The organism is Arthrobacter sp. SIMBA_036, assembly GCF_046535135.1.
Taxonomy (GTDB): Bacteria; Actinomycetota; Actinomycetes; order Actinomycetales; family Micrococcaceae; genus Arthrobacter.
In genome coordinates this window covers 1-43,097 of sequence record NZ_JAWRXG010000017.1, presented here as the reverse complement: position 1 = coordinate 43,097, position 43,097 = coordinate 1, and the positions used below count along the sequence as shown (strand labels likewise).

The following is a 43,097-nucleotide window of genomic DNA, read 5'->3' as shown; positions in this document are numbered from 1 at the left end:
AACGGAGCTATAAGAACGCCGCAGCCAACGAGGGGCACCAACAACTCGTCCCACTTCAACACGTCCCGCTGCCAGTCCAGACCCTGTGATACTGGGTGTGATTTAGCCGTGATTCCACCTGTTCTATGGATCATGAAGCCGTGGACACACCTAAAGGCCCGGCTGGGCTGGACGCGCATCTTTATTCGATCAGGCTGGACGAACCACTTCTGGTGCTGGGACTACGGGCAATGCTGGGCGCGAGGCTGGTGGCTTACATCGGTTCGGTGAAGGAAACCCGGGCCGTCCGGCAATGGATCGACGGTGAGCGGAAGCCATCTGCCGAAGTGATGATACGGCTGCGGCACGCCTACCATGTGGCCGCGGTGCTGGCCGAGTGGAATTCCCCCGCGGTGGTCCAGGCCTGGTTCGAGGGCATGAACCCGTATCTGGATGACGCCGTGCCCGCTAGTTTGATCCGGGAAGGGCCGGTTGAGGACGCAGCCAACCGAGTCTTGGCCGCCGCCCGGGCTTTCGCGGCCGCCGGTTGACCCACGAGATGGCAGGAATCTCCTTCGAACAAGCGCGCATCATCATCCGGACTCGTAACGAAACCGACTGGTTCACAGACGGCGTGCACGGCACCTATACAGTCGCCGACTACGGCTACGAAGACGGCGAACGGTTCTACATCCTGGACGGAGCCCGCGAATACCTCGTAGACGGGAATATCGACTTCCTTCTCATCGGATCCGGCCACAACGTCGTCAACAAGATCACCGGTGACGTCCAGTGCTGGAGCTACGTCGATCATCCGGACGAGATCACCAACATGACACCGGTCCCTGGGCACGAACCACCGGAAGCCGCGAGTGCTTGCCAGCGCCAAACAGGTGGACCACGGCATTGCGGCCGCCCCCCATACCTGTTCGCACTGACCTCGAAGGCCGAGACGGCGGGCGGCTGGAGATCGGTCCTGCGGCCGGGCACGGGAGCGTAATGACCATCAACCTTGGCGGCGGCAGCTGACCACCGAAACGCTTCTGCCTCACCGCCTCCGTGTTCACATGCTGGTGACAGTCCTAGCGAACTTCAAGAACGGGATGTAGCGTTTTGATGCGGAACTCCGGCCTACCGCTCCTGGCCGGAGTTCCGCTGCTAAAACGAGCAGGGAAACCATAAATTGACGGAATTATCCGTTACCGGTACTTGATAAAATCAAGGTCAGCTGCAAAGGGGTCCCGCGAGCAGAGGACTATGGCGCGGTGACCCTCCCGCGGCCGCAATTTTGCGGACAAATCGCCCGGGATACACAGGTAGGCAAACCCCGTGATGATGCCAGGGTTAGCTCTGCCCTTTGGTGGCTGCGGGTTTTGTTCCCAGGAGCGCGTTGAGTCCCCAGCCGAGGGTGGTGGTGAAGATGATTGCCGCGGCCATGGACAGCAGCTGTGCTGGGTTCGTGAGTATGCCGAGGCTGACTATCAGGGTTGTTGCGCCAGCCGGTGGATGGGGTTTGCGGGCCCACGTCAACACAAGGGTCGTCAAGGCCACGGAAAGGGCCCCGGCCAGGAGGTGTGGTGTGGTCAGGCCCCCGGCGGGAACCGATGGGTCGTCCTGCAACCCGAAGCCATAGAGGCATGCGATGCCGGCCAGGAGCCCGACTCCGTGCCCTATCAGGGCGTTGGATGGTCGGGACGATTCCTCCTGGGGGGATTCGAAGAAGAGCATTACCGTTGGACCCAGGCTGGGGAACAGCCACGGGCTGTGTAGGGCCAGCCCGATGCCCCCGCTGGCTGAGAGAACAATCAGTGACAGTGTTGCTGCGTACAGGGCTGGACCTGGGCGGCTGCCCGATTCTGTTAGTCGGGCGTGGATCGATTGCTTCGACATAAGGTCTCCTCCGTTCGTTGCAGTCCTGTTTAGTGCGGCCAGGCTGATGACCGCGCTCGGCATGTTCTCGGTGACGTTGGGCTTCGCGGCCGGCGATTGATGGAATCTGCACGAGGGCCGGCGGCCATCTCGGGTTTTAGGTTGCGGCGATGAGGGCTTGTGGGGCTGCTTGTTTCATCCGTGTTTGCAGCCATTTGAGTTGGGTGCTGGTTTGGCCGTCGCAGTCGTTGACGACGCTGAGGAGTTCTTTGTCCCTTAGCCCTTGGGCTGCTTGCTTGATCATTGTCCAGGTGATGTCGACCAGGCTTGCGAGGAGGTAGAGGTCCTGCAGGTCGCGCAAGAGACCTACTGGGCCTGACCGGGTTTTTTGTAGACCGTCAGCGTGGAGCCTTTCGGGCTCGTCCTCATCGCCGACTTCTCCGTACCTATCGATGATGGGCTGGAGTGCTTGTTGGTGTTCTTCGCATTGGTCTGCGAGGGCCTGGCAGAGGAAGTGAACGTCGGGCTCATTCCCGTGGCCTTCAGCGACCTGGCGGAATGATTGGGCGAGGGTGCCTTCGGCTTTGTGCAGCAGGCCGAGATAGACCGGGAGTTTCATGAGTGTTCCTCCTTTGTGGCTACTGTGGGCGCCGTGACAGGGGCGATGCTTTCGGTGGCTTGTGCTGCCGGTCCGCCGGCTGTGGGCAGCAGGTGCTTGCGTGCCCTTCCGCGCGCGGTGGGGCGGGAGGCTGTCGTGGTGGGTGCCGGTGATGGACCGGTACCGTCAGCGATTTTCGTAACCCGGACTGCTGCGTTCTTCAGCACGGGTTGTTTGGAGACCGGGTCCCATTCGGTGATGGTGAGTTCGTTCGCTGCCCGGGGGCTGGTGTCCGGTGTCCCGCTTTGGTCCCAATACCCGTAATGGAAGGGGGCGAAAATGGTGCCGTCGCGGATATCGCTGACCCGTACCGGTGCTGTAATGTGTCCGCGCCGGGACTCCACGCGGACGGTGTCGCCTTCGGTCACACCGTAGGTTTCGGCGTCGTTTACTGACATTTCCACCCATGGATCCGGTGCCGCACCGTTGAGCTGGGGGGACCTTCCCGTCTTGGTGCGGGTATGGAAGTGATAAACCGTGCGCCCGGTCGTGTACCGGAGGGGGTATTCCTCATCCGGTGTCTCATGCGCGGGATGGTACGGGGCGGTTTTGAAAATGGCGCGTCCGGCCGGGTTCATTGCTTTGTAGGCTTCGGGGGCTACCGTTGCCCCGGTGAGCAGGTCGTGGCCGTAGGTTTCGCAATACTCGGGATCGGTCGCGAACACGCCGTCATGGTAGAGGCGCACCATACCATCGGGGTGGTCCTCGTTGCATGGCCAGGGAACGCCGCTGCCGCCGCGGAGCTTGTCGTAGGTGAGGCCCGTGTAATCACAGGGTCGCCCGCGGGTGCATTCCTTCCACGCGATGAACCCGTCTTCGGGCTGGTTCCATTCCAGCAGGGGTGACCCGTCGAGTTGTTGGAAGCCCATCCGCGCGGAGTAGTCCAGGAAGGTGTGCAGGTCACTGCGGGCTTCCCCGGGCGGTTCGACCGCCTTTTCTGACAGGTGGACGGTGCGGTTCACGTTGGTGAATGTACCGGTTTTTTCTCCCCACGCCGCGGCGGGCAGGACGACGTCGGCGAACTGGGCCGTCTCTGTCAGGTACAGGTCCTGAACTACCAGGAACAGGGAGTCACTGGCCAGAATGTCGCGGATCCGGGGTAGTTGTGGCATCGACACGGCGGGGTTCGTGGCAGAGATCCACAGGAATTCGATGGATCCCTGTTCAACGTAGCGGAAGATCTGCATCGCATGGGTGGGCGGGGCCCAATGCGGGATGATGGCCGGGTCCACGTTCCACAGCTTCGCCAGTTCCTGGACATGGTCGGGGTTTTCCCAGTTCCGGAAGCCGGACAAATCGCCGTCGGCACCGCATTCCCGGTTGTTCTGCGCTGTCGGCTGCCCATTCATCTGCAGAATGCCGCATCCTGGCTTGCCGATCATGCCACGGAGCAGGTGCAGGTTGTTCACGGCGCATGACGCCGCCGTCGCCTGGGAGGACTGGTAAAACCCTTGCAGCACCGTTGAAAGCACCCGCTCCGAGGTGCCGAAGATCTCCGCGGCGTGACGCACATCCTCAGCCTCCACACCGCAGGTTTCAGCCACCGCTTCCGGGGTCCACTGCTCAACAGTGGACCTCAGCTCCTCAACATTCAGCGTGTGCCGGTCAATGTAGTCCTGATCAATCCAGCCATTGACGAACAACTCCCGGACCAAGCCGTGCATCAGGGCCAGATTCGTCCCGGGCCGGACCGGCAAATGCACTTCCGCATTTCGGGCGACCTCGGTCTCCCGAGGGTCAACGCACACAATTCTCGGGCGATCCGGGCCAGCGGCCCGGTCCAGAACCCGCGCCCAAAGGACCGTTTGGGTTTCGGCCATGTTATGCCCGAACAGGAACATCGCATCGCATTCATCAATGTCCACATAGCTGCCGGGCTGGCCATCGGAGCCGAAAGACTCCTTCATCGCCGCTGCCGCCGTCGCCGTACACAGACGTGTGTTCCCATCCATGTGGGGAGTGCCGATACCGGCCTTGCCCACGATCGCCTGGGCGTAATACTCCTCAAGGAACAACTGTCCACTGGTGTAAAACCCGTGCGACAAAGGCCCCTTCGTGTCCAAGAGGCTCCGACTCCGGGAAACAATGCGTTCCATGGCGGTGTCCCAATCGGTCTCGACCAGCTCACCGTTCTCCCGCACCAGAGGGCGGGTCAGACGGTCCTTGTTCTGCACTCCCTGCCAGCTCGCGAAAAGACCCTTAGGCCCGAGCCGGCCGTGATTGACGATGTCCGCGGCGCGGCCTCGGACCCCGACCATCACCCCGTCCCTGACACCGATGTCAATGCCACACCCGTTGCTGCACAGCACACACGCGGACTGGACCCACCGCTGCACATCCGATTCCTCGACACCCTGGGCCAGAACCTGGTCCACCCGCACCGGCCACCGCTCACCCCGGCCGAACGGCGTCCGGGTACCCCAAATCTGGGCTATACGATCAACCATGACCATCCTCCATCGCACAAGAGCCCAAGCCACAGCATCCCGGCTGCAGGAGTGAGCCAACCCCGGGTAAGTGGTTGCCACGGGCTACCACCACTGATGTCAAACTAGACCTACCCACACGGCGGCGTCCATAACGTCACCAGAGGCAAATTCTGTTCGTGGACAACATCGACAACGTCCGCGGCACTTGGCGGACGCGCTTCCGCCGCGGAATGCTGGGCCCGTATATAGTCCTCCAAGGACCACGTCCTGTGTCAGGTCGACATTCGCGAAGCTATACGGTCGAGCTACGCTGGTCACGCAACCGGAACCCACGCGGGTTCCCCGAGCATGACCACCCGGGCAACGAGCGAAACCTGCCCTCTTGGGGCGCTGAAAGAAGCAGACTCACAAGCCTCACAAGGACTCGCAGATCTCGGTGATGAACCCGTTCCGCCGGACAGCCGGCACCACTCCCCCAGAACTCATTGGACGTCAGGGAACGCTCGATGACTTCGAGTATGAACTCCAGATCGGCTCCGGGGCACTCAATTCGTGTGCCCGTCGAGCGGGAAACAACAGCTGAACCGAGCTCAGCCAGCCCGTTCAGAAACGCCGTGATGTCTTCAACGCTAACGAGCAGGTCAGCCAGCTGGTCAGCGTCCTCCGACCAGTCCTCGACAGCCTCGGACTGCACAACAAACACCCGCCCTTCGCAACAGGTACAACTGTTTAGGGGCCCCGCTGCTGAAGCCTGCGGCACCGCGGCGAGGAAGGGCAGGGGAGGATAGCTCCCGTCGTCAACACACACCGCGCAGTGTCCGCCAATAATTTAGCAAGGAAATCTAGCGAAAAGCGACGGGAGGTCTCCGTCGGCTTTCAGAACTTGTTCTGGACCGTCCAACCTGAGGCCTGGAGGAGCCGTGCGGCTGCTGAGGAGGAAGAGCCAGATGATGTTCTGTCGCACTCGATTGGAATGAAGAGGCGCGCGACGCGGAAAGCACTGTGTTCCGCCCATTTTCCCACCCATCTCCGGGGTGTTCGGACCGAATACCTTTGACTCTGTTCTTAGGGCGCCAACATCACGCGAGCGTGTGCTAGGAGTTTTCCAATGAACAAGACACTTTCGCTACATGGCAGCACCCACCGTTGCTTCCGCCACCCTCGGACCGGAAAACATCACCAGAAACGCCCTGGCCCTTCCGCTGTGAGGTGCAGTGATGAGCAGTGCCGGAAAACCACGTACCAGCCGGCAGAACATACAAACAACGTCATGGACGCGCTGAGAGTGGATACCCAGCGGCGGAACCGCGGCTCTCAACTCCACGGCCGTCCGAAACTCGAGAGAAGTACAGGTGCTGCTGTGCCTTTGGCGGGGCGTCGTTCAAGGCATTGAAGTAACGAGGCTGCCATGGCCCAGCCAAGGATCCAACGATCAGCACGCGGGTGACACCACCGACGACCTTCAAACGGCTCCTCCTGGAATCTGTGGATGTCGAAGAACGTTTCTCCGCTCTCGCCGCGCATTCAGCTGCCACTTTGTCCATGCACAACGGGTTGATGGGCGGCGGCATGCTGATGCCGGGCAAAAAGCCCGCTACAGTCGCAACCACGATCCGAAAGTCCATTCCTTGGATGAGCTGCGGCGCGCCACAGTAATGGTCCCTGCCTGGCAGCTCTCCGCCGGGCCCGCTGTTCATGCGCCGGCGCCTAAGGATGACGCCGTCCGGTCCGGAATTTCCACGGACAACGAGAGTTTGCTGCCCGGTACCTCGATTTCGGCCGATTGCCCAGCTCAGGGCACTCAGTGTTCTGCAGCGTCGTGCTCGGAGAGTGTGCGGACGAGTACCTCGAGTTCCTCACGGAATCTGCCCTCCAAGAGGACGCCGAACAATGCTTCGTGTTCAGCGCTGATCACTCGTTCCAGGATCTGCTCGCCGTGCTGGGTCATGGTGATGAGCTGAGTCCGGCCGCTGCGCCGCAGATGGACGCAACTGCGGCTTTGGAGTTTCATCAAGGTTACTCCAAGAGACTGCGCCGCATCCCGCAGGCTTCTGCGAGTTCCGTCTGTGTACAGGGGCCTGTACCTGCGAGGATACGTAAGGCGACGGCCTCCGCATGGGTAAGCCCGAGAGGCTCCAGCGCTTGGGCTGAGAGTCGTTCCAGCATCTTCGCTGCCCTGGACAACAGGTGTGACGCGGGCCACCGCTCAAGGTCCGGCATGGCCCTAGCATAGGGTCATGGACCATTCATTTGCGCGGGGTTGTTTCCCCGGCGCAACGGTATGGAAGGAGTCAGTGCCTCCCGCCGGCTCGGGCCAGCAGAATCCATGAAGCAATGTAGCTAACGGCAGCCGGGGCAAGCCCGCGCCGGAGTCCTTGAAGTGCAATGCCATCCAGATAGCGATGCTCCGCGCACGTCCGTCAGGACGGCGGCGCGGGTCCGCTTTCGCCTTCCAGGGGTGCTGCGGGACGTACTTGACGCCGGAGCGCGGCTATTAGGTCAGAGAGGGGGTCTGGCCCCGCGCGAACGCGGAGCCAACCCTCTGTAATTCGACGCAGGCCCTATCGTCCAGTCACAGATCCCTGCCGAGCCGCGTTGTTTCGACGGCTCAGACCCAGGCCCAGGGCCAACATTCCGACACCCAGCAGCAGGTGCAGCCAGTTGTCGGCGGTGTTCAGTGGGACGAAGTTCGCGGCGGAATCCTGCCCGATGATGAGGCCGTAGATCCACAGCACCAGATAGATGACTCCACCGCCCACAAGATAGTTGCGCGCCTGACCAGCCGTGCGGGCCATCAGAAGCCCTGCAATGCCGAACAGCAGGTGAACGATGTTATGGAGAATTGAGACTTGGAAAAGCCCCAGAAGCAGCGCTTCGGAGTGGTGACCTGCGAACTCCAGGGAGCCGTAGTTTGAGGTGATCCCGGGGATGAACCCCAGGATACCGACCAGCAAAAAGACAACCCCTACAACCTGTGAGACTCTTTGGATTGTTGCCCGGCCTCTGACGGTGTTATTAATCCCTGTCATGATCTCTCCTCAGCGTGAAACTCCGGCGTGGTGCCTGTGTTCTGACCTGCAGTGCCGAGAATACCATAAGGGTACTTACTAAATAAGGTCGTGCGGGAATCCAATCGCAAGGACCACAGCCTGGCGGCTCCCCTGGGAAGGTTGCTCGTTCCGAAAGCTCCCATACCTCGACCGCCGTCCGGCCCAGTCTGACCCCGACCAGTTGCTGAGGTCGATATCCACCCGCGAATTCGATGAGTTCTGACGCGGTCGTCGCCGGGCAAAAAGGGTACTGAACAGAAAGAGGCCAGGCGCCCTCCACGTTCGATGTCTCTGCTGTGAGTGGACCCCGCGGGCGGCGCGCGTCAGAGGATTTCGAGAAGAGCGCTGATGCGACAGGACTTGCCGCTCGCTGTCACCCCGCCGGGCGGTGTAAACCAATACTTTCGTCTTGGGTCCGCCTCGGCGGAGGACAGGAGCAAACAGTGAGACTAGAAGACGAATGGGACTACCTTCACCCTGATACCAAGGCGTGGTTTCTGAACAATTCCGGATGCGCACTCGTTCCTGTTACGCCCACCGCCGGAATAATCGAGCACGCTCGCGGACCCGTCCGCGTCGGCCCTGACGGGCAGATAGAACTCTCGCCATCGGACAGGGCCTTCATTAGGGACAGGGCAGAATCCGCGGGGACAATCCGGGTCCTTGACGCCGGGTACCGGCATGGCTTCTTCTTCGGACCCGCAGGCCCTCCCGCGCTACTCCTTGGCGGAAAGCCCGGTGGCCGGTTCCCGGGCCCAGGGACAACGGCATGATGAACGCCAGCGCTACAGAGCGGACCAACGACAAGACTTCCTCCCGCATGGCCCTGCCTCAGGGATGCTCCAACCTCCTCAGTGGGCTCTGGCCCCTGGTCCACATGCGTAGTTTCGAAACCGTCAGCGGACCAAAAGCCGACAAGTGGCTGGTCCGAACCGCTTCCGGCCTACTCATCGTGATCAGCTTGGAACAACTGCGCGCCGCCTCCCCAGAGGGAAAAGGATCCATAACTAAACGCCTGGGCCTCGGAACGGCTCTCACTCTGGCAGCAATAGACGTGGTGTGCGTAGCCCAGGGACGGATCAGTAAGGTCTATCTCATCGACGCCGCTATCGAACTACTGTTCATCAGCGGATGGATGACGGGCCGCCGGCGGCACTAACCAACCACCGTCTCAAACCTCCACGGAGTTGGACCGCCCCTGAAGGGAGCAAAGTCTGCAGAGATCGTGACCCCCTTTGGAGACCACGCTCACGGGCGGCAACACCGGTGACGGTCCGCTGAAAAGCGTTCCAGCGCCCAGGTCGCACCACCGCTCCCCGTGGCAAAGCGGCGCCGCTGCCCTAGATATCTTCCTCGACATGAGTCAGGATAGTAAGCATACTGATCATCTACTGGGTGGCCGGTACAGCTTTCGGAAACCAACCCACCTCGTCCGGAAGAACGAGCGCCGGCTCGGGATGGACTCTATGAAAGGCGCGAAGATGGTCTTTTTCCACAAGCAGGAACTTCAATACAAATCCACTCCGGACAAGCCAGACGCCGTTTACGCAAGGAAGCTCCAAGAGGTTCTCGGTGGCCAGTACGGGGAGATCACGGTGGCGATGCAGTACTCCTTCCAGGCATGGAATGCGCACATTCCCGGGAAGTACCGGGACATGCTGTTTGGTATTGGGGCCGAAGAATTCGGGCACGTTGAAATGCTGGCGGTGATGATCGCGCAGTTATTGGAAAAGGCGCCTCTGGGAATCACGGATGATGCCGTCCAAGCAGACCCCACCGTGGCCGCAGTTGTCGGCGGGACCGATGTCCAGTCCGCCATTGTCGCCGGCGCCGGCGTGCGGCCCGTGGACAGCAACGGCAATCCTTGGCAGTCAAGTTACGTGACCGCCAGCGGGAACCTACTGGCCGACTTCACGGCCAATGCCAACGCCGAAATGCAGGGCCGCATCCAGGTCGCGCGGCTTTATCACATGACAGACGATCACGGCGTCCGGGATATGCTCTCCTTCCTGCTCGCCCGGGACACGATGCACCAGAACCAGTGGTTGGCGGCAGCAGCTGAGCTGAGGGAATCCGGCGCAGAAGGGCTTCCGGTTCCCAGCAACTTCCCGATCAAGAAAGAAATGCGGGATGTCGCCTACGAATACAGGAACTTCTCCGATGGCCCCGCCGCTGCGGAAGGGGCGTGGGCTCAAGGCCCAACACCGGACGGGCTCGGAGAGTTCAGCTACGTGGCGGATCCACCGACGGGTGTTCCCATGCCCGCGCCCACCCGCCCGGACGCACGGTTCTACGGGACGACCGACCTGCCGAACACCATGGAAAAGCTGGCCGGCGGCTTGCAGGACAAGCTGCGAAAAGAGTGAACCCCTTCCGCGCCCGCCTCCTGCATCACAGCCCTGGGGGAGGCCCGCAGGGGCTTGATCCCCCGGGTGGGGCAGAACATGCTTCCCTGCCATAGGGCCTGCCAACAAAAACCGTCAGGACCAACCGCTATGAAAGACCCACGCAAGATTGCACGAAGGATGCTGAAACAAGAAACTGTGGGCATAGCCCATCTTTGGTTGAAGTACCGTGATCGGGGAGGCCACGGTACCGGGTTCGAGCTGGAAGCATACATCTATGAGGCGCTTAAACCCTCCTCGTTCGACCTGATGATGCTCGCCAGGGCTTTGACGGACCTCAACCGCCCTTACGTGTGAGCCCGGCCGGCGCCTCAGGCTGATTCAGCCGACCAACACTTGGGTGGAGGATTCCTTGGGTTTGCCGTTGGCCTATTTCATCTGGCGGAGGGTCTGTGGACGGCAACGTTCAGCCACAGTGAACCAGTGTCTTCAATGCCTTGCGCTACTTGGGCAAGCATCTTCCAACCCGTTGAAACACCTGATGCCATGAGGTACACCTCGCGCAGGTCACGCAGAAGCAGCAGCCCCGCCTGACGTTCACGACCGAGGAGTTCGCTGCCTTTTTCGCGCAGCTTCACTAGCGTGGGATTCTCGTCGCGTGGTTCAGGGTCCAGGTCCTGGCCGTAGTTTCCGTCAATGGCAGCGATCCCCCGGGCGTGCTGTTGGGACCACCTGGCAGTTAAAATTTAGCCCCCTGACAGTTTGGAGTCACGGCGTTTGGTGGGTTCCCGGGTGCGTCCGCCAGGTGCATTCTTGACTTATGAGAATCGCTTCCGGGCAGTTCAGTGCCGGTATTGACCCTCAGCGGAACTTGGTCCTGATCCGAGAGTTGATGTTGACGGCGTCCCGTGGAGGAGCTGACCTGCTGGTTCTGCCCGAGTCCAGCCTCCACGCCAGCAACCAGCCGTCCACCTTGGCCTCCGTGGCCGAACCACTCGTCGGCCCGTTTATCACCCACGTGGCAGAAACGGCGCGTGAGCTGCATCTGCCGGTGATTCTGGGAACAGTCGAGGCGAACCCTGACGGCCTCCCCTACAACACAGTGGTGGGCCTGGACGGGTCCGGCGTAGTGAAGGCTACTTACCGAAGGGTCCATCTGTATGACGCTTTCGGCTACGAGGAAAGCTCAGGAACATCCCCGGGAGCGATCTCCAAGCCGGAGCTACTGGAGCTCGGCGGGCTCCGCATGGGGATGCTCACCTGCTATGACCTCCGATTCCCCGAGAGCTCCCGGCACCTACTCGACGCCGGGGCTGAGGTTCTTGTACTGCCTGCGATGTGGATTGTTGGTCCGGGAAAGGAAGACCACTGGACCACGCTGGTCCGCGCCCGTGCCATAGAAAACACAGCCTATGTCGTCACAGCGAACCAGACCGGGCCCGCAGCCACCGGCTACTCTCTGATAGTTGACCCCTTCGGGGTGGTGATTGCCAACGCCGGCGAAAAACCGGGCGTAGTTTTTGCAGAACTCAACCCGGAGCGAATCACGGAAGTGCGTGCACGCGTGCCATCGATCCGTCACCGCCGGTTCAAGGTAATCCCCCGGGATCCATAAAAACGGGCATAAAGACGGCGCCGGAGCGGTGAGCAGTCGGACACATTGTTTTATCATTGGCGAAACACAGCACAGCAGCCGCTGATCTAAAATTGAGGGGAGATTCGCCCGGAAGGACCCCATGGAAACGCACGCCACGATGCAGCCCGTCATCGGCCTGACCACCTATCTGGAACCGGCCGTCACACAGGGTTGCGGTTCGGTGAAGGCGGCATTCCTTCCGGAAAGCTATCTGGCTCCACTTGCAGCGGCGGGAGGGGTTCCCGTGCTGTTGCCGCCCCAGCCGACTAACCAGGGGGTGGTGGAACTCCTTGTTGGCCGGTTGGACGGACTCGTTATTCCCGGCGGCTGGGACGTTGACCCTGCCTTGTATGGGCAAGAACCCCACGTAGAGACTGATCCGCCCCGCCCGGCACGTGACGCCTGGGAACAGGCGCTCATACGGGAGGCCCTCCGCCAGGACCTTCCACTGCTGTGCATCTGCCGGGGGAACAATTACTGAACGTGACCCTCGGTGGCACCTTGCATCAGCACCTCCCCGACATTGCAGGTACGGAAAAATACCAGCGGGGCGGGTACCAATTCAACATGATTCCCGTCATGATACGACCGGACTCGACCCTGGCGAGACTGACTGGGCTAAGCCTGGATGCCGTGCCCGTGTCCCACCATCAGGCGGTGGACAAACTCGGCCGGGGTTTGATTGCGTCGGCCTGGAGCGAAGACCTGATTATTGAGGCCATCGAATACCCGGCCAATACCTTTACTGTCGGGGTGCAATGGCACCCCGAGGAGCTTGCAGAAGAATTCGGCCTGTTCCAGGGGTTCATCGACGCGGCCCGCGCAAAGCGGATGTCCGGCCCGCGCCTGGCGACGCGACAGGCGGAGTCGGCCGAACTCGGTAAGGCACTTGACCCTCAGCCGGCCGGGGCTCTTGGCACCGCCGCCATCCTGTAGTCCAAGACGAACCCCCCCGAAGTTCAGTAGATCCACTCTGCCGCATTTCCGGCCATGGCCGCGCTGAGGGCTGCCGATGACCTACGGAAAGCGGCTTGCCGACAATAACTAAGCATGCTTACTATGTTTTTAGCCAAACGGTTAAGCAGGTAGCCCTCGGTCCTTCAAAGGAGACAGCGTGGCCTACCTAACGGACAATGTGGACGGATCTGTTGTGGTGCCGGATGTGAGGCGTTCCCTCTCGGGAGGTGACTCCTGATGCGGCTCGTGGGCGTGGAGGAGGAATTCCTCGTTATCGACTGCGACCATGGCCGTGCGGTGCCTCTCGGTGAGGCCATCGGGAGGCTGAACGCGAACGAGGGTCTGGGCAGTGAGATGAAGCAGGAGCAGATCGAAACCTGCACACTCCCCCGAAGGGTTCTCGGTGAAGTAGCCCGCGACATTACTGTGCGGCGGGCAAGCGCGGATGCCGCGGCCCGCATGGTGGGCGCCCGTTCCGTAGCCCTGGCAACTATGCCGCTTCCAGTGAGCACGACCACGACCCCCGGTCTGCGGTACGAACTGATGATGCAGCGCTTTGGGCTGACGGCAGCGGAGCAGTTGACCTGCGGTTGCCACGTCCACGTCGAGGTGGAATCCGACGAGGAGGGCGTGGCGATCCTGGACAGGATACGCATCTGGTTACCTGCGCTCTTGGCCATCAGCGCCAACTCTCCCTTCTGGAACGGTGTCGATTCCGGATATGCCAGCTACCGGTCCCAAGCCTGGAACCGCTGGCCTACCGCCGGGCCTTGCGAAGTATTCGGCTCGGCCGCCGCCTACCACCGGGAGGTTCAGGACACCCTGTCCTCTGGGGTGCCCTTGGACAAAGGGCAGATCTATTTCGACGCACGATTGAGCCACCGGCACCCCACCATCGAAGTGCGGGTCGGAGATGTATGCCTCTTCGCCGATGACGCCGTGCTCCTCGCGGGCCTGGTCCGTGGTCTGGCAGAGACGGCCGCCAGGCAATGGCGCCAGGGAGTGACACCGGTTGGAACCTCCGCCGCCCAACTGCGCCTTGCATCCTGGCAGGCAAGCCGGTTCGGCCTGGACGAGGAATTGATCCATCCCCTGACCGGACGGCCAGCTCCCGCCATTGAAGTGGTTTTGGCGCTGGTAAAGCATATTGAACCCGTTCTGAGGGATCAGGGTGAGCTTGAGGCGATGGAAACGTTGCTGTTCCAGATGCTGGTGCGGGGCACGGGTGCCACAAGGCAACGCGAGATTTTCAGCACCTCAGGCTCCCTGACGGACGTCATCGCGGACGCGGTTGCCCTCAGCAGTCTTCCTTGTGCGGCGTTGGAAGAACTGGGCCAGGAAGGCCCGAGCAAATCCACAGTTTAATCCAGATGCTAAACCATTTGAACAGCTAGGAGGGTTCATGGACCAGAACGAAGCGCCAGTGCTGGAAGCCCTGGCGGAGCACCAGAAACTCAAACGCTACGGATTCACCCCACCCGCCCACCGGCAGGGCCGGAGCGTCGATGCCCGTGTGTTGGAGGTGCTGGGCGAACAGAGCTTCAAATCCGACGTCGTGGCCTCCTCGGGCCTGGATGATCGAAAGTCCTCCAACGGCTACCTTTCCCGAGCCGAGGGCCTCATGGCGGAAGCTGTGGGTGCCGATAAGGCCTTCTTCTCCACATGTGGCAGTTCCCTCTCGGTCAAAGCCGCCATGCTCGCGGTGACCCGGGGCGAGGGTGAGCTTCTGATCAGCAGAGACGCACACAAATCCGTGTCCTCAGGTCTTGTGCTCTCAGGACTGCAGCCACGGTGGATCAGGCCGCGGTGGGACGAGCAACTGAAACTGTCACATCCGCCAGCCCCGGAAACGGTGGAGCAAATGTGGCAGCGGTACCCCGACGCGTCCGCCGCGCTCGTGGTCAGCCCCACCCCCTACGGCACTTGCGCCGACCTCGAAGCCATCGTTGAGATCTGCCATCGGCGTGGTAAGCCGCTGATTGTTGACGAGGCATGGGGTGCCCAGCTGCCCTTCCACCCTGACACGCCCACATGGGCGATGTCAGCCGGAGCTGACATCTGCGTCGTTAGCGTGCACAAGATGGGACTCGGGTTTGAGCAGGGCTCGATCTTCCACCTGCAGGGCGACCTGGTGGACCCTGTCCGCCTGAACCAGTGCGCGGACGTTCTCTCCACCACCAGTGCCAACGTCCTGATTTATGCTGCCATGGACGGTTGGCGGCGCCAAATGGTCCAGGAAGGCAAGACCATGATCGAGAACGCCCTGGAACTCGCCCGCGGTCTGCGCCACGATATCGAAAAGATCCCGGGCCTGCACGTCCTCGAAGACGAGCTCGTCCACGCCGAAGCCTCACACGATCTGGACATCCTGCATATCCTGATCGATGTTTCCCAACTGGGCATCAGCGGCTATCAGGCCACAGACTGGCTCCGGGAGAACTGCAGACTGGACATGGGAACCAACGACCACCGACGCATCGAGGCCGTCGTCTCCATCTCCGATGACAAGGACACCGCCGAGCGGCTGCTGTCCGGACTGCGGGACCTCTCCACGAAAGCGCCGGAGCTTCCCCGGCCCCCCGCGGTCGTGATTCCTCGCGAAGAAGAGCTCTACCTGGAGACCGTGATGCTGCCCCGCGAGGCCTTCTTCGGCCCCGTTGAAAACGTCCCCGTCGAAGAGGCCGCTGGCCGTATTTCGGCCGAGATGGCCACCCCCTACCCGCCCGGTGTGCCGTTGTTGCTCCCGGGCGAACGGATCAACCAGGCGGCCATCGACTATCTCAGAAGCGGGCTCGAGGCGGGTATGGTCCTGCCCGATCCCACGGATCCGAATCTCAAAACCATTCGTGTGGTCCGGGACGAACCACGCAGGGAGCGCTAAGCACGGTTTGCCCGCGCGGGCACGAAACGAGGTATCAGCATGTGCGGAATCGCCGGCGAAATCAGCTTCAACGGCAGAAGGGCTTCCAGAGAATCTGTCGTGGGAATGATGGAGGCCATGACCAGCAGGGGCCCCGACGGCCGCGGCATCTGGGAGGGCGGATGGGTGGCACTGGGGCACCGCCGACTGAGTATCATCGACCTTTCGCCCACCGGCGCCCAGCCGATGGTGGACGAGGGCGACATCGCCGTCACGTTCAATGGCTGCATCTACAACTACAAGGAACTGCGTCGGGAGCTGGAACCGGAGTTCACTTTTCACACCGACTCCGACACAGAGGTGATTCTCAAGGCCTACCGCAAATGGGGTCAGGACTTCGTACACCACCTGACCGGCATGTTCGCGGTAGCGATCGCTGACCCCCAACGCGAAGAGGTGCTCCTGGTCAGAGACAGGCTGGGCATCAAGCCCCTGTACGTAACCCATACCCCTGGGCACATGCGCTTCGCGTCCACACTTCCGGCGCTCCTGGCTTCGGGCGGGGTAGACACCACCGTGGACGATGTCGCACTGCACCATTACCTCAGCTGGCACTCCATCGTCCCCGCGCCCAGGACCATCCTCAGGGGGGTGAAAAAGCTCCCTGCAGCCACCATCCGCACCGTGCGTCCGGACGGCACGTGGCACGACCGGGAATACTGGAAACCAACCTACACGCGCAAGGAAAAATACGCGGCCTGGTCCGCTCAGGACTGGCAGGACGCCGTGACCGAAGCGCTGCGAACGGCTGTACGACGGCGAATGGTCGCTGACGTTCCCGTAGGTGTGCTCCTGTCCGGCGGACTGGATTCGAGCCTGCTGGTGGCCCTGCTGACCGAAGAAGGCCAGCACGGGCTCTCAACCTTCAGCGTCGGCTTCGATGGGGCAGGCGGTGATTCCGGCAACGAATTCATCTACTCCGACCGGATCGCGGACACTTTCGGGACGCGCCACGAACGCCTCCATGTCAGCACTTCCGATTTCCTTCCGGCCATCCCTGCCGCCGTTGCGTCCATGTCCGAGCCCATGGCCAGCCACGACGTCACCGCGTTCCACCTGCTCTCCGAGTCCGTGTCACAGCACCTCAAAGTAGTCCAATGCGGCCAAGGAGCTGACGAGGTCTTCGCCGGGTACGCTTACCATCAGCCCTTGGCCGGGGTGCCCCGTACAGCTGCACTGGATACTTTTGCCGCCGCGTTCGTCGATCACAGCAACCACCAACTCGCTGGGGTGCTCGAACCGGAGTGGTGGGCCGGTAAGGATGTCAGCCGCGAAGCCCTGGCCGCCCATCTTGCCGGACCCGGCGCAGACACCGCCCTGGACGCTGTCTTGAGATTGGACACCCACCTGCTGATGATCGATGACCCGGTCAAACGGTTGGACAACATGTCCATGGCTTGGGGAATCGAGGCCCGCGTCCCATTCCTTGACCAGGACCTGGTCGAACTCGCCGCCGCTTGCCCGCCCGGGCTGAAGACATCACAGGGCGGCAAAGGCATCCTCAAAAACCTCGGCCGTCGGTTGCTTCCCAAAGAGGTAGTGGACAGGCCCAAGGGCTACTTCCCTGTCCCGGCGCTGACACACTTGGAGGAACCCTTCCTCAGCATCGTCCGGGACGCCCTCCATGCCCCTGAGGCCAAAGAACGGGGCCTGTTCAGACCGGATTTCGTTGAAGAGCTGCTGGCCAACCCCAACGAGCGTCGAACCCCGGTCAAAAGCAACGTCCTGTGGCAAGTGGCGCTCCTGGAAATGTGGCTCCAAAGCAACGGTGTAGGCTGATGCCCCAGGAAGATGAGCTGCGTCAGGCAGTGAAAGAAGACTTTCCCGCCGTTGTCACACAATTGTCCGAACTCGTCAGCATTCCTGCCATGGCCTGGGACGACGCCGACGCGGAAGAACTGGTTCTTGCAGCCGGGCTCGTCGCGGAGTTCCTGCGGGAGGCCGGAATGGCCGACGTTGTGCTTCTTCAAGCCCCGCGCCCGGACGGCAGAGCCGGGGCACCGGCAGTGGTGGGCCGCATTTCCGCGAAACCGGGCATGCGCACTATCTTGCTGTATGCCCACTACGACGTCCAGCCGGCTGGGGACCTGGCACAGTGGTACACCCCGCCGTTTAAGGCAGAGGAACGCGAGGGACGGCTCTGGGGACGGGGAGTGGCGGATAACAAAGCAGGTGTTCTCCTGCACGTGGCCGCGTTACGCTCCGTGCTTCGCGTGCTGGGAGCCGAAGCCGGTCTGGGGATCACGGTGCTCATCGACGGAGAGGAGGAAGCCGGTTCCCCTTCGCTGCCCCGGCTGCTCCAGGAGCACCCCTCGGTGCTCGGCGCCGACGCCATAGTGGTAGCCGATTCCGGCAACTGGCAGGTGGGCGTTCCCGCGCTGACCACGAGCCTGCGCGGGTTGATCCTCGGGACCATCGAAGTCCGGGTCCTGGAACACGCCCTGCATTCAGGCACCTACGGCGGCCCACTGCTGGACGCAATAACCGTACTGTCCAGGGTGCTCGCCACCCTGCACGGGGACGACGGTACCGTGGCAGTGCATGGCCTGACCGTCTTTAAGCCCGCAGCTTTCCAGGAGCGTGTACCCGAATTCGACGAGGCCCTGTTCCGCGCTGACGCCCACATACCGCCAGGGACCAGGCTTGCCGGCAGTGGGACACTGGCATCACGGCTGTGGAACAAACCGGCGCTTTCCATCATCGGGATCGACGCGCCCACGATCTCCCAATCCTCTGACACGCTGCTGCCCTTCGCCAGGGCGCGTTTCAGTTTGAGTTTAGCCCCGGGGACCAACACCGCAGAGGCGATGGAGGCAGTCCGGCACCATGTTGAAAACAACGCCCCTTTCGGCGCCACCGTCCGGCTGCTTCCCGGAGGCAGGACCGAGGGGTTCGCCGGCACCGCAAACTCACCGGCCGCCCGCACGATGCTGGCGGCCATGGGTGATAGCTGGGGGCTTCCTGCTGTGTGCATGGGAGTTGGCGGTTCCATCCCCGTCGTAGACATCCTGTCCAAGCTCTGTCCGGACGCCGATATCCTCATCACCGGGGCCGAAGATCCTGACTCCCGGGCACATGGGACCAACGAGTCCGTCCATCTGGGTGACTTTCAAAATGCCATCCTGGCCGAAGCCCTGCTGCTGGAAAGGCTGACATCGCCGGGGTGAACGGGCTCTGCCTCAACTGGCCCAGGCCCAGGCTCAAACCCAGGCCCGGTGCTGTTGCTTGAACGAGCACCCCCACCAAGGCAGAATTAGATATTGAGTTCTCCGCTGATGAAGCCCGGCGGGACACCGTGGAGACATAGTCCCCATGAGAAGGCCGGGCAGGGAAAACGTGCGATGTTCTGCGCCGGGGAACGAAGGATATTGTGAGTGATTTTCAAGTCGGAGATACACTGCCGGTTGACCGTCTGAGCTTCAGCGCGTCAGAATGCCCTGTAGCGGCAGGCGAACCCGGTGCAGAGCAACGGTGTGTCCTGGACGCGGGCCATACCGGACCACACATCGCCACCAGCGCAGACTTGGTCGTGCAGGCGTCCTGGGAGTGAGCCCAACGAGTTGACCGGGTTCTGTCCCGTGCCAAAAGGACCGCAGTAACCGTCGCGGGCGTCCAGGAAACGTCGTCGACGGGTTCATGCCGCACCGCAACGAGAACACGCCCGGACTTCAAAGGGCAGTCCAAGCACCCGCCAGGGGGCCCCGCACCTGCCCCCCAGGAGGACGCCGTGGTTGGTATTTTGTGGCGGGCCCAGCCGGGCGAGACATCGACCAGATTGCGCGCCACTGGACGACGAGTTGGCGGGCCATGTGGATTATTGCCTTAGCCGCTGAAGGTTGCCGGGGGGTCCTTTGGGCCGGAGATGTTTTCGATGATGCCGGCCGCAAGGGCTCGGAGGCCTGTGCCGGCACCGGCGGCCTTCTGCAAAACCTGGAATGCGTCTTCGCGCGTATAGCGGTTTTGTGCCATCAGGATCCCGACTGCGGTGTCGATGATGGTTCGCGACTCGATCGCGCTGCGCATGTCAGCCCAGGTTCCGGATGAGTTCACAGTTTTAGACGCCAACCTGATTGCTGCGGACGCGTAGGAGGTCGCGGTTTCCGCGGCCATGATGGTTTCGGGTTCGAAGCCGTGAATATGCGGGCAGTAAAGGTTCACTGCCGCCTCCACCGCGCCATCCAGGTCCATTGGCAGGATGAGGACGGAACCGAGACCTCGGGCGGCTGCGGGACGGAGGAAGAAAGACCAACGGTCCTCCATGGCCACGTTGGACACGTGGATTAAGGCGTGTGTCTGCCATGCGGTGAGGCGTGGGCCAGCAGGATAGCTGCTCTGTAGTTCGTCGAAAGCTCTGGCATCTGGGCTGCTGGCGGCCAGCGTTCGTTGCCGCTCGTCCACGTTCACGGTGATGGCGCAATGAATGGTGGTTCCGTGAGAGGAGAGTTCTTCGGAGATCCGGATGGCCACATCAACCAGAAAGCCATGGATGTCGGTGTTGACAATCAGCAGATTCCCGGGGCTGTCCATGATCTTTTGGTCAGCATCCGGGCGACATGCTTCCCACTGGCGGGATCTGCCGCCGGAGACCAGCGCTCTGTGCGTTGAGGAGTCGTTCATGGCCTTTCCTTCACTGGAAACAACTACGGCCCACGGCCGTCGACGGATCCAGCCAACAGCGGGTGACGCCATTGTAATTCGAAGTTCCCGCTACCTCCATGAGACCGCAGGGAAAAATATGGGGCATTCATGCTGGTTGTTTGGGAGACGGCCTGACCCTCCTTTGCCCCGAAGTCCGTCCAGCCCGCTGTGGTTGACGCTTCCTCCCGGCCTGAGGTTCAGGTCAGGCTTGGGACGGTTCGTCGGGGTGGTCGGGTTCGTTGGCGGGAAATTCATCGGCGTACGGGGCATGAGTGGCGGGGGTGTGGTTGGTGAGTTCGTTGGCGGCCATGGCCAGTAAGTCGCGTTCGAGGCCCGGCAGTGAAAGCAAGCCCTGAAGGTAGGCTTCGACCTCGTACTCCCCGACGGATCCGCCGATACTGAAATAGCGCATCCACAGGATGCTGACGTTGATTTGCGCTCCGGACAGTGCGGACTTCAGACCCTGGCGCTGTTCGTTTTCGTTGTTTTCAAAGCCCACCGGTAACCCCTTTAGCTGGGGTTGGCCGTGGTTCCGGCCACCAGATCGACGCTGACAGCCTGCAGCGTACTTTTGCTATCCCGGGCTATGCGCATGAGGTGGTGCAGTGCCCGGTCGGGGGTCAGCCCATGCCGTTCGATCAGTATCCCGCGGGCTTGATTGACGACGTCCCTGCTGTCCAGGGCCGCCTGCAGCTCCGTGCTGATCCGCTCCACCGTCCCGGAGGTTTGGATATGGGCCAGAAGCGTCGCGGCCGGGGAAGCGAATAGCTCCAGCAGCGCGACCTCTTCCGGTCCGTACACACCCGGGGAGGCCGCATATACTTTGAGGGCACCAACGGCCGATCCTCCCGCCAGAAGCGGAACACTGATCACCGAGCGGATGGGCAGTGAACTCACGGCGACGCTCCATTCCGGCCACCGTGGGTCGGTTGATACATCCTCGACGAGCACGGCTTCTTCGGCTGCCCATGCGCTCAGGCACGGGCCTTGACCCAAGTCGTACTGGAGGTGGTCGGCGTGTTCGACGGTTGGGTCGGTAAAACCGGCGCTGGTGCGGCGTCCACCGGCGTCCAGTATTGTGACGCCGGCACCCAGGGTTCCGGGGACGGATTCCTTGATGGCTTGAGCCAGATGGTGGACAGCACGGTCGACTTTGTTTTCGGTCAGTAGAAGACCCATGATCCGCGCAATGACCGTGGAGAGTTCATCCAAAGGGAGTTTCGTCATGGTGCTCCTGCCTCCTGACTCCAGCCCGTCCAGAGAATTGCGCTCCAAACCGTTCTCCGTCCGGGGCGCACCAGGTTATCTCTCTAGCCTAGTGGCTTGCGGGCAGCGTGCGGGGCTTGGGGCCTAGTCCTCAAAGACAGTTTTCATTTCCCGTTCGCCGGAGACGCCCTGAAGGATATCCTCGGCGAGGGTCCGGAGCCTGATATTGCGATGGCTTGAGGTAGTCACCAGGATCTTGAAGGCTGCGTCACGGCCGCAACGGTTTTGGGCCATGATGGCCCCGATGGCGGTGTCAATGGTGGTCCGGGACTCCAACGCCGCTTTGAGGTCGTTGCGGGCATCGCTGAGTTGGGCGATCTTCAATCCCAGACGCAGGGCCTTGGACGCCGTGGCAGTGATCGATTCCGCAGCCAGGATATTCTCGTGGGAGAAACCGTGGGCCCGCCGCGAATACAGGTTCACCACGGCTTCTCCGGCCTTGTCCAGCTCCAGCGGCAGGGCCAGGATCGAGCCGACTCCGGCGTTGGCGGCAGCACGCATGTACCGGGGCCAGCGGTCCTCACCGTACACGTCCGGAACGTGAACGACCGTGGCTGTCCTCAGCGCGGACAGGCACGGCCCGTCCCCGAAACTGTTCTGCAGGTCATCGAGATTCCGCGCCTCCGCGTCGCTGGCGGCCACCGCCACGGGCCGCTTTTGACGGATGACAGTGACCCCGCAGGAAAGAGCGTTCCCCTCACCGGAAAGCTCGGCAGCAGTAACCTTTGCCATGTCCTCCAGGAATTCCTGGACACCGGCGTTTTCCACCAACAGATCCTGTAAATGCACGGTGAACCCGGCAAGGTTGATGCCGGCGGCGTCCACAGCTTCCAGATGGATCCTGTCCGTGGTTCCGTCCTGAGGCTTCCGATGTTCCTCCATGGTCTTTCCTTTCCCTGCATCGGGCGGAGCCGGCCGCGACGGTCAGCCGTGTTTTGGCGATAGTTTAGCCCGTTCCTGATGGGTGTGTTCCGGTACCTGTTTCATTCAGGGCCGTCTCGACCAGCCACATCTGGGCCGGCGAAAGCAGGAGCAACTCATGGAGATAGGCGTCCAGGTCAAATTCGTCGGCTTCCCCGCCGATCCCGAAATAGTACAGCCACAACCCCGCCAAGCTCAGCTCTCCGTCCCTGAACCGGGCCGCCGCATTCCTGCGCTGAACGTGTGTCTCATTTGAGCCGGGCCCCGGCCCCGCAATCGGATTCACAGGGCATCCCTTTCTGCGGCGTCGTCCCGACCCCGCCCACCAGAGAGGTCGTGGTTCACTGCTGCGTTGGGCGCAGCATGTTTGAGGAGATCCTGGGCAATCACGTGCAGACGTTCGTCGCTGTGTCGTGCAGCCATTTGCAAGATGCCGAGGGCCTCGTCATGGCTGCACCGATTCTGCAACATGACTAAACCTACCGCCGCGTCCACTACTGCCCGGGACTGCAGGGCAGAACGCAAATGCTCAGGATACGGCTCGGTAGCATGCACACGAAGCGCCAGCCGCAGAATGCGGGATAAAGACGCCGCATGCTCGGTCACCAAAGCAACCGTTTCCGGGCCAAAGCCATCGACCGCCAAGGCATAGCAGTTCAGTGCCGCTTGCGCTCCAGGATCCGTAGCAATCGGTACAGCGAGAACAGACCGAACACCATCCGGGGTAACGGCCAGGGCGTAGCGGCGCCAGCGCTCATCCGCTTCCAGATCCGGAATCAGCACCACCCGCTGCTGCCGCAAAGCCGTCAGGCATGGACCATCGTCAAAGGAGTATTGCCGCTCATCCAGGCGGCGGGCCCTTTCCGAGCTGCTGGCAACCGTTGCGGGCCCATCGGAACGCTCGACAGTGATCGCGCAAAGCAAGGGCGTATCACCGCCCAACAGGGAAGCCGAAACAGCCGTAAGCTCCAGAAGAAATTCGGTAAACCCCGGGCTCTCCAATAGCAGATCCTGCAACTGCTCAGCAGTCGGTACAACATCATCCCGGGCCATACGGCCTCAATTCCAAGCAGCACCGGATCGAACCCGGCTGGTGGCCGCACGCTATGCGCGCCTGCGGCCCGGCCAGTTAAACCCGGACCATCAATACCCCGGGATCTCCTACTAACGACACTACGCCCTCACCTGCCCAAGGAACGGACCGGACGGGAGTTTTCTCAGCTGGCGACGACCTACAACAGCGGCCTGAACTCAAATGGGCTAGAGGTCATGGCCGGACCATGCTGTGACATTTGCAAGGGGCGGAAGGGGAGCCAACCCAGACCCGGACACCAGACCGCTTCTCACTCCCATGCTTCGCCACCCTCAACAGTGGGTTCTCCGACCTGGACCACAACGCTGGAGGACACGATCAACTCAAAAAGAACACCGACCCGGGACCGAAATCAGATCACTCCTGGAGGGTACCGGAGGAGAACCGGCGCTGGTGGAGGAAATACCGGTTCAGGTTATTGTCGCGGACAGCGATGCCTGGGTTGCTGCGTCGACGAATGGGCTGGCCCGAAGAACCCCGATTCCCAATGGGCGACCGGAAGTGCGGTGAAACCAGGTGTGCGCGGACCCCGCGCCAACCTAAGGTCAAGTCAAGCCATAAGGACGGGTCCCAGGACGCAGATGTTGCTGCAGACTAAACTGCGACGACAGCATCTTCCTCGTCCTCTCACTGATTGGTGGTCGGACCTGGCACATCCGCAACAATACTCCGGAGGCTAACCATGATTGCAGTGCTGATCATTGACATGCAGAAGGCATTCTTTGAGGACCCGCGTCTGGATCGTCGGCAGCAAGAGACCGTTGAGGCCTGCAATGCGCTGATTACCGCGGCAGTGGAGAACAATGTGAAGGTTCTCCTGGTCAAAACCGAGCATGAGGAGGACAAGTCCACATGGACCCTGAACATGCTTGACGATAACCAAGGGTTTATTTTCCGTGGATCATCCCAGGCTCAGTTCGTAGCCGGCCTGAGGACTGAAGGGCTGCCCCAGCTTCTAAAGACAAGGGACAGCGCATTCCTGAGTACTGATCTGCTGTTGCGTTTACGCAACTGGAACATCGACACTGTTGTCCTGGCCGGGGTCTCAACACACAACTGCATCGCACAAACAGCCGCCGATGCCTTCGGATACAACATCCGGGTTATCCATACCTCCGACGCGACCGCATCGGAGGACGAAGAAGCTGCCCTGGCCGTACAAACCATTCTTTCCCGGGAGTATCGCCAGCAGGTTCTGTCCCTGGAAGAGGTGACCGCACTAATTGCGGGCATCCCCGCTGCTGCCGGAACTGAACCGCCTCAGTAAAGAAAGCGCGAATCAGGCGCCGATGACACCGAATCGAGGCTGGCCCGGAGCGCCGCCCTTGGCATTAGTCGTCTCGGGCCTTCCTGGTCGCGGCGTCATTGGCCTTTTGGAGCGCTTGGACGAGCTCGCCCTTGGTCATTTTGAAACGACCTTTGATGCCGGCCTCCTGGGCGCGCTGATAAAGATGTGCCTTGGAGGCGTTGGCGTCCACTCCCCCGGCAGTGGGCTGCCCGGTATCCGTGCCCTCTTCTGCGCGCCTGTCCGAAGGGCCGCGCTCCTCCTTGGCCTCCCAGTGATCACCGACCTTCGCGTAACTGTGTTTGAGCGAGGCATAAGCGGTTCGAGCCGCCCGGCTCTCATCGCCATTGTAGGATTCCATGGCGGCATCGTAGGTCCTGGCGAAGGTGTCCTGGGCTTTCTGCCCGGAGCGCTGAAGAGTCGAGGGTAGTTCCTCTTTGCGGGCATGATGGTTCTTGCCTGTCTTCGGCATGATGGGTGCGCTCCTCTGACGGAAGGGCTGATCACGGACGTGCGACCATTTTAGCGACTGAAACCAACTTCGCACCCCCGGAGGGCCAATCCTGCCGGTTCGGGCCAGGATGGCACTTCAATCGATCTGGAGTTGTTCTCCGTCAGGTTGGGTCCTCGCGGGGCTGCGCGGGAGCAGGGCCAAAGTATCTGGCAAAGATTGAAGGGCCCTTTAATGTCTGCGACGCTGTCACGGGTCTTCAAGGGCGGCTCAGCAGCTCGGCATCATGACTAATGAGGAAATCAAGGCCTTCACTTACGCCATTGCGGCGCTATGACCGGCTTCAGCTGAATACGGCAGGAGCGGGAATCGGACGTGTGGTCCTCAACCCCCAATTTCTCCACTTCCCCCCTCGAAGTCTTTGACGCACTGCAGGGCCGCTGTGTGTAAGGGAGGGCCATCCGGCCCGGACTTGATGGCAATTTTCGAACGCTTGGATGTGCTGCCAAACGCGGCTGTTTTGTGACAGGAAGCTGCGTTATTCATCTGACAGGATGCCTGGATGAGCGTAAACCGAGTATCTGCAGTGAGCCCTATGTCCATGGATTCTGATGGATCCTCGCGGCGGCGGCAGTTATGAGAGGGGGGAGATCGCCAGGGATCTGGTACTGGCCCGGAAGGGTTTGCCGGTTCCCGGGCCCGGTCTTGAGCTTGCTGTTCCAGTGCCTTCGGAGCGGCTGCAGAATCTGGTGGAGCTGGCCCGAACGGTCTGTGGCCAGCCGGTGACAGCGATCAACATCATCACCGAAGACCTGCAGTACCAAGTGGCCAGCGCCGGGTTGGAACCATCTCTGTGCAGCCGCGAAGATTCGATGTGGGCCGTCGGTTTCCTGAGCGGGACCTCCACAGTTCTGGAGGACGCATCGCTCGACCCCCGGTACAGCGGAAATCCGTTCGTCGACGGACGCCGCGGTGCGATCAGGTTCTACGCTTCCGTTCCGCTGGTCAGCCATGATGGGTTCGTCCTGGGCACGCTCTGCGCCCGGGCAAGGGAAACCGGCACGCTCAGCGACCGGCAACGCCAGGGGCTGGAGATCCTGGCAGCAGAAGTCATTGAAGCTCTCGCCTTGGAACACCGTGCGGAGGAACTGGCCAGTGCGCTGACCGAGGCGCAGCGCAGCAACACCCTGCTGGCTGGGTAGGCAGGCCGCATCAGCCACGACCTCCGCAATCCCCTGACCTCCATTCTCGGCTACGTCGAACTCAGTCAGACGGCTGCCCAGAACACTCCGGATGCAAAGATAGCCCGGTACCTGGACGTCGTGGCCAGTTCCGGTCAAAGGATGCTGGATATGGTCGAAGATGTCCTTGCCTACGCCACTATCGGCGGGGATGTCCGTCCCGCCCCGCTCTCCCTCAGCGCCTTGATCAGCGACGTCATGAAAGACCTGGACGCGAGCCTTGAGGCCAGCGGAGCTTCGGTTGACTGCGATGATCTGAGCTTCAACGCCGGTCCCGTCCAGATGAGAGTGCTGCTCCAGAACCTGATACATAACGCGGTCGCCTACGCCCGCCCCGGCGTATCTGCGGTTATCCGCGTCACGGGCCACCGGACCGATGAGGGGGTAGCCCTGCAGGTGATCGACACCGGGAAAGGGATCAGCGAACCCGACCGGCAAAGGGTTCTGGGCCTAGCGATCTGTGCACGGATAGTAGCTGCCGTCGGCGGGCGACTGGAGATCGGTCCTGGGGCCGGGCACGGGACCGTAATAACCATCAACCTCGGTATCGGCAGCTGATCACCGAACTGCTTCTGCCATGGTGCCTCTACATTCAAGTGCCGGTCACAGCCCTAGCGAACTTCAACAACGGGATGTTGCGTTTGGAGACGGAACTCCGGCCTACCGCTCTTGGCCGGAGTTCCGCTGCTCAAACGAGCAGGGAAACCGTAGGTTGACGGAATACCCGTTATCGGCTCTTCATCTCGATTGCCAGTCACCCGCCGGAGCGGCGCAGGAAGGAGCCGGCGAGGAGGAAGAAGACGCCGAGGCCGGCGGCGAATGCGCTGACGCCGTAGGCGAGCACGGAGGTCATGAGGGAGGTGCGCAGCGAGGCCGCCGTCGAGAGGGCGACGCTCTGCTTGCGCAGCTCGGCGGCCTCGTCACTGCCGCCTTCTATTCCGCGAAGAGCGTTGCTGATGTCGGCGAAGGTGCGGCCGCCCGCCCCACGCTCGGCGTGGCGTTTAATGACGAGCGCCTCGACGTAGGCCGTCGCCGGACCCTGCACGCGCTTCCCAGCGAGCATCGGGGCATCACCTGGCACGTCAATCTTCTCCGCCTGGAGCTGCTTTGTGACCGCGACCCAGGCCCCCGCCCCGGCGGCCACTAATAGGGTCCCGGCAGCGACGGCGAAACCGCCGACACCTCGCAGGGCTGAGGCGGTGGACGAGGCGGTCATCGGTGATCCTTTCGAACGCGGGGGAAATCCGTTTGAAGTGTAGCCCGATCACGACCTGCGAGTGATCAATGCGGTCAGCAGCAACCCGGGCGCAGATGTCAGGGCCTTGAGGCACAAGGAGTTCAGGCCTGGCATCCGTGGGTACTCTTTGCATTCTTAGGAGCGCCACAACTTGGTGCTTGCAGTGCTGCCAAGACTGGCCTCCTCGCGCTGACCCGGACCATCGCGGCCGCCCCTCCCCCTCCCCTATTAATCGGGAAGAGGAAAGCCCTATGCCAACGCCCCCGCGACGTCGTAGCCGGCCGACTTGGCCGAGAGAGGTAAGTTAACGGAATCTTCATTATCGGCCTTTGAAAAACAGGCCGGGGGAGAGGTCCGAAAGGGAGCCGGGTATACCACCGGCGCTCGGCTCTTTTGCCCCAGGACGACGGCGACGAAGTGTGGGAACGCACGCCGCTGGCTACTAAGCCTTACGGGGAGGGCAGGCATGCAGCCTTGTCGGCGGCCGGGAGGCGCATCTGCATCTTCCCTTTCTGCTGCCCCTGTGGGAGCTGGCCCCACATATCAACGATCACGCCGCACCTGCCAGGAATGAATCCGAGCCACAGCCTGGCGGCGCTCGACCGGGCTCCTGCCATCCGGGTCGTCAGGCTTAACCCTGAAGAAGCCGGATGGCAAGAGCCACAGGCAAGGTGCCCATCGAAGCGAACTGGTACTTGCTGGTGCCAAGTTTGCAGTTGTTGGCGATCCGGAAGGCACCAATGGCTGACTCTTAGACCGGCACCGACAGTTAGAGCCGGGCCCCAAAGCTAACAGCCCGGACAAGACAAACGGGTTATAGCGTCGGCTCGTCTGGTTCTTGAGGGCTGGTTAAATCACCCGGTGATGCTTGGCGGTGAGAGTCATGAAGTCCAGGCGCAATGGGCATCGTAGGGACCCATCGCCGTATGCACCTGTGTCCTTTTGGTCTATCTGAGTCTCCAGGCCCCCGCGGATACAGTGTTGCGCTGCTTAGCTAGAAGCAGTTCCTCCCTGACACGCAGAGAAGCCAGGCAGGCTTTGCGCAACGCAGCCTAAGCAAGGACCCGTAAACCGTCTTTAGTGTCAGCGGTTTGGGGAGTACCGAGGCAGTTTGCGAGGTTGCTCATGGCAGGCTCCCGCCATTGCTTCAGGCGAGCTAATTCAGCGATCACCTCAGGCACGTGCTTTCGCTCGTTTACACCACGGGCCGGATTCAATCTGGTATTGCTTGACCAAGCGCCAATATCTGGCTGCGCTTCGCGCCTGGAGGCGCTGTTGATGCTGGCGCTGGTGAGCGTAAGAAGATCGTCTACGTGGCCGGTGTAAACCACAGGCAACGAGAGGTGATTCTTCTCCTCGTCATTACTTCGAGTTGCTTCTACGACAGCCAGAGTCGCCGCGCTCCAGCAGGCGTATCCAGGGGTGACGTACTGCAAGGCCATCCGTCCTGTTTCGAAAACAGGTTTCGGGTCTATCGTCCTAAGCCCGGTTGCGGTGCAATCGACATAAACCTCACCTTGGGGACGGGTTTCATGACCACGTTCAAAGTCGATGCCGCCGGTCCTGATTCGCTGGACGCGGCCACTGCGAGACACGCGTTCGATGGAGGCCAAAAGGTCGAACTCTGACTTGCTGATGGTTGCTCCGCGGAACTGAGTCGGTTCAACAGATCGGTCAAGCCGCAGAAAGAGGCCGGCGTCTTCCATGTAGCGTGCAAGATCCCGTCCAGTCGTGACATTTGCTGCTGCCTGCGCCAGGGTGCTCTGATAGTGAAGCCGGGTGTGTACTAAATCGAGGGGCTGAGTCCATGAGCGATCAATGTACCAACCATCACGCGAGCGGACCCATGAAATCGAGTTAGAGTCGACACCGCGCTCGAGAAGCCAAGTGCAGACGTCCATCGCAGTTTTGCCTGCCCCGATAACAGTGAAGCCGGAAGGTACACTGCCTAGGTTGACCAGCTCGTTCGGCGTTACGAGAGTAACGCCCTGTTCGACTTCGTAGGCTGGTTTCCGCCGTGATGGGATGTCGGGTTCGATATAGGTGGCATCGACGAGGCGACGACGCACGCGTACGGTGGTTTCCTTCCCGGTGAGCAGGGAAACGAGCCGGTACTCTCCCGGCCGGTCCTCGTGGAACTCGGTCATACCGAGAAATCGAACCTGACCGGAGGGGAGTAGTACCTGGTTTAGGACCTGCGAAAAATAGGCGCAAATTTCAGGTGCCGATGACAACTCATACATCCCGGCGTTATGCCCCGACCCATCAAGGCGATCCTTGCCGAGATCAGTCGATGAAACGCCGTAGCAAGCTGCAGCCTGATGAAGCCGGACAAAGGGGTAAGCGTCATGCCAGTGACCGCCAGGTAAATCGCGCCGATCAACCATCACGACATCGGCGTCAGAGTGCTGTATCAGGCTATCGACAAAGGCCATGCCCGAGGCTCCCGCCCCGACCACCAGATAGTCAGTCTCGATAAGGGACATTTTTATTCCTCCACTAGAACTACGATGTTCTCCATACAGTGGCCCGCCCACCTAGCGGATTGCACTATAAATCGGAGTATACTCCGCTATAGTAGCAGATGGCATTAGGGCTGCGGCCTCACCTCCTCGAGGGGGCTTGGTGCTACTGTCCGCCAAGCCACGACCGTGAAGACCTCAGCCGGGCGCGCCGCGGTTCTCCTGCTATAACCAAACTAGAAGGGATGATGATGTCCGCAATTTCTCAAAAAGAGGTACTTTCTGCGGCCGACCGAATCGAAATTCACGAACTAACCACCGCTTACGGGGTGCACCACGACCTCCGCGATTTCAGTTCGTTACGTCGGTGCTTTACGTCTGATGCAACGTACGTCATGCGGGTTGCCGGTGGCCCCACCTATGGCCCCCGTGTCGGTGTCGACGAAATAGTGGACCAGATCCAGACCTTCAAAGGCTCGCAAAGCGACAGGCGCAGGCATCATATCTCGAACATCCAGGTCTTACCCCAAGACTCGAACACAGCGACAGTGCTGTCTTACGTCATCGTTTCCGCGGTCGCAGACCAGGAGCTCACCTTCAAGACCGTGGGAACCTACACGGACACGGTCACTCGAACATCTGAGGGCTGGCGGATCTCTGCTAAGGAACTCAATTTGGATACAGGGTTTTAAGACGTCCCAGCAGACCGAACCGTTCCACATGGAAGGCGTCCCCCAGCCTCCCCAGAGCGGCGGCTTTGTTGGGACTCGATGATCTGCCCGCTGAGACCGGCCGTGTTGCGGTCCAAGGAGAAGCCCGCAGCAGTAGCGGTAGTCAGCCAGTGAAAATTGTTCCAAGTTGTAGGCCAGGAGCTGCTGCGGTAACTCTTGCTGATCAACGTCACCCGCCATGGGACCCCCCGCTCTCGGTCAGTCCCGCGCTCCCATCCCGAGGTGCCGGGCAGCCGCTCAGGCCTGCGCCAACTCTGCCGCTCCTGCTACGGCGGAGCTGCCAAGATCGCTCTTGGCCAGCGCCTGCCCGTCCTTAACGGCTGCGGCCCAGGCGCCGGTAGTGCTGACGGCGGCCCAGTTCGAGTGCAGCAGTGCCAGCAGGGTGCTGTGCACTGTCCTGGCATCGGCGGACCCGGCATCGTTGGTGAGGTTGATGGCGCCGGTGGCATCCGAGAGGACTTCGGTGTTGAAGCCGAGGAACTCCGCTTCAACTGCCGAGGCCAGGATGCAGTTGTTGGTCATGTAGCCGACGAGGGTCACGGTATCAATCTCCCGCTCACGTAGCCAAGCGGCCAGGTCCGTACCGGCGTAGACGGAGCCGTAGCTCTTGACGAGGCTCTTCCAGTCACCGGTCCTGCGGCGGTCGATCTCGGGGTGCAGCTCGAATTCGGGCGTACCGGGCGCAAAGACCGGTGCGCCTTCGCCAGCGGTGTGCTGGACGGCCACGACGGGGAGGCCTGCAGCGGCAGCCGCATCGATGGCCTGCGCGATCACCGGCAGGGACTCCTGATGCGGCGGGTACTGGATCTCTAGGGGTCCGCTGAGGTACTGCTGCTGGACGTCGACGAGGATAAGGGCGCGGCGAGGGGTGCTCATGAATGTTCTCCCGGATAGCGGTTGGTGGGTACCTTTCCATCCTCCGGGCTCTCACCTGGGACCACCAGTGGCACGCATGCCCATATACGATGGATTCAGGCCAGAATGAAAAGGAGGGCCTCATGCGGATTGCCGTGTATGCCTTCGACGACGTCACGATGTTCCACCTCGCAGTCCCCCAGATGGTCTTTGACGAGGTGGCCAGGCAGGGACTCGGGGACTGGAAAACCGTCCTGTTCTCCGAGGGCGCAGGACAGGTCCGGACCACAGAGGGGTACCATCTGGGCGGCATTCAGGGCTTCGAGGCGGCGGACCAGGCGGACGTTGTCGTGGTTCCTTCATGGTTCGACGACGGCCGTGCACCTTCCGAGTCACTGCGCCGGGTCCTCCAGCGGGCGCACCAGCGGGACGTGACCATCATGGGGCTTTGCCTGGGCGCGATCCCGGTGGCGGACGCCGGCCTGCTGTTCGGCCGCAGGGCGGTCACACACTGGCAGGCCTTCAATTCCCTGGCCGTCCGGCACCCTGACGTTGTCCTCGACCAGACGGTGCTCTACATCGACCACGGCGACGTGTTGACCTCGGCCGGCACAGCATCCGGGCTCGACGCCTGCCTGCATCTCGTGCGGACCCGCCTCGGAGCGGATGCCGCGAACCAGGTGGCCCGCAGCCTGGTCATCGCCCCACACCGCGAAGGAGGCCAAGCCCAGTACATCGAACATCCCCTGCCCCCACGCTCCTCCGAAGACCCGATCGCCCGCCTGCTTGAATGGGCTTTGAGCCGCCTTGGCGAGCCGCTCAATGTTGACCGCCTCGCCGCGCAGGCACATATGAGCCGGCGGACCTTCGTCCGGGCTTTCCGAGCAACTAGCGGGACCACGCCGTCGGCCTGGATCCGGAGCCGAAGGCTCGACGCCGCCCGGCGCCTGCTGGAAACCACGGACCTGTCCATCGACCAGGTTGCCGCTGACTGCGGCTTCGGCAGCGCCGTAACTCTTCGGCAGAATTTCACGGCGGCCTTTTCCACCACGCCGACGGACTACAGGCGCCACTTCGATGCGCGATTCAAACTCGGAACTCTGCAATAAGCCGTGCCCCGGTTTACGGCGCGAAAGCGTCCGCTACAGCTGAAGTCAGTGCGGCTTGGCGGCTGAGCTCTTCCAGGACTTGTATGGGCGGAGACACGGTCCTTTCATGATGCCGATTTCGTCAAAGCCGCCCAAGCGACCAAAACTTGTGCCCGTTTGGGTCGATTCTCCCTTCCTGGATGACCCCGCATGGAACGCCGTCGTTGACTTCAACGATGTATTTGTCGGGGGAAGCGTGGGTCACCAGTATGCCCTGTCTGCGTTCCAGAGCTGCGGGAATCAATTGCTGTACTGCATGATCTAAGAGCTGACTTAGATCCTTAGGATCTTCGACAACAATCTCCAAGCGGAATTCGGAGTGCGCTTGGGTTATGGGCTGAAGCATTGGTGACCTGTCGAAGACTGGAAAGCCAAGGAGCTCTGGGGAACTATGCGTCCTGGCTTGCAGGCGTAAGGAGTATCTGCACGCAAAACACCAAAGTGCAATGGGCAATGGGCAATGATTAGCCTTTGGTGTGCTCGTCGATGACGGACAGGGCGCCTGACCCATCGCAAGAGGAAATCGGCGGAAGCGCCGGAGGCTCGCCGCCGGCGCTGGGGGTGCTGAGCGACACCCCGAATCCACGAGCAGCAGTCGCAGGGAGGACATACGGCACGGGTTGCTGATCTCCGCTGAACAGGCGCCGTCTCACCAACAATGCCGGTTCTAAGTCTGCCCTTGTATCCGTTGGCGTATCCATCACCCCCAGCCTGTCCTCAGTGGACCTGATCTATCGGCATTGTGTAGCAGACGGCTGTTCCTTCTAGTACTACTTTCCCATCTCCTCGCACCACCGTGGTGTTGAGAGTGGTAATCGGCTTGTCATCACGGACATGGGTTACCTCCACGTTCCCGGTAATAACATCACCGGGCCGTACAGGGGCCTTGAAATTCCAATTAACGTTGAGGAAGACCGTGCCCGGTCCGGGCAGTTTCTCGGCGACCACGGCGTTGAGGATGGCGCTGGTCACGCCTCCTTGGACGACGATTTCACCAAACGGGGAGGCCGTTGCCGCGCCGGGATCGTAATGCAGCGGATTTCGGTCTCCACTGATCTCAGTGAAAAGCGAAATGTCATCTTCAGATATCCTGCGTGACATCCGCGCGGTCTGTCCGATATGAGGTTGATTCCGCAGCCAGTCCGAAGCCATATCTGGTCCTTTTCCGGGAAGCCAAGCAGTGAGGCAGGGCGGTCCCCCAAACTCGCTGAAAGCAAGTAGCAAATGGGCGTTGCCCGTTCAGTTGGAGCGGACGAGGTCGAGGGTCTTGAACTTGGAATTGTGGAAGATGATTGGACTCTCGTGAAGGTGGACGTCGGCGCTGTGTACCTCCAGGAGCGCTACGACGTGGTCGCCGGCGGGATATTCGGCAAATAGGGAGCAATCAAGCCAGAGCGAGCAGCCAGGGATGATTATGGCTCCCCCATCCGTCGACGTGTATGAGATTTCGTCAAACTTGTCCGGGTTCTTTGATGCAAGTTGGCGGCAAGTTGCCTCCTGACCCGTACCAAGAATGGACACTCCAATTCTCTCGGCCCTCTTCAGAAAGGGCCATGTGGTCGAACTGTTCTGCACAGCGACGGAGACCAGCGGCGGTTCCAGCGAAACCCCAACAGTGAACGAGGAAGCGGCGAGACCTTTAGGCACTCCGTCCACTACCGCGCAAATTGCGGCCACGCCCGAGGGGAAGTTGGAAAAGGCTTGGCGGATGTCCGGAGACTCGGAGATGTTCATGACAGTCATGACTTTCCTTTCGACGGGCGCAGGAGACGCCTAAACTTTTGAAAGCGAACTTTGTTCGGAGTGTACTTTCATTAAAGCATTTGCAGGTCCCATTCACAAGGGCTGGGAGGGTGATTTCGGCGAGAAACGCAGCGGGATTGGCCCGCGCATCCAAGGGACTCCTGCGGCATAGCAGCTCCATCATGGAGTCCTAGATCTTCAGCGGGCCAGCCAGGTCGGAGATGCGTGCCACTACGCGCTGGTCTATCGTGTCTGGGTCGCGGCGGCGGGCGTGCGTGGCGAGCACTTCATGAACGTAGATCGCGTGGATGTTCAGTGCAGTAAGGCGCGGCGGCGACGGGCGGAGTACGCCGGCGTCCTGGCCTCTGCGAATGACATTTTCGACCAGGTCGTGCCAGCGGTCGCCCTGTTCCAAGCCCCGTTGGCCGAAGTCTTCGGGGCTGAAGGAGTCACGCACGTATACATACCCGCTGTCGGGGTCACGCTTGTAGAGCCCGGCCAGCGACGTGTACATCCTGGTGATGGTTTCGATGTAATACTCGGCCGTGCCATTCTCGGCGGTGTGTTTGGCGTCCTCGTCCAGGCAGGCCTGCAGCACGTCGTTGAAGAACTCCTCGTAGATGAGGAGGAAGAGGTTCTTCTTGTTGACTACGTACCGGAAGAGCGTTGCCTCCCCGATGCCGGCTCTGGCGGCCACTTCCTTGGTCGTAATGCTGTCGTACTCCTTTTCGGAGAGCATTTCACGAGCGACCGCCAAAACGCTTTCCATGGTCTGGCGCTTCTTCCGTTCACGCAGGTTTGGGGACTTTTCTGCTACGTGTGACATGAGGGAGACCTGACAATGGTGGCTGGCTCAGCGTTATCACCAAGCTGCGAAGGGAAACCTGACTTGATCACCCGGAGGATAATGATGCCGACGACCGGGCCAAGGACGAGCGTAAGAACTGCCATCTCCCAGCTGAAAGCCCCGACAATAAAGGGGAATAGAGCGATGCTGGCGGCGCTGACTGCGTAGCCGCCGGCCATCTGTACCGAAAGCGCGCTGCCAACGTGGGCTTCGGGGCAAAATTCGCGGAGCAAGGCAGAAAGAAGGGCTGATGCGCCAATAACCGTTATCCCCCAAAGGATGCACACGGACAATAAGACCGCTGGTTGCCACGTGGCGCTCATTGCCACCAGGGTGGCGGCTGCGCCGGAAAGCAGCATAAAGATCTGCGAAATGATAATTTTGCCAAAGCGGTCGGCCAGAAATCCGGCAGCGATACATCCCAAAGCGCCCGAAGCGATGATGATAAAGGAAGCGACCGCGACTAGACCAGTAGGCGCCGCCCCGCCGGAAATACGGTGGGCGACCAGGGCGCCCACAAAAGTCCACATGGCATAGAGCTGCCACATGTGGCTGAAGTACGCCATGTTTACAAGCAGGACCTTGCGGTTCCTGAGCACGGCAAATCCCTGACGAAGGCTGACATGGGTAGGAGTATCCCTGTACGGGGCTGTCCCTGGGACGAGGAGGAACAGTAGGCCGCCGACAAGTGAGCAGATACTCGTAGCTATGATCACAACTTGCCAATCCGCGCCCCCGATCCCGTTGATCAGGTGTGGTGCGGCGGACCCTACGGTCAGTGCAGCGACCAGAGTGCTGGAAGCCAGACTTCGCCGGTCGGGCCGTACCCATGCCAAAGTTTCTCGAACGGCAACAGGATAGATGCCGGCCAGAAATATTCCGGTGGCAAGCCTCAGCACCAGGGTGGCCTCGAAAGTGGGGAACACAAGAAGCAAGATATTTGCTGATGCGGCCCCAGCCGCACAGGAACTGTAGAATATCCGGGCGCTAAGACGATCCGGCAAGCGCAAAAGCGCGGACACGATTGCTCCGATAATGAAGCCCGCTTGGACACCAAACGTCACCCAGAAGAGCTGTGTGTCGGGAACCTGCCATCGAGCGGAGATGCCTTTGATGATGAAGGAGGCAGAGAACCACACGCTAATGCTGAGCAGTGTTGCGAAACCGATAATCAGGACTGCGCTCTTAGTGCGAGGTCTGGTGTTAGGTGCAACAGCCGTTGTTGTGCCTGCCATATTGGCCTTTCCGGCGCGTCCGCGCGCGTGGTGAGAACTCCTAACGGAACCGCAGAGCGGCTGCACGGCGGCAGCCACACTACGGCTCCCGCTGTTAGCGGGGGGCAAACCGGTTCGAGATGGAGTGGCTGGCAGCAGGGTGAGTTTCCGACACGTGAGTATTGCCTTCGCCTCGGAGGTACTCGCGCAACGTGGAGCCCTCGTAGTCCTTCCAGACCCGGCCCCTCTTCTGCAGCTCCGGCACGACAAGTTCCACGAAGTCTTCGTAGTCACCAGGTGAAACAGCGTAGGAAAGATTGATGCCGTCCAGGTCGCCCTCGTCGACCCAACGTTCAATCTCATCGGCAATCGTTTCAGGACTGCCGGCGATAACCGGTTCCATCCCACCGATGCTGAGGTATTCAGCAATAGCGGCCGGAGTCCACTCGCGCGACGGATCCGCCTTGGTGAAGAGGTTCACTACGGTCTGGATTCCGTTCGATTCCAGGTTCTTGAGCGGTTCATTCATGGGGAATTTGCTCAAGTCGATGCCTGACCATCCGCCAAAGAGCGCCAATGCACCCGAATGGGATGCATGCTTGCGGTATTCCGCCAGCTTCCGTTCAGCAGCTGCGTCCGAGTCGGCCACAACAGCGGTCAGCAGGGAGAAGATCTTCAGGTCGTCGCCGTTACGGCCTTCAGCCTCTGCCGTGGCCCGGATGTCGCTTGTTATCTGCCGGCTAAGTGTGGGGTTCAGGACATTGACGAAGATCCCCTCGCCGTGCTTGGCCGCGAAGGCGCGGCCGCGGGGTGAACCGCCGGCCTGATAAATGACAGGGGAACGCTGGGGTGATGGTTCGCACATGTGGAATCCCGGAACATTAAAATGTTCGCCGGCATGTCCAATGGGGTGGACCTTCTCGGGATCCACGTAGATACCCTTTTCCCGGTCAACGACCACGGCGTCGTCTTCCCAGGACCCTTCCCAGAGCTTATAAACGACTTCCATAAATTCTTCAGCCACTGCATACCGCTCGTCGTGGCTCATCTGCGCGGACATTCCATGGTTAAGCGCTGCGCTGTTAAGATAGGAGGACACCACGTTCCAACCAATGCGGCCTTCCGTGACGTGGTCGAGAGTGGAGAGCCTTCGGGCCAAGGCGTAGGGATTTTCGAATGTCACCGCAGCCGTAACAGCAAATCCAAGGTTTTTGGTCGCTTGCGCCATCGCAGAGACATACATCATCGGATCGTTCGCCGGAATCTGCATCCCATCGCGCAGGCTGGGTGCAGCGGAACCTTCGAACACATCGTAGGGGCCAAGGACATCCGCGAGGAAGAGAGCGTCAAATCGACCCTTCTCGAGGGTCTTTGCCAGGTTCGTCCAATAGTCCAATTGGGTGTAATTTTCGGTCTTGCTTCGGGGATGCCGCCACAACCCCGGGCTCTGGTGCCCGGGAGTCGCCATATGGAATGCATTGAGACTGATTCGCTTACTCATCATCGGCTCCTTGAGTCCTTAAATGATCGGACGCTCCGATCGAAGTACGCACTCAGTAAATCATGCATCGCCCTTGGTGTGAAGCGGAAGCGCGGGCGCAAGATCCCAAAGGGACTCATCTTGTGTTGCCGGTCACGATCGTGCTCTACTAGAAGTGTACTCATAACGAAGTGCACTTCTATGCTTTTTGTTTGGGTGTCCATGCGGCCCCGGTGGGTTGTTTGGCCGTCCATGCGACCCCGGTGGGGCAGGTAGATAATCGGTTTCGTCTCGTGCTGGTCACGGGTAGCCGGGTCTTCGACGCTCCACTGCTTCAGGTCGATAACAGTTGCGATGACGCTTCCCGTTTTCGCCATAGCTTTGGGATAAATCATGAGTAGTTTGCAAACGAGCGGGGCCGCAGCCTTATCCATGAAGGACCGACTGCGTTCGGTACGCGCCGCAGCTGCAGGAAACATGCTGGAATGGTTCGACTGGACCTTATACGGGATTTTCTCCACCTATCTGGCGGCCAACTTCTTCGACAACAGGAGCCCCACGTCCGCGCTGCTGTCGACCATGGCCGTTTTCGCCGGTGGCTTCATCGCCCGTCCAGTTGGCGGCTTCATCTTCGGCCGGCTTGGGGACAGGGTTGGACGACGGCTTACCCTGCTTGCCTCTATGATGACGCTCTCATTTACGACGCTGACAATTGCTGTGGTCCCGACCTACGATCAAATCGGAGCGTGGGCCTCACTCATCCTGCTGGTGCAGCGACTGTTGCAGGGCCTGGCCCACGGCGGCGAAGCAGGCGTCTCGTACACCTACGTGGCGGAAATTGCGCCAAAGGAACGCCGGGGCCTCTGGACCAGTGTTGTCTACGTCAGTGTGATGATCGGTGTTATGGGCGCTACGGCTACGGCTGCGCTGCTGAGCAACCTCTTGGGCAGCGCGGCAATGAGTGAATGGGGCTGGCGGATCGGCTTCGGACTTGGAAGTCTGCTCGCGCTGTACGTTCTTGTCCTGCGGCGTTACGCCAAGGAAACCGATGTGTTCGCCGAGCAGGCATCCGAGAAGCATCCAAAGGCAGCGGACAGCAAAATGTCACCTGCGGACCGGGCAAGGTTGTATAAAGCCTGCATTTTCATTTTCCTTCTCTCGGCCTGCACCAACGTCGTTTACTACACTTGGGTGACGTTTGCCCCGGTAAACGCGATCACATTGAAGGGAATGGACCCGGGCGGCGCCTACACAGCGAGTCTGCTGGCCCAACTGATGGTGCTGTTCTTCCTCATCCTGTTCGGCCATCTGTCGGATAAGGTGGGCCGCCGCCCCATGACAATGGCTCTCGGTGTCGCTGTGATCCTGCTGATTGTCCCGGTTCAGATGATCCTCACGGACCAGCCATGGACTCTCTTCGTCGCCCAAGGACTGGGCCTCACTGCATGGGCTCTCGCCGTAGGCTTCTATCCGGCGCTGATGGCCGAACTGGCACCGACCTTTGCACGGGCCAGGGTGGTGGGTGTGATGACATCCCTGGCTGCAGGCGTCTTCGGAGGCACGGCGCCCTATCTATACACTTGGCTCACAAGCATCGGCCTCGCCTCTGTCTTCTACGCCTACCTGGCCGCACTCGCCGTACTGACCATAATCGTCGGTTTCAAAATGAAAGAAACCCGTGGCATGGACCTGAACGAGGACATGCATCAATCAGCCCTGCCAGCAGAGCAGCCCCAGCCATCCTCAGCGGCTTCAAACTGAGCAAGGCTCGACAGAATTGAATTGAAGGGAAGTGACCTCATGCAAAGCGAAGCTGAGACTCATACCGTCGTGAACAAAGGCGACAGAACCGACTTCGGGACAGAGATTGAGAAGGAGACACAGGGGCCTGATGACGTCGGCGCTGCCGGAGTCGGCAGTCGCCGCAGCGGAACTTGACTTAGAGAATTTTCTGTCTCGCCTCACGTACGGCGGATGAATTGTCCGGCCAGCACTACTACGAATTTAGGGACAGCATTGCCTAATCACAAGGTGCCAGTGTGGGCCATACAACGAGTCAACGCGGTGTTGGCCGATGAGATAAGCTCCGGCCGCCGTCCAACTGCACAAGTCCTCGCGCGCCGTACCGGGCTAAGTAAACGCCTCATACGGCGCTGCCTGTTCGAATCCATCCCGCCAAAAGACTCTGGTGGCCAACCGGCATCCCCAAAGACCTGAGCCCCTCCTAAATATCGGCAATCCCAGCTCCGGCTAGAGGACCAAACTAACCACACGATTGGAACATCCCCCATGACGTCATCACTTACTGTCCAGACTACGGGCACCGAACAACGCGAAAGAGAACTGCTAACTTCCGTCCCCACCGGCCTGCTGATCAACGGTCAGTGGCGCCCGGCGGGATCCGGTAAGACCTTTGATGTAGAGGACCCGGCCACGGGCGAGGTCCTGCTCAGCATCTCCGACGCCGGTGTTGAAGACGGTGCAGCCGCCCTCGACGCCGCTGCCGCCGCTCAGACAGATTGGGCCCGCACCGCCCCGCGCGAACGCGGCGAAATCCTGCGCCGCGCTTTTGATATGGTCACTGAGCGGGCTGAAGACTTCGCGCTCCTGATGACCCTCGAGATGGGTAAGCCCTTGGCAGAAGCCCGCGCCGAGGTCACCTACGGCGCTGAGTTCCTGCGTTGGTTCTCCGAAGAAGCCGTCCGCATCTCCGGGCGCTACTCCCCCGCTCCAGATGGCAAGAACCGCTTGCTGGTGCAGAAGAAGCCGGTGGGTCCCTGCCTGCTGATCACTCCGTGGAACTTCCCGTTGGCTATGGCCACCCGCAAGGTGGCCCCCGCCGTCGCCGCCGGTTGCACCATGGTACTTAAGCCTGCCAACCTGACCCCGCTGACCAGCCTGCTGTTCGCCCAGGTTATGCAGGAAGCCGGCCTTCCCGCCGGTGTCCTGAATGTCATCCAGACCTCCACGGCGGGCGCCGTGACCGGCCCGCTGATCAAGGATGACCGGCTGCGCAAGATTTCCTTCACCGGTTCCACGCCTGTTGGCAAGGCCCTCATTCGTGAGGCAGCTGACAAAGTTCTGCGCACTTCCATGGAACTTGGCGGCAACGCCCCGTTCGTCGTCTTCGCGGACGCAGATCTGGATATGGCCGTTGAAGGTGCCATCGCTGCAAAGATGCGCAATATGGGCGAAGCCTGCACGGCTGCCAACCGCTTCATTGTGCACGAGTCCATCGCCGACTCCTTCGCTGAGAAGTTCGCCGCCAAGATCGGTGCACTCACCACGGCCCGTGGCACCGAGCCCGAGTCCAAGGTGGGTCCGTTGATCGACGGCAAAGCCCGTGACGGTGTTCACGCCTTGGTGACCGAGGCCGTGGCTGGAGGTGCCACAGCCGTTACCGGCGGTGCCGCCGTCGACGGACCCGGCTACTTCTACCAGCCCACCGTGCTGAAGAACGTCTCTGCAGATGCGCGCATCCTGCAGGAGGAAATCTTCGGTCCGGTAGCTCCGATCGTCACGTTCTCCACCGAGGATGACGCCGTTCGCCTGGCCAACAACACCGAATACGGCCTGGTGGCATACGTCTTCACCAAGGATCTCAACCGCGGCCTGCGCATCAGCGAACGCCTGGAGACCGGCATGCTCGGTCTCAACGCCGGCGTCATCTCCAACGCGGCGGCACCGTTCGGCGGCGTCAAGCAGTCCGGCCTGGGCCGCGAAGGCGGTTCCGAAGGCATCGAAGAGTACCTCTACACCCAGTACGTAGGTATCGCGGACCCCTACGCCGACTAGGGCATGTATCGGCCCGCCGCACTCGCAACAGGACGTTCGCAAAAGCGGCGGGCCGGCCCCTCGGACGGTTCCAAAGAAACGTCGCCCTTGTCCCTCTTTGGGGATCGAATCAGCGATGACACGACGGCTACTCCTAATCGGTAAGATTGGTCCGCGAAGCGCTATTACCGCTGTGCTCCGTCGTCCAGAGGACTGGACGCAACCGGGTAATGGTGTGGCGTGCAAGAGGAATAAGGCAAAGACGGCAGCGCCGGCACCTCGCCTTCCTTGGACCAGATTGCCAGGGGCAGTGTCGTGAGCATCTGGCGTCTTTCGCGACCGGGTTAAACGTCGTCCAGAACGTGCGCGTCGGACCTCGGGCGGCCGACGTCGAAGCATCGAAGCGACGAAGGACCGGTGCCGGATACCTATGTGACGCTGAAGCTTAGCGTCGTCGCCCTTGGATGCTCGGGCCTTCGTTCATGTGCTGTACCGCAGACCTCAAGTCAGGCGACAGCCGTACTGGGCCTTGGGTCGTGGACAAATCGCGGTAGTTTGAGAAACCGCCGGCGCCGATGTCCCGGAATAGGCCAGGTATTGTGGCTGGCTAGGTATGTCGCAGCGCTCGCGCGATGATTGTGGAACCCAAACTGGAGTGGCCCAAGTGCTTGCTCGCCCCGTGCAAAAAAATTCCTTCCGGAGAGAACAGATGGAGGGTGGAGAGCAGGGTGTCCACCGGGGACGCCAAGACGCAATCCTAGGCCTGCCTTTGATGCAGGACTTGGGTCTGTTGCACGGATAGGTGACATCTGTTGTGCCTAGTCAACGGGACTGGGCTGGAAGGATGTCTACTATGACCAAGCCGTAC

40 protein-coding genes and 1 pseudogene are annotated in these 43,097 nt (G+C 61.0%); 20 read left to right on the top strand and 21 right to left on the bottom strand.

The features are described 5' to 3' along the window. The first annotated feature begins 140 nt into the window (after positions 1-140). Positions 141-530, top strand: coding sequence for a hypothetical protein (locus tag SB659_RS18205; RefSeq protein WP_410551388.1), 390 nt, complete (start codon positions 141-143; stop codon positions 528-530). Positions 531-538: 8 nt separating this feature from the next. Continuing rightward, positions 539-979, top strand: a complete 441-nt coding sequence (locus tag SB659_RS18200; protein ID WP_410551387.1) for a hypothetical protein — start codon at positions 539-541, stop codon at positions 977-979. A 344-nt stretch (positions 980-1,323) separates the two neighbouring features. On the opposite strand, the gene SB659_RS18195 is transcribed toward SB659_RS18200, so the two are convergent. The 3 genes from SB659_RS18195 to SB659_RS18185 form a co-directional block, all read right to left on the bottom strand. Further along, positions 1,324-1,869 (bottom strand): HPP family protein, encoded by a 546-nt coding sequence (locus tag SB659_RS18195; protein ID WP_410551386.1) that lies wholly within the window; start codon positions 1,867-1,869, stop codon positions 1,324-1,326. A 136-nt stretch (positions 1,870-2,005) separates the two neighbouring features. After that, positions 2,006-2,467, bottom strand: a complete 462-nt coding sequence (locus SB659_RS18190) for a hypothetical protein (protein ID WP_410551385.1) — start codon at positions 2,465-2,467, stop codon at positions 2,006-2,008. Then, a complete protein-coding gene (locus SB659_RS18185) occupies positions 2,464-4,953 on the bottom strand; it encodes a molybdopterin oxidoreductase family protein (protein ID WP_410551384.1) in 2,490 nt (829 codons plus the stop codon). Before SB659_RS18185 ends, SB659_RS18190 begins: the two co-directional genes overlap by 4 nt. A 1,425-nt stretch (positions 4,954-6,378) precedes the next feature. Here SB659_RS18185 and SB659_RS18180 point away from each other — a divergent pair. Then, positions 6,379-6,591, top strand: a complete 213-nt coding sequence (locus tag SB659_RS18180) for a hypothetical protein (protein WP_410551383.1) — start codon at positions 6,379-6,381, stop codon at positions 6,589-6,591. 145 nt (positions 6,592-6,736) lie between these two features. Here the strand turns inward: SB659_RS18180 and SB659_RS18175 are convergent, their stop codons facing one another. Both SB659_RS18175 and SB659_RS18170 read right to left on the bottom strand, forming a co-directional pair. Continuing rightward, positions 6,737-6,946, bottom strand: a complete 210-nt coding sequence (locus SB659_RS18175) for a hypothetical protein (protein ID WP_410551382.1) — start codon at positions 6,944-6,946, stop codon at positions 6,737-6,739. Positions 6,947-7,496: 550 nt separating this feature from the next. After that, entirely contained in the window at positions 7,497-7,964 is a 468-nt protein-coding gene (locus SB659_RS18170) for a DUF4383 domain-containing protein (protein WP_410551381.1), read from the bottom strand. Positions 7,965-8,428: 464 nt separating this feature from the next. Between SB659_RS18170 and SB659_RS18165 the strand changes: the two genes are divergently transcribed. From SB659_RS18165 to SB659_RS18150, 4 genes are all read left to right on the top strand, one after another. Beyond that, complete coding sequence (locus SB659_RS18165) at positions 8,429-8,758, top strand: hypothetical protein (protein WP_410551380.1); 330 nt, start codon at positions 8,429-8,431, stop codon at positions 8,756-8,758. Beyond that, positions 8,755-9,144, top strand: coding sequence for a hypothetical protein (locus SB659_RS18160; protein ID WP_410551379.1), 390 nt, complete (start codon positions 8,755-8,757; stop codon positions 9,142-9,144). Before SB659_RS18165 ends, SB659_RS18160 begins: the two co-directional genes overlap by 4 nt. A gap of 322 nt (positions 9,145-9,466) precedes the next feature. Further along, on the top strand, positions 9,467-10,351 hold the full coding sequence (locus SB659_RS18155) for a manganese catalase family protein (protein WP_410551378.1): 885 nt from the start codon (positions 9,467-9,469) through the stop codon (positions 10,349-10,351). Positions 10,352-10,510: 159 nt separating this feature from the next. After that, the gene (locus SB659_RS18150; protein ID WP_410551377.1) at positions 10,511-10,687 is read left to right on the top strand and encodes a hypothetical protein; all 177 of its coding nucleotides are present in this window, start codon (positions 10,511-10,513) and stop codon (positions 10,685-10,687) included. A 77-nt stretch (positions 10,688-10,764) separates the two neighbouring features. Here SB659_RS18150 and SB659_RS18145 read toward each other — a convergent pair whose 3' ends face one another. Next, complete coding sequence (locus tag SB659_RS18145; protein ID WP_410551376.1) at positions 10,765-10,968, bottom strand: hypothetical protein; 204 nt, start codon at positions 10,966-10,968, stop codon at positions 10,765-10,767. A gap of 182 nt (positions 10,969-11,150) precedes the next feature. On the opposite strand from SB659_RS18145, the gene SB659_RS18140 reads away from it, so the two are divergent. From SB659_RS18140 to SB659_RS18115, 6 genes and pseudogenes are all read left to right on the top strand, one after another. Beyond that, a complete protein-coding gene (locus SB659_RS18140; RefSeq protein ID WP_410551375.1) occupies positions 11,151-11,945 on the top strand; it encodes a carbon-nitrogen hydrolase family protein in 795 nt (264 codons plus the stop codon). Between the two features lie 121 nt (positions 11,946-12,066). Continuing rightward, positions 12,067-12,902: pseudogene (locus tag SB659_RS18135) on the top strand (gamma-glutamyl-gamma-aminobutyrate hydrolase family protein). 258 nt (positions 12,903-13,160) lie between these two features. Further along, a complete protein-coding gene (locus tag SB659_RS18130) occupies positions 13,161-14,288 on the top strand; it encodes a glutamate--cysteine ligase (RefSeq protein ID WP_410551374.1) in 1,128 nt (375 codons plus the stop codon). Between the two features lie 37 nt (positions 14,289-14,325). After that, positions 14,326-15,804, top strand: coding sequence for an aminotransferase class I/II-fold pyridoxal phosphate-dependent enzyme (locus tag SB659_RS18125; RefSeq protein WP_410551373.1), 1,479 nt, complete (start codon positions 14,326-14,328; stop codon positions 15,802-15,804). A gap of 39 nt (positions 15,805-15,843) precedes the next feature. Then, positions 15,844-17,622, top strand: a complete 1,779-nt coding sequence (locus tag SB659_RS18120; RefSeq protein WP_410551372.1) for an N-acetylglutaminylglutamine amidotransferase — start codon at positions 15,844-15,846, stop codon at positions 17,620-17,622. Further along, the gene (locus SB659_RS18115) at positions 17,622-19,010 is read left to right on the top strand and encodes a M20/M25/M40 family metallo-hydrolase (protein ID WP_410551371.1); all 1,389 of its coding nucleotides are present in this window, start codon (positions 17,622-17,624) and stop codon (positions 19,008-19,010) included. The genes SB659_RS18120 and SB659_RS18115 overlap by 1 nt, the downstream gene beginning before the upstream one ends. A gap of 655 nt (positions 19,011-19,665) precedes the next feature. Here SB659_RS18115 and SB659_RS18110 read toward each other — a convergent pair. The 6 genes from SB659_RS18110 to SB659_RS18085 form a co-directional block, all read right to left on the bottom strand. After that, positions 19,666-20,460: an ANTAR domain-containing protein gene (locus SB659_RS18110; protein WP_410551370.1), complete on the bottom strand. Its 795-nt coding sequence runs from the start codon at positions 20,458-20,460 to the stop codon at positions 19,666-19,668. Positions 20,461-20,683: 223 nt separating this feature from the next. Beyond that, positions 20,684-20,980, bottom strand: coding sequence for a hypothetical protein (locus SB659_RS18105; RefSeq protein ID WP_410551369.1), 297 nt, complete (start codon positions 20,978-20,980; stop codon positions 20,684-20,686). A gap of 11 nt (positions 20,981-20,991) precedes the next feature. Continuing rightward, a complete protein-coding gene (locus SB659_RS18100; RefSeq protein WP_410551368.1) occupies positions 20,992-21,708 on the bottom strand; it encodes a GAF and ANTAR domain-containing protein in 717 nt (238 codons plus the stop codon). 123 nt (positions 21,709-21,831) lie between these two features. Then, positions 21,832-22,629 carry an ANTAR domain-containing protein gene (locus SB659_RS18095; protein ID WP_410551367.1) on the bottom strand — a complete coding sequence of 266 codons (798 nt, stop codon included), beginning with the start codon at positions 22,627-22,629 and terminating at the stop codon, positions 21,832-21,834. A gap of 64 nt (positions 22,630-22,693) precedes the next feature. After that, positions 22,694-22,954: a hypothetical protein gene (locus SB659_RS18090; RefSeq protein WP_410551366.1), complete on the bottom strand. Its 261-nt coding sequence runs from the start codon at positions 22,952-22,954 to the stop codon at positions 22,694-22,696. After that, positions 22,951-23,721, bottom strand: coding sequence for a GAF and ANTAR domain-containing protein (locus SB659_RS18085; protein WP_410551365.1), 771 nt, complete (start codon positions 23,719-23,721; stop codon positions 22,951-22,953). The genes SB659_RS18090 and SB659_RS18085 overlap by 4 nt, the downstream gene beginning before the upstream one ends. Positions 23,722-24,443: 722 nt before the next feature. On the opposite strand from SB659_RS18085, the gene SB659_RS18080 reads away from it, so the two are divergent. After that, positions 24,444-25,028, top strand: coding sequence for a cysteine hydrolase family protein (locus tag SB659_RS18080; RefSeq protein WP_410551364.1), 585 nt, complete (start codon positions 24,444-24,446; stop codon positions 25,026-25,028). 64 nt (positions 25,029-25,092) lie between these two features. Here the strand turns inward: SB659_RS18080 and SB659_RS18075 are convergent, their stop codons facing one another. Beyond that, positions 25,093-25,518 carry a ChaB family protein gene (locus SB659_RS18075; protein WP_410551363.1) on the bottom strand — a complete coding sequence of 142 codons (426 nt, stop codon included), beginning with the start codon at positions 25,516-25,518 and terminating at the stop codon, positions 25,093-25,095. A gap of 590 nt (positions 25,519-26,108) precedes the next feature. Here SB659_RS18075 and SB659_RS18070 point away from each other — a divergent pair. Beyond that, on the top strand, positions 26,109-26,699 hold the full coding sequence (locus SB659_RS18070; protein WP_410551362.1) for a GAF domain-containing protein: 591 nt from the start codon (positions 26,109-26,111) through the stop codon (positions 26,697-26,699). Between the two features lie 9 nt (positions 26,700-26,708). Then, positions 26,709-27,296 carry a sensor histidine kinase gene (locus SB659_RS18065; protein WP_410551389.1) on the top strand — a complete coding sequence of 196 codons (588 nt, stop codon included), beginning with the start codon at positions 26,709-26,711 and terminating at the stop codon, positions 27,294-27,296. Positions 27,297-27,492: 196 nt separating this feature from the next. On the opposite strand, the gene SB659_RS18060 is transcribed toward SB659_RS18065, so the two are convergent. Beyond that, entirely contained in the window at positions 27,493-27,954 is a 462-nt protein-coding gene (locus SB659_RS18060) for a hypothetical protein (protein ID WP_410551361.1), read from the bottom strand. 1,073 nt (positions 27,955-29,027) lie between these two features. Then, positions 29,028-30,461 (bottom strand): NAD(P)-binding protein, encoded by a 1,434-nt coding sequence (locus SB659_RS18055; protein ID WP_410551360.1) that lies wholly within the window; start codon positions 30,459-30,461, stop codon positions 29,028-29,030. A 221-nt stretch (positions 30,462-30,682) separates the two neighbouring features. On the opposite strand from SB659_RS18055, the gene SB659_RS18050 reads away from it, so the two are divergent. After that, positions 30,683-31,129, top strand: coding sequence for a nuclear transport factor 2 family protein (locus SB659_RS18050; RefSeq protein WP_410551359.1), 447 nt, complete (start codon positions 30,683-30,685; stop codon positions 31,127-31,129). Between the two features lie 276 nt (positions 31,130-31,405). On the opposite strand, the gene SB659_RS18045 is transcribed toward SB659_RS18050, so the two are convergent. Beyond that, positions 31,406-32,044, bottom strand: a complete 639-nt coding sequence (locus tag SB659_RS18045) for an isochorismatase family protein (protein WP_410551358.1) — start codon at positions 32,042-32,044, stop codon at positions 31,406-31,408. A 122-nt stretch (positions 32,045-32,166) separates the two neighbouring features. On the opposite strand from SB659_RS18045, the gene SB659_RS18040 reads away from it, so the two are divergent. Next, entirely contained in the window at positions 32,167-33,132 is a 966-nt protein-coding gene (locus tag SB659_RS18040) for a GlxA family transcriptional regulator (RefSeq protein WP_410551357.1), read from the top strand. Between the two features lie 756 nt (positions 33,133-33,888). Here the strand turns inward: SB659_RS18040 and SB659_RS18035 are convergent. From SB659_RS18035 to SB659_RS18015, 5 genes are all read right to left on the bottom strand, one after another. After that, positions 33,889-34,323 carry a MaoC family dehydratase gene (locus tag SB659_RS18035; RefSeq protein ID WP_410551356.1) on the bottom strand — a complete coding sequence of 145 codons (435 nt, stop codon included), beginning with the start codon at positions 34,321-34,323 and terminating at the stop codon, positions 33,889-33,891. An 87-nt stretch (positions 34,324-34,410) separates the two neighbouring features. Then, complete coding sequence (locus tag SB659_RS18030; RefSeq protein WP_410551355.1) at positions 34,411-34,914, bottom strand: flavin reductase family protein; 504 nt, start codon at positions 34,912-34,914, stop codon at positions 34,411-34,413. A gap of 190 nt (positions 34,915-35,104) precedes the next feature. Continuing rightward, positions 35,105-35,740 carry a TetR/AcrR family transcriptional regulator gene (locus SB659_RS18025; RefSeq protein ID WP_410551354.1) on the bottom strand — a complete coding sequence of 212 codons (636 nt, stop codon included), beginning with the start codon at positions 35,738-35,740 and terminating at the stop codon, positions 35,105-35,107. Continuing rightward, positions 35,728-37,074 (bottom strand): MFS transporter, encoded by a 1,347-nt coding sequence (locus SB659_RS18020; RefSeq protein ID WP_410551353.1) that lies wholly within the window; start codon positions 37,072-37,074, stop codon positions 35,728-35,730. Before SB659_RS18020 ends, SB659_RS18025 begins: the two co-directional genes overlap by 13 nt. A 16-nt stretch (positions 37,075-37,090) precedes the next feature. Continuing rightward, complete coding sequence (locus SB659_RS18015; protein WP_410551352.1) at positions 37,091-38,476, bottom strand: LLM class flavin-dependent oxidoreductase; 1,386 nt, start codon at positions 38,474-38,476, stop codon at positions 37,091-37,093. A 372-nt stretch (positions 38,477-38,848) separates the two neighbouring features. Here SB659_RS18015 and SB659_RS18010 point away from each other — a divergent pair, with 372 nt between their 5' ends. Both SB659_RS18010 and SB659_RS18005 read left to right on the top strand, forming a co-directional pair. After that, positions 38,849-40,216: an MFS transporter gene (locus SB659_RS18010; protein ID WP_410551351.1), complete on the top strand. Its 1,368-nt coding sequence runs from the start codon at positions 38,849-38,851 to the stop codon at positions 40,214-40,216. Between the two features lie 528 nt (positions 40,217-40,744). After that, complete coding sequence (locus tag SB659_RS18005; protein WP_410551350.1) at positions 40,745-42,250, top strand: NAD-dependent succinate-semialdehyde dehydrogenase; 1,506 nt, start codon at positions 40,745-40,747, stop codon at positions 42,248-42,250. The last annotated feature ends 847 nt before the right edge of the window (positions 42,251-43,097 follow it).

Excerpts from the sequence above, each read along its gene's own strand:
- SB659_RS18080 (WP_410551364.1), top strand. The coding sequence starts at position 24,444 with ATGATTGCAGTGCTGATCATTGACATGCAGAAGGCATTCTTTGAGGAC.
- SB659_RS18140 (WP_410551375.1), top strand. The coding sequence starts at position 11,151 with ATGAGAATCGCTTCCGGGCAGTTCAGTGCCGGTATTGACCCTCAGCGG.
- SB659_RS18015 (WP_410551352.1), bottom strand. The coding sequence starts at position 38,476 with ATGAGTAAGCGAATCAGTCTCAATGCATTCCATATGGCGACTCCCGGG.
- SB659_RS18130 (WP_410551374.1), top strand. The coding sequence starts at position 13,161 with ATGCGGCTCGTGGGCGTGGAGGAGGAATTCCTCGTTATCGACTGCGAC.
- SB659_RS18110 (WP_410551370.1), bottom strand. The coding sequence starts at position 20,460 with ATGAACGACTCCTCAACGCACAGAGCGCTGGTCTCCGGCGGCAGATCC.
- SB659_RS18025 (WP_410551354.1), bottom strand. The coding sequence starts at position 35,740 with ATGTCACACGTAGCAGAAAAGTCCCCAAACCTGCGTGAACGGAAGAAG.
- SB659_RS18095 (WP_410551367.1), bottom strand. The coding sequence starts at position 22,629 with ATGGAGGAACATCGGAAGCCTCAGGACGGAACCACGGACAGGATCCAT.
- SB659_RS18055 (WP_410551360.1), bottom strand. The coding sequence starts at position 30,461 with ATGTCCCTTATCGAGACTGACTATCTGGTGGTCGGGGCGGGAGCCTCG.
- SB659_RS18160 (WP_410551379.1), top strand. The coding sequence starts at position 8,755 with ATGATGAACGCCAGCGCTACAGAGCGGACCAACGACAAGACTTCCTCC.
- SB659_RS18200 (WP_410551387.1), top strand. The coding sequence starts at position 539 with ATGGCAGGAATCTCCTTCGAACAAGCGCGCATCATCATCCGGACTCGT.
- SB659_RS18195 (WP_410551386.1), bottom strand. The coding sequence starts at position 1,869 with ATGTCGAAGCAATCGATCCACGCCCGACTAACAGAATCGGGCAGCCGC.
- SB659_RS18155 (WP_410551378.1), top strand. The coding sequence starts at position 9,467 with ATGGTCTTTTTCCACAAGCAGGAACTTCAATACAAATCCACTCCGGAC.
- SB659_RS18150 (WP_410551377.1), top strand. The coding sequence starts at position 10,511 with ATGCTGAAACAAGAAACTGTGGGCATAGCCCATCTTTGGTTGAAGTAC.
- SB659_RS18030 (WP_410551355.1), bottom strand. The coding sequence starts at position 34,914 with ATGACTGTCATGAACATCTCCGAGTCTCCGGACATCCGCCAAGCCTTT.
- SB659_RS18120 (WP_410551372.1), top strand. The coding sequence starts at position 15,844 with ATGTGCGGAATCGCCGGCGAAATCAGCTTCAACGGCAGAAGGGCTTCC.
- SB659_RS18045 (WP_410551358.1), bottom strand. The coding sequence starts at position 32,044 with ATGAGCACCCCTCGCCGCGCCCTTATCCTCGTCGACGTCCAGCAGCAG.
- SB659_RS18170 (WP_410551381.1), bottom strand. The coding sequence starts at position 7,964 with ATGACAGGGATTAATAACACCGTCAGAGGCCGGGCAACAATCCAAAGA.
- SB659_RS18100 (WP_410551368.1), bottom strand. The coding sequence starts at position 21,708 with ATGACGAAACTCCCTTTGGATGAACTCTCCACGGTCATTGCGCGGATC.
- SB659_RS18115 (WP_410551371.1), top strand. The coding sequence starts at position 17,622 with ATGCCCCAGGAAGATGAGCTGCGTCAGGCAGTGAAAGAAGACTTTCCC.
- SB659_RS18075 (WP_410551363.1), bottom strand. The coding sequence starts at position 25,518 with ATGCCGAAGACAGGCAAGAACCATCATGCCCGCAAAGAGGAACTACCC.
- SB659_RS18175 (WP_410551382.1), bottom strand. The coding sequence starts at position 6,946 with ATGAAACTCCAAAGCCGCAGTTGCGTCCATCTGCGGCGCAGCGGCCGG.
- SB659_RS18185 (WP_410551384.1), bottom strand. The coding sequence starts at position 4,953 with ATGGTTGATCGTATAGCCCAGATTTGGGGTACCCGGACGCCGTTCGGC.
- SB659_RS18035 (WP_410551356.1), bottom strand. The coding sequence starts at position 34,323 with ATGGCTTCGGACTGGCTGCGGAATCAACCTCATATCGGACAGACCGCG.
- SB659_RS18050 (WP_410551359.1), top strand. The coding sequence starts at position 30,683 with ATGATGATGTCCGCAATTTCTCAAAAAGAGGTACTTTCTGCGGCCGAC.
- SB659_RS18005 (WP_410551350.1), top strand. The coding sequence starts at position 40,745 with ATGACGTCATCACTTACTGTCCAGACTACGGGCACCGAACAACGCGAA.
- SB659_RS18190 (WP_410551385.1), bottom strand. The coding sequence starts at position 2,467 with ATGAAACTCCCGGTCTATCTCGGCCTGCTGCACAAAGCCGAAGGCACC.
- SB659_RS18040 (WP_410551357.1), top strand. The coding sequence starts at position 32,167 with ATGCGGATTGCCGTGTATGCCTTCGACGACGTCACGATGTTCCACCTC.
- SB659_RS18060 (WP_410551361.1), bottom strand. The coding sequence starts at position 27,954 with ATGACCGCCTCGTCCACCGCCTCAGCCCTGCGAGGTGTCGGCGGTTTC.
- SB659_RS18085 (WP_410551365.1), bottom strand. The coding sequence starts at position 23,721 with ATGGCCCGGGATGATGTTGTACCGACTGCTGAGCAGTTGCAGGATCTG.
- SB659_RS18070 (WP_410551362.1), top strand. The coding sequence starts at position 26,109 with ATGGATCCTCGCGGCGGCGGCAGTTATGAGAGGGGGGAGATCGCCAGG.
- SB659_RS18125 (WP_410551373.1), top strand. The coding sequence starts at position 14,326 with ATGGACCAGAACGAAGCGCCAGTGCTGGAAGCCCTGGCGGAGCACCAG.
- SB659_RS18010 (WP_410551351.1), top strand. The coding sequence starts at position 38,849 with ATGAGTAGTTTGCAAACGAGCGGGGCCGCAGCCTTATCCATGAAGGAC.